58 protein-coding genes (2 of these 58 running past the window's edge) are annotated in these 57,671 nt (G+C 38.2%); 9 read left to right on the top strand and 49 right to left on the bottom strand.

Annotation, left to right across the window (positions count from 1 at the left end; genetic code table 11):
• On the top strand, window positions 1-506 hold the 3' portion of the coding sequence (locus ASU02_RS15040) for a Crp/Fnr family transcriptional regulator (RefSeq protein WP_057765020.1). Its footprint begins 190 nt before the window's first position; only the last 506 of its 696 coding nucleotides appear in the window; its start codon lies off the left edge, out of view; the stop codon is at window positions 504-506.
• A gap of 55 nt (window positions 507-561) precedes the next feature.
• Here ASU02_RS15040 and ASU02_RS15035 read toward each other — a convergent pair whose 3' ends face one another.
• Together ASU02_RS15035 and ASU02_RS15030 are read right to left on the bottom strand one after the other, a co-directional pair.
• Window positions 562-1,044: a DUF456 domain-containing protein gene (locus ASU02_RS15035; RefSeq protein WP_057765018.1), complete on the bottom strand. Its 483-nt coding sequence runs from the start codon at window positions 1,042-1,044 to the stop codon at window positions 562-564.
• Between the two features lie 69 nt (window positions 1,045-1,113).
• Entirely contained in the window at window positions 1,114-2,721 is a 1,608-nt protein-coding gene (locus ASU02_RS15030; RefSeq protein ID WP_408607278.1) for a Na/Pi cotransporter family protein, read from the bottom strand.
• 255 nt (window positions 2,722-2,976) lie between these two features.
• On the opposite strand from ASU02_RS15030, the gene ASU02_RS15025 reads away from it, so the two are divergent.
• Window positions 2,977-3,747 carry a DUF1189 domain-containing protein gene (locus ASU02_RS15025; RefSeq protein WP_057765014.1) on the top strand — a complete coding sequence of 257 codons (771 nt, stop codon included), beginning with the start codon at window positions 2,977-2,979 and terminating at the stop codon, window positions 3,745-3,747.
• A gap of 38 nt (window positions 3,748-3,785) precedes the next feature.
• On the opposite strand, the gene ASU02_RS15020 is transcribed toward ASU02_RS15025, so the two are convergent.
• Window positions 3,786-5,453, bottom strand: coding sequence for a methyl-accepting chemotaxis protein (locus tag ASU02_RS15020; RefSeq protein ID WP_232426263.1), 1,668 nt, complete (start codon window positions 5,451-5,453; stop codon window positions 3,786-3,788).
• A 198-nt stretch (window positions 5,454-5,651) separates the two neighbouring features.
• Here ASU02_RS15020 and ASU02_RS15015 point away from each other — a divergent pair, with 198 nt between their 5' ends.
• Both ASU02_RS15015 and ispG read left to right on the top strand, forming a co-directional pair.
• Window positions 5,652-5,975 carry a hypothetical protein gene (locus ASU02_RS15015; RefSeq protein WP_057765011.1) on the top strand — a complete coding sequence of 108 codons (324 nt, stop codon included), beginning with the start codon at window positions 5,652-5,654 and terminating at the stop codon, window positions 5,973-5,975.
• Between the two features lie 124 nt (window positions 5,976-6,099).
• Window positions 6,100-7,209 (top strand): flavodoxin-dependent (E)-4-hydroxy-3-methylbut-2-enyl-diphosphate synthase, encoded by a 1,110-nt coding sequence (gene ispG, locus ASU02_RS15010; protein ID WP_165571531.1) that lies wholly within the window; start codon window positions 6,100-6,102, stop codon window positions 7,207-7,209.
• A gap of 238 nt (window positions 7,210-7,447) precedes the next feature.
• Here ispG and ASU02_RS15005 read toward each other — a convergent pair whose 3' ends face one another.
• Entirely contained in the window at window positions 7,448-7,825 is a 378-nt protein-coding gene (locus ASU02_RS15005; protein WP_057765008.1) for a DUF308 domain-containing protein, read from the bottom strand.
• Between the two features lie 222 nt (window positions 7,826-8,047).
• Here ASU02_RS15005 and ASU02_RS15000 point away from each other — a divergent pair, with 222 nt between their 5' ends.
• Window positions 8,048-8,617: a hypothetical protein gene (locus ASU02_RS15000; protein WP_057765006.1), complete on the top strand. Its 570-nt coding sequence runs from the start codon at window positions 8,048-8,050 to the stop codon at window positions 8,615-8,617.
• Between the two features lie 28 nt (window positions 8,618-8,645).
• Here ASU02_RS15000 and ASU02_RS14995 read toward each other — a convergent pair whose 3' ends face one another.
• The 3 genes from ASU02_RS14995 to ASU02_RS14985 are packed head-to-tail and all read right to left on the bottom strand — an operon-like array spanning window position 8,646 to window position 10,775.
• The gene (locus tag ASU02_RS14995) at window positions 8,646-9,086 is read right to left on the bottom strand and encodes a Fur family transcriptional regulator (protein WP_057765004.1); all 441 of its coding nucleotides are present in this window, start codon (window positions 9,084-9,086) and stop codon (window positions 8,646-8,648) included.
• A 49-nt stretch (window positions 9,087-9,135) separates the two neighbouring features.
• On the bottom strand, window positions 9,136-9,978 hold the full coding sequence (locus tag ASU02_RS14990) for a metal ABC transporter permease (RefSeq protein ID WP_057765002.1): 843 nt from the start codon (window positions 9,976-9,978) through the stop codon (window positions 9,136-9,138).
• Entirely contained in the window at window positions 9,975-10,775 is an 801-nt protein-coding gene (locus ASU02_RS14985) for a metal ABC transporter ATP-binding protein (RefSeq protein WP_057765000.1), read from the bottom strand. The genes ASU02_RS14990 and ASU02_RS14985 overlap by 4 nt, the downstream gene beginning before the upstream one ends.
• Window positions 10,776-10,956: 181 nt before the next feature.
• Between ASU02_RS14985 and ASU02_RS14980 the strand changes: the two genes are divergently transcribed.
• Window positions 10,957-11,211 carry a DUF2624 domain-containing protein gene (locus ASU02_RS14980; protein WP_057764998.1) on the top strand — a complete coding sequence of 85 codons (255 nt, stop codon included), beginning with the start codon at window positions 10,957-10,959 and terminating at the stop codon, window positions 11,209-11,211.
• Window positions 11,212-11,441: 230 nt separating this feature from the next.
• Here the strand turns inward: ASU02_RS14980 and ASU02_RS14975 are convergent, their stop codons facing one another.
• Both ASU02_RS14975 and ASU02_RS14970 read right to left on the bottom strand, forming a co-directional pair.
• Window positions 11,442-12,335 carry a deoxyribonuclease IV gene (locus ASU02_RS14975; protein WP_057764996.1) on the bottom strand — a complete coding sequence of 298 codons (894 nt, stop codon included), beginning with the start codon at window positions 12,333-12,335 and terminating at the stop codon, window positions 11,442-11,444.
• A 24-nt stretch (window positions 12,336-12,359) separates the two neighbouring features.
• On the bottom strand, window positions 12,360-13,670 hold the full coding sequence (locus tag ASU02_RS14970; RefSeq protein WP_057764994.1) for a DEAD/DEAH box helicase: 1,311 nt from the start codon (window positions 13,668-13,670) through the stop codon (window positions 12,360-12,362).
• A gap of 208 nt (window positions 13,671-13,878) precedes the next feature.
• On the opposite strand from ASU02_RS14970, the gene vrrA reads away from it, so the two are divergent.
• Window positions 13,879-14,439, top strand: a complete 561-nt coding sequence (gene vrrA, locus ASU02_RS14965) for a VrrA/YqfQ family protein (protein WP_057764992.1) — start codon at window positions 13,879-13,881, stop codon at window positions 14,437-14,439.
• A gap of 221 nt (window positions 14,440-14,660) precedes the next feature.
• Entirely contained in the window at window positions 14,661-15,599 is a 939-nt protein-coding gene (locus ASU02_RS14960; RefSeq protein ID WP_057764989.1) for a 4-hydroxy-3-methylbut-2-enyl diphosphate reductase, read from the top strand.
• Between the two features lie 67 nt (window positions 15,600-15,666).
• On the opposite strand, the gene ASU02_RS14955 is transcribed toward ASU02_RS14960, so the two are convergent.
• The 27 genes from ASU02_RS14955 to rpsU all read right to left on the bottom strand — a co-directional run bounded on the left by ASU02_RS14955 (window position 15,667) and on the right by rpsU (window position 41,617).
• Complete coding sequence (locus ASU02_RS14955) at window positions 15,667-16,782, bottom strand: Nif3-like dinuclear metal center hexameric protein (protein WP_057764987.1); 1,116 nt, start codon at window positions 16,780-16,782, stop codon at window positions 15,667-15,669.
• The gene (locus ASU02_RS14950; RefSeq protein ID WP_057764984.1) at window positions 16,779-17,486 is read right to left on the bottom strand and encodes a tRNA (adenine(22)-N(1))-methyltransferase; all 708 of its coding nucleotides are present in this window, start codon (window positions 17,484-17,486) and stop codon (window positions 16,779-16,781) included. Before ASU02_RS14950 ends, ASU02_RS14955 begins: the two co-directional genes overlap by 4 nt.
• A 113-nt stretch (window positions 17,487-17,599) precedes the next feature.
• Window positions 17,600-17,962: a cytochrome c550 gene (cccA, locus tag ASU02_RS14945; RefSeq protein WP_053477043.1), complete on the bottom strand. Its 363-nt coding sequence runs from the start codon at window positions 17,960-17,962 to the stop codon at window positions 17,600-17,602.
• A 170-nt stretch (window positions 17,963-18,132) separates the two neighbouring features.
• Entirely contained in the window at window positions 18,133-19,275 is a 1,143-nt protein-coding gene (locus tag ASU02_RS14940) for an acyl-CoA dehydrogenase (RefSeq protein ID WP_057764982.1), read from the bottom strand.
• Between the two features lie 99 nt (window positions 19,276-19,374).
• The gene (locus tag ASU02_RS14935) at window positions 19,375-19,902 is read right to left on the bottom strand and encodes a hypothetical protein (protein ID WP_057764980.1); all 528 of its coding nucleotides are present in this window, start codon (window positions 19,900-19,902) and stop codon (window positions 19,375-19,377) included.
• 383 nt (window positions 19,903-20,285) lie between these two features.
• The gene (gene rpoD / locus ASU02_RS14930; protein ID WP_053477046.1) at window positions 20,286-21,413 is read right to left on the bottom strand and encodes an RNA polymerase sigma factor RpoD; all 1,128 of its coding nucleotides are present in this window, start codon (window positions 21,411-21,413) and stop codon (window positions 20,286-20,288) included.
• A 110-nt stretch (window positions 21,414-21,523) separates the two neighbouring features.
• Entirely contained in the window at window positions 21,524-23,332 is a 1,809-nt protein-coding gene (gene dnaG / locus ASU02_RS14925) for a DNA primase (RefSeq protein ID WP_057764978.1), read from the bottom strand.
• Window positions 23,333-23,436: 104 nt separating this feature from the next.
• Window positions 23,437-23,877 carry a YaiI/YqxD family protein gene (locus tag ASU02_RS14920; RefSeq protein ID WP_082631812.1) on the bottom strand — a complete coding sequence of 147 codons (441 nt, stop codon included), beginning with the start codon at window positions 23,875-23,877 and terminating at the stop codon, window positions 23,437-23,439.
• Between the two features lie 385 nt (window positions 23,878-24,262).
• Window positions 24,263-25,081 (bottom strand): pyruvate, water dikinase regulatory protein, encoded by an 819-nt coding sequence (locus tag ASU02_RS14915; RefSeq protein ID WP_057764976.1) that lies wholly within the window; start codon window positions 25,079-25,081, stop codon window positions 24,263-24,265.
• Window positions 25,082-25,111: 30 nt separating this feature from the next.
• Complete coding sequence (locus ASU02_RS14910; RefSeq protein WP_057764974.1) at window positions 25,112-25,747, bottom strand: helix-turn-helix transcriptional regulator; 636 nt, start codon at window positions 25,745-25,747, stop codon at window positions 25,112-25,114.
• A 157-nt stretch (window positions 25,748-25,904) separates the two neighbouring features.
• A complete protein-coding gene (gene glyS, locus ASU02_RS14905) occupies window positions 25,905-27,977 on the bottom strand; it encodes a glycine--tRNA ligase subunit beta (protein WP_057764972.1) in 2,073 nt (690 codons plus the stop codon).
• A gap of 1 nt (window position 27,978) precedes the next feature.
• On the bottom strand, window positions 27,979-28,860 hold the full coding sequence (gene glyQ / locus ASU02_RS14900; protein WP_057764970.1) for a glycine--tRNA ligase subunit alpha: 882 nt from the start codon (window positions 28,858-28,860) through the stop codon (window positions 27,979-27,981).
• 385 nt (window positions 28,861-29,245) lie between these two features.
• A complete protein-coding gene (recO, locus tag ASU02_RS14895; RefSeq protein ID WP_057764967.1) occupies window positions 29,246-29,998 on the bottom strand; it encodes a DNA repair protein RecO in 753 nt (250 codons plus the stop codon).
• 30 nt (window positions 29,999-30,028) lie between these two features.
• Window positions 30,029-30,169 (bottom strand): YqzL family protein, encoded by a 141-nt coding sequence (locus ASU02_RS25930; RefSeq protein WP_066396054.1) that lies wholly within the window; start codon window positions 30,167-30,169, stop codon window positions 30,029-30,031.
• Window positions 30,170-30,447: 278 nt separating this feature from the next.
• Entirely contained in the window at window positions 30,448-31,362 is a 915-nt protein-coding gene (gene era, locus ASU02_RS14890) for a GTPase Era (RefSeq protein ID WP_057764965.1), read from the bottom strand.
• A complete protein-coding gene (locus ASU02_RS14885; RefSeq protein WP_057764963.1) occupies window positions 31,355-31,753 on the bottom strand; it encodes a cytidine deaminase in 399 nt (132 codons plus the stop codon). The genes era and ASU02_RS14885 overlap by 8 nt, the downstream gene beginning before the upstream one ends.
• A gap of 413 nt (window positions 31,754-32,166) precedes the next feature.
• On the bottom strand, window positions 32,167-32,490 hold the full coding sequence (locus ASU02_RS14880; RefSeq protein WP_328160123.1) for a diacylglycerol kinase family protein: 324 nt from the start codon (window positions 32,488-32,490) through the stop codon (window positions 32,167-32,169).
• Between the two features lie 37 nt (window positions 32,491-32,527).
• Complete coding sequence (gene ybeY / locus ASU02_RS14875) at window positions 32,528-32,998, bottom strand: rRNA maturation RNase YbeY (protein ID WP_057764959.1); 471 nt, start codon at window positions 32,996-32,998, stop codon at window positions 32,528-32,530.
• Window positions 32,995-35,184 (bottom strand): HD family phosphohydrolase, encoded by a 2,190-nt coding sequence (locus tag ASU02_RS14870; protein ID WP_057764957.1) that lies wholly within the window; start codon window positions 35,182-35,184, stop codon window positions 32,995-32,997. Before ASU02_RS14870 ends, ybeY begins: the two co-directional genes overlap by 4 nt.
• A gap of 164 nt (window positions 35,185-35,348) precedes the next feature.
• Complete coding sequence (locus ASU02_RS14865; protein ID WP_057764955.1) at window positions 35,349-36,311, bottom strand: PhoH family protein; 963 nt, start codon at window positions 36,309-36,311, stop codon at window positions 35,349-35,351.
• Window positions 36,308-37,501: a sporulation protein YqfD gene (gene yqfD, locus ASU02_RS14860; protein WP_057764953.1), complete on the bottom strand. Its 1,194-nt coding sequence runs from the start codon at window positions 37,499-37,501 to the stop codon at window positions 36,308-36,310. The genes ASU02_RS14865 and yqfD overlap by 4 nt, the downstream gene beginning before the upstream one ends.
• A gap of 95 nt (window positions 37,502-37,596) precedes the next feature.
• The gene (yqfC, locus tag ASU02_RS14855; protein ID WP_057764951.1) at window positions 37,597-37,881 is read right to left on the bottom strand and encodes a sporulation protein YqfC; all 285 of its coding nucleotides are present in this window, start codon (window positions 37,879-37,881) and stop codon (window positions 37,597-37,599) included.
• A 78-nt stretch (window positions 37,882-37,959) separates the two neighbouring features.
• The gene (locus tag ASU02_RS14850; RefSeq protein WP_057764949.1) at window positions 37,960-38,439 is read right to left on the bottom strand and encodes a hypothetical protein; all 480 of its coding nucleotides are present in this window, start codon (window positions 38,437-38,439) and stop codon (window positions 37,960-37,962) included.
• 38 nt (window positions 38,440-38,477) lie between these two features.
• Window positions 38,478-39,479: a flotillin-like protein FloA gene (gene floA, locus ASU02_RS14845; RefSeq protein ID WP_057764947.1), complete on the bottom strand. Its 1,002-nt coding sequence runs from the start codon at window positions 39,477-39,479 to the stop codon at window positions 38,478-38,480.
• A 22-nt stretch (window positions 39,480-39,501) separates the two neighbouring features.
• Window positions 39,502-40,827: an NfeD family protein gene (locus ASU02_RS14840; protein ID WP_057764945.1), complete on the bottom strand. Its 1,326-nt coding sequence runs from the start codon at window positions 40,825-40,827 to the stop codon at window positions 39,502-39,504.
• 156 nt (window positions 40,828-40,983) lie between these two features.
• Window positions 40,984-41,427 carry a GatB/YqeY domain-containing protein gene (locus ASU02_RS14835; RefSeq protein ID WP_057764943.1) on the bottom strand — a complete coding sequence of 148 codons (444 nt, stop codon included), beginning with the start codon at window positions 41,425-41,427 and terminating at the stop codon, window positions 40,984-40,986.
• 16 nt (window positions 41,428-41,443) lie between these two features.
• Window positions 41,444-41,617: a 30S ribosomal protein S21 gene (rpsU, locus tag ASU02_RS14830; RefSeq protein WP_009333009.1), complete on the bottom strand. Its 174-nt coding sequence runs from the start codon at window positions 41,615-41,617 to the stop codon at window positions 41,444-41,446.
• Between the two features lie 231 nt (window positions 41,618-41,848).
• On the opposite strand from rpsU, the gene ASU02_RS14825 reads away from it, so the two are divergent.
• Window positions 41,849-42,769 carry a Na/Pi symporter gene (locus ASU02_RS14825; protein WP_057764941.1) on the top strand — a complete coding sequence of 307 codons (921 nt, stop codon included), beginning with the start codon at window positions 41,849-41,851 and terminating at the stop codon, window positions 42,767-42,769.
• 39 nt (window positions 42,770-42,808) lie between these two features.
• Here the strand turns inward: ASU02_RS14825 and deoC are convergent, their stop codons facing one another.
• From deoC to gpr, 13 genes are all read right to left on the bottom strand, one after another.
• Complete coding sequence (deoC, locus tag ASU02_RS14820; protein WP_057764939.1) at window positions 42,809-43,480, bottom strand: deoxyribose-phosphate aldolase; 672 nt, start codon at window positions 43,478-43,480, stop codon at window positions 42,809-42,811.
• A 458-nt stretch (window positions 43,481-43,938) separates the two neighbouring features.
• A complete protein-coding gene (gene mtaB / locus ASU02_RS14815) occupies window positions 43,939-45,291 on the bottom strand; it encodes a tRNA (N(6)-L-threonylcarbamoyladenosine(37)-C(2))-methylthiotransferase MtaB (RefSeq protein WP_057764937.1) in 1,353 nt (450 codons plus the stop codon).
• A gap of 6 nt (window positions 45,292-45,297) precedes the next feature.
• Window positions 45,298-46,047 (bottom strand): 16S rRNA (uracil(1498)-N(3))-methyltransferase, encoded by a 750-nt coding sequence (locus ASU02_RS14810; RefSeq protein WP_057764934.1) that lies wholly within the window; start codon window positions 46,045-46,047, stop codon window positions 45,298-45,300.
• 71 nt (window positions 46,048-46,118) lie between these two features.
• The gene (gene prmA / locus ASU02_RS14805) at window positions 46,119-47,057 is read right to left on the bottom strand and encodes a 50S ribosomal protein L11 methyltransferase (RefSeq protein ID WP_057765035.1); all 939 of its coding nucleotides are present in this window, start codon (window positions 47,055-47,057) and stop codon (window positions 46,119-46,121) included.
• 21 nt (window positions 47,058-47,078) lie between these two features.
• Window positions 47,079-48,200: a molecular chaperone DnaJ gene (gene dnaJ, locus ASU02_RS14800; RefSeq protein WP_057764932.1), complete on the bottom strand. Its 1,122-nt coding sequence runs from the start codon at window positions 48,198-48,200 to the stop codon at window positions 47,079-47,081.
• 335 nt (window positions 48,201-48,535) lie between these two features.
• Window positions 48,536-50,368, bottom strand: coding sequence for a molecular chaperone DnaK (gene dnaK / locus ASU02_RS14795; RefSeq protein WP_057764930.1), 1,833 nt, complete (start codon window positions 50,366-50,368; stop codon window positions 48,536-48,538).
• 26 nt (window positions 50,369-50,394) lie between these two features.
• Window positions 50,395-50,997: a nucleotide exchange factor GrpE gene (grpE, locus tag ASU02_RS14790; protein ID WP_408607276.1), complete on the bottom strand. Its 603-nt coding sequence runs from the start codon at window positions 50,995-50,997 to the stop codon at window positions 50,395-50,397.
• A gap of 104 nt (window positions 50,998-51,101) precedes the next feature.
• Complete coding sequence (hrcA, locus tag ASU02_RS14785; RefSeq protein WP_057764927.1) at window positions 51,102-52,133, bottom strand: heat-inducible transcriptional repressor HrcA; 1,032 nt, start codon at window positions 52,131-52,133, stop codon at window positions 51,102-51,104.
• A gap of 181 nt (window positions 52,134-52,314) precedes the next feature.
• Entirely contained in the window at window positions 52,315-53,448 is a 1,134-nt protein-coding gene (hemW, locus tag ASU02_RS14780; RefSeq protein WP_057764925.1) for a radical SAM family heme chaperone HemW, read from the bottom strand.
• Window positions 53,449-53,667: 219 nt separating this feature from the next.
• Window positions 53,668-55,503, bottom strand: coding sequence for a translation elongation factor 4 (gene lepA / locus ASU02_RS14775; RefSeq protein WP_057764923.1), 1,836 nt, complete (start codon window positions 55,501-55,503; stop codon window positions 53,668-53,670).
• Between the two features lie 414 nt (window positions 55,504-55,917).
• Window positions 55,918-56,262 carry a YqxA family protein gene (locus ASU02_RS14770; protein ID WP_057764921.1) on the bottom strand — a complete coding sequence of 115 codons (345 nt, stop codon included), beginning with the start codon at window positions 56,260-56,262 and terminating at the stop codon, window positions 55,918-55,920.
• 19 nt (window positions 56,263-56,281) lie between these two features.
• Window positions 56,282-57,484 (bottom strand): stage II sporulation protein P, encoded by a 1,203-nt coding sequence (gene spoIIP / locus ASU02_RS14765; RefSeq protein ID WP_057764919.1) that lies wholly within the window; start codon window positions 57,482-57,484, stop codon window positions 56,282-56,284.
• Between the two features lie 173 nt (window positions 57,485-57,657).
• A protein-coding gene (gene gpr, locus ASU02_RS14760) for a GPR endopeptidase (RefSeq protein WP_057765030.1) crosses the window boundary here: on the bottom strand, window positions 57,658-57,671 show its 3' portion. It continues 1,111 nt past the right edge of the window; the window shows 14 of its 1,125 coding nt (coding positions 1,112-1,125); its start codon lies off the right edge, out of view; the stop codon is at window positions 57,658-57,660.

Genomic DNA, 57,671 nt, shown 5'->3' with positions numbered 1-57,671 from the left:
AGTTATTAAATGGAGAAGAAATCATTATTGAATATCAGTTATTTCGACATGCACCTAAATATCACTTTTTCGCTAAGGCGCTTACTGATTGTGAAATGATTATTGTAAAAAGAGAAAAGTTTGAGGAATTTATCCTACAGGACCCTGAACGATTAAGTAACTTAACATCATGGCTGAGCACGAGATATTTAAAGGCGCAAATGATCTGTCAGGATTTAATTATTCACGGAAAAAAAGGCGGGCTGTATTCTATTTTAATCCGGCTATGCAACAGCTATGGGGTTAAAACAGAAGAAGGGATTTTAATTGATTTTCCGCTTACACATCAGGAGTTAGCAAATTTAACATTTGGGACGAGAGAAGTCATCCAGCGAATGCTTAAGGAGCTAAGAGATAAGGATATCATTTCCTATGAACGCCAAAAATTCACCATTAAAAATCTGAATTACTTAAAAAAGGAAGTGGATTGCCTTAACTGCCCCTTTGAGATTTGTGGCATTAATTAACTATATACAAAAGACCCATTGCATTTATATGGGTCCTTTGTAATTTAAACTAACATTATAAAACAACAAAAATAAAATAGACAATCATCACAGCTTGTATGACTCCCTTTGTTACTACACTGCTGATGAAACCAATCACAGAGCCAAATCCAATTTTCGCAGCTTCCTTCCATTCTTTTTTATGGACAGCTAGCTCTGCTATAAATGCACCCAAAAACGGACCAATGATAATCCCAAAGACTGGGATGACAAAGGGACCCACTAGGATGCCAATTGTACTCCCCCAAATCCCTGCTTTCGAACCCCCAAATCTTTTCACTCCAATTAAATTTGTAATATAGTCCGCTCCAAACAACAATAGGACAAAGAGGCCTTGTATAACCCAGAATAGCCAATTAAATGGTTCAAAGGAATAAAATATCCCGTAGAGTATAAATCCACCTGCAACAAACAGAACACTAGGAATAATCGGATAGACAAGCCCAATAAAAGCAATCACAAATAATAAAATAATTAATGTCCAATACAAGGTATCCATAACTCACCAGCCTTTATTTATATGAATAAAGCAAGGAGATGCCTCTCCTTGCTTATACCCTTCATTCAATCATTCCTCACCTAAAATTGCTTCAGCAATATTTACGGCATGGTCGCCAATCCGTTCCAGATTACTAACGATATCGACATAAACAATCCCTGCTTGAGCTGAGCAAAGCCCCTCATTTAAACGAAGAATATGCTGCTTTCTGAGTTTTCTTTCCATTTTATCAATGGCTTCTTCTTTTTTCACCACATCTAAGGCTGCTAATCTATCCTTATGATCCAGCGCATGAATTGATTCTTTCACAGTTGAAATCGTAAGTTGAAACATTTCCTCCAAATCAGCTGAAGCATTTACCGAGATTTGTACTTTATTTGCCTGTTGGTACTCTGCAAGCTCAATTATATTTTCATAATGATCCCCGATCCGCTCGATATCCCTGACTGTATCCATTAGCATTGTATGTTCTTCAGATTCATGCGCAGTAAGGGAGCTCGTCGAGAGTTCAATTAAATAATCCGTAATTTTTCGATCAAGGTTATTAATTGCATCCTCCAACTGCATGGCATTGCTTGCATGTTTTGTATTTTTTGTCTTTAAAAATTCACATGTTTCACCAAGACCTTGAATAGCGAATTGCCCCATTCTTAACACTTCTTCCTTAGCTTGTCCAAGGGCAATGGAAGGAGATTGCTGGATAAATACAGGATCAAGATGTTTTGCTTTATATTCCATTACGGCATCTTCACCAGGAATTAACTTTGTTACAATGATTGCCAATACTGTAACAAATGGCAATTGAATAATTGTATTAGACGCGTTGAATATCCCATGTGCAAAAGCGATTGTCATCTCAGGATTCAGCCCCATGCCAGTCTGGATCCATTCAATTAATAATGTAAATGGTTTTAGAAGAATCAAGAAAATGGTTGTACCGATTAAGTTAAATAAAACATGGACCGCTGCTGCTCTTTTGGCAGCAACAGATGTGCCAATCGCTGCTAATACTGCTGTGATTGTTGTCCCAATGTTGTCTCCAAACAGAACCGGTAATGCCGCATGTATATCAATAAGCTGTTCAGAAAACAGGCCTTGAAGAATTCCAATCGTTGCACTGGAGCTTTGGACGATAACCGTAAATACTGTCCCAACAATTACACCTAGAATAGGATTTTGACTCATATTCAGTGTCAGCTCATGAAAAGCTTCTAGTGTCCTTAGTGGCTTCATACCGCCACTCATTAGCTCTAATCCATAAAATAGAGCACCAAAACCAAAGACAATTTGGCCGATATTATGTATTTTTTGGCTTTTAAAGAAGAAAAGCAGGACTGCTCCTAATGCTATAATAGGCAAAGCATATGCACCCACATCAATACCAATAATAAATGCAGTTACCGTTGTTCCAATATTTGCACCCATAATCACACCAATTGCTTGGCGAAGTGTCATAAATCCTGCACTAACTAAACCAACGGTTATAACCGTTGTTGCAGAGCTGCTTTGTATTAGGATTGTCACAAGCATTCCCGCAAATACTCCCATTACAGGATTCGTTGTGAATCGATCAAGTAAATCCCTTAAACGATCACCAGCCGATTTCTGAAGACCGTCGCCCATTGTTTTAATTCCATATAGAAAAATTCCAAGGCCTCCAAGAAATTCAAAAATCATTTGCTGAATATTCAATTCCACTCTTCTCCAACCCCTATATCTATATTCGACATATTTCATCAAACTCCATACAATTATTAATGAAGATGAATAAAGAGTAAAGATTTCTCGAACTGAATTTACAATACCTTAACAAACACCCCTTATATTACAATTGTGTTACATTCATGTAAATGAGCAGTGAATTTCTATTACTTGTATAGATGTTTTTATGCGGGTAGAATAAAGAATGAATTCTATTAAGGGTGTGTCCAAATGAATATTTTTAAGCAGTTTATAAAAAGTCTTTATTCACCGAAGGATATTGCACAATATCGTTTTCAAGGAATCGGTAAAACGATATTGTATGTATTTTTTCTAACTTTTCTATCCATTATTCCCTCACTGATTTATTTCAGTACAGCATTAATAAATGGGATGGATGCCATACAAAATAGCGTTAAAACAGAACTCCCTTCATTTATTATTGAAAACGGTGAACTGCAAGCAGATCTTGATGCTCCAAAAATTATTAATAAAGAAGATTTCACCATTCTCTTTGACCCAACTGGAACTGTTGGCCACAAGGAAGTATCTAATAGTAATAACACGATTGCCTTATTAAAGAATGAAGCTTTAATAATAGCGGGCGGACAAACTCAATCCTTCTCTTATTCTATGGTCCAAGATTTCACATTAACAAATGATGATTTGGAGACTCTTTTAGCTTCTGTTGAATCTTCATTACCCATTATCACTCCACTTATTGCTGTGGTTATTTATATTGTTGCCGCCGGTATGAAATTTATCGAGATTTCATTTCTAGCTTTAATCGGGCTTTTAATACAAAAGCTTATGGAAGTAAATATGCAATATCGCCACACTTGGAGAGTTGCAGCATATAGCGTTACACTTCCTACCGTTTTCTTTACAATTATGGATAGTTTAAGAACACTAGTGCCTAATGGGGCAATCATTAATTGGTTTGTTGCATTGATCATTTTATTATTAGTCATAAAGGAAATTCCAAGGTTAGAGAAAAAATAAAACGCGCAAATCTGCGCGTTTTTCTTTATGTATTCTCTTTATTTAACGTATCGAAATTCCGCATTTAACATAGAAAGTGATTGAGATAAATCAGTCAGTCTTTCTCCTGCTTCATGACTTTGCTTCATTTTGTCCATTTGCCTTTCTGATGCTTTCATCATCTGTTCTGCACTTGCTAGCGTTTCTTGAGATACAGAAACATAATTCTCCGTAGCAGATTCTATTTTTGGCAATAAGAGATTCAGGCCAGTTAACTCCCCTTGAGCTTTTTCAATCATCTTGCTAACCATTGCAATTTCAAGCATTAATTGATCAAAAGACTCCTTGCTGGCCGATGCTGTTTTGGCATGTGATTGGAAGTTATTCATCATTTCAGCAAATTCATTGGACGCCTTAACTGAAATAGATTCCATCCTGCCAATTGTGCTCTTTATTTCACTCGCTGCATTCGACGATTGTTCAGCTAGATTCTTTACTTCATTGGCAACAACAGCAAAGCCTTTTCCTGATTCTCCTGCCCTTGCCGCTTCTATCGCCGCATTTAAAGCTAGAAGCTTCGTTTGCTCTGCAATTTGCTGAATAATCATAACCACATTTGCAATTGATTCTGAGTGATCCTTGACAGCCTGGACGGAGGAAGCTACATCCTTAAATTCGATTTCAAAGCGATTAAATGTAGAGATTAAGTTCCCCACATTCTTTTCACCCTCATAAGCTGAATGATTCATTGTCAGAACTTTTGCCATAACAGCCTTCATTTGAGCAAAAATATTACTGAGTGAACTGTTCATTTCTTGAAACATATTGATACTGTCTTCAGAACTTACGGCTGTTTGTTCAGCTCCTCGTTTAACCACTTGGATGGTATTCATCAGCTGTTCATTTTCCTTCAATACTTGTCCTGAACTATTTCTCAGTTCATTCCCTGTTATTGATAAATCCTTTGTGGTCGATGAAATTTCATATAAAAGTGTACTCATTTGGCTGATCATCGCATTAAAGCTCTTCACAAGTGAAGTAATTTCAGGTGTGGATGTATTCGTTTCGATTCGGACGTCTAAATTTCCATTCCTTGCTTCTTTCATGACTTCTCTTAACCTAATAAGAGGATTGGTTAAACTTCTTACCATTAGAATAAGAATGGCAGATGTTAGGATAAGGCTAATAAATGCAACAATAAATATGTATTTCGCCATCTCATTTATTTCTTGCAAGTATTGTTTTTGAGGAATTGCAATGACATATATTCCTTTTAATTCTTGAACCGAATGAAAGGAAAGGGTAAAAAGCTCCCCATTTATTTTCTGATGGAGCAAGCCATTTTGCTTTTCCCTTATTTTCTTAAGGATTTCTTCTGTAAAATCAATCGTTGCATTCTTGCTTATTTGAAAAGGAATCGCTCCTTTGTCATTCACTAAAAAATAATTCCCTTTGAACCCATCCTGTGCTAGATCAGCATCCTGGCTTTTAATGACCTGATCCATTTTTTTATAAAACTTCTCCTCCTGACCGACATAAATAAGCATCACATTTTGAGCAATATCATAAATGGCTGCGACCTCTTTATTCAAACGCTGTTCCATTAATTTTATCGCGGTATCCTTAGACTTCCCGTATGAAATATACGCAACGATTGAAACCGTCAGCAGCAGCAAGCCCAAAATCATAACTAATAATTTTGTTTGAAGCGATAAACTTTTCAGCAAAATATGATTCCTGCCTTTCCAGTCTCTTTATATATGTAGATATTCCGACTTTCTACCTACATTATGACAAAGGAATATTAAGGAAATGTAAATGACTGGTAAGATTTTCGTAAACTTGTTTACAGTTTTGTTCTACTCTTTATTGGCCAAGCATACATATGGGATATGCAAGCTACTTATTCCGGAGGTTTGACCAATATGAAACGATTAGTCGCACTACTATTAGCAGCACTAACAATTTTTGTTATTTATTACGACTTAAGCAAGGGGACCTTACCAGCTGGTGATGAACAAACAGTCGAGGTGACCTCTTTGACGAATACTGCTGAATCCTTTTTTGAAAAAAAAGTCGCCCCAGGGGAAACTGTCCTTTCCATTATTGAACAAAAAATGAATGGTCCCCTCCCTGTTAGCATGACTGATGTAATTACTGACTTTTCAAATTTAAATAATGGCTTAAAACCTGAAGAACTGAAGTATGGAAAAACGTACAAGTTTCCTATATATAGCAGCAAAAACTAAAAAGTTCCCTTTATTGGATAAACCATCATTCTTGTCAATTTGATTGATTCATTGATACAATATGAAAGTGGATTGTATTTAATAATTAACTGTAAATTAAAGGAGCGAATCTCCATTGACTGAAATGATACATCGTACAAAAACACGTCCAGTTAAAGTGGGACCATTAACAATCGGCGGCAGCAATGAGCTGTTCATCCAAAGTATGACAACAACTAAAACACACGACGTTGAGGCAACAGTTGCTGAAATCAAGCGTTTAGAGGAAGCAGGCTGTCAAATTGTCCGTGTTGCTTGTCCGGATGAACGTGCAGCAAATGCCATTGCAGATATAAAGAAACAAATCAATATTCCATTAGTTGTCGATATCCATTTTGACTATAAGCTTGCTCTTAAAGCAATTGAAGGTGGAGCAGATAAAATCAGGATTAATCCAGGGAATATCGGGAAACGTGAAAAGGTGGAAGCAGTTGTTAAAGCTGCAAAAGCAAAGGGGATTCCTATTCGAATTGGCGTAAATGCGGGATCTCTTGAAAAACGAATTCTTGAGAAATATGGATATCCTACTGCTGATGGAATGGTTGAAAGTGCATTGCATCATATTAAAATCCTAGAAGACCTTGATTTTCATGATATTATTGTATCGATGAAAGCTTCCGATGTTAATTTAGCCATTGAAGCTTACGAAAAGGCAGCAAAAGCTTTTGATTACCCATTACACTTAGGTATTACTGAATCGGGTACGTTATTTGCAGGTACAGTTAAAAGTGCAGCTGGTTTAGGAGCTATTCTTCATAAGGGAATTGGAAATACTTTAAGAATATCTTTAAGTGCGGACCCTGTAGAAGAGGTTAAAGTGGCTCGGGAATTACTTAAGGTATTTGGCTTGTCTTCTAATGCAGCAACCTTAATTTCTTGTCCGACATGCGGCAGAATAGAAATTGATTTAATTAGCATCGCCAATGAAGTAGAAGAATATATCCAAAAAATTAAAGCTCCTATTAAAGTAGCCGTACTTGGCTGTGCTGTAAATGGACCAGGTGAAGCACGTGAAGCTGATATTGGAATTGCTGGTGCACGCGGTGAAGGACTTCTGTTCCGCAAAGGAGAAATTGTCCGTAAAGTACCTGAAGCAACAATGGTTGAAGAATTAAAAATTGAAATCGATAAGATTGCTGAAGAATACTTTGCGAAACAAGAAGAGGAAAAGAAAAAAGCTGAAAGTGTAAACTAAGGACAAATGAATGCGCAAGCGCCTTGATCACCCCCGACAAGCACAAGACGAGTCTCACTAAAAAGGTGCCCTTTACCTTTTTAGTGAGGCTTGGCTTGTGACCTCGAGGGGGTAGGCGCTGGAGCTGGATGCAGACCAACTCGTCACAAAGTTATCCACAACATCCGATTATATAATTTCCTTAACACTACAAGGATAAGAGCCTGGCATTTGATGCCAGGCTCTTTTTTTCTCCGCTTTAAAAAAACGGAAGAATAAACATCCCTACAATAATTGACACCACTCCAATTCCAATCGCCCAGCTGCCAAGGGCTGTAGCACCTCTTCTTCTGGCAACGAAACCGAGCACAATACCTGTAGCTCCAAACAGGATTGGCAGCACGAATAAGGATAGAATAGAAAGTGCAAGAGCAGCAATTCCCACGCCTTTTCCTGCTGTTACAGATTCCCTTTCCCGCTCATCCGTTCTACTTATGCGTCTATCATAGGAAATCGGTGCAGCGAGTTCAGCTGAGGTTTCTTCCGTGAAATCTGCAGTTCCATATTGGTTTTTATCTCCAATTTGCTCGCTATGCCGAAGATCGTAATCCTCATAATCGCGGTCTTGATCTGCCATTTACTTGATCCCTCGCTTTCATTAGTGGAATCTTGTAGATTCCCTGATGATTCTTGTCTCGCTTACTTTGGAGCATTATTATTGTTTACCTAAAGGACCAAATTATTGTTGTTAATCTTTAACTCTTCACCTGAAATTTACTAAAGATTTTAATACTATTCTCGACCGAATCATTCAACTGCGATAAGATAAAAGTAAGATTAGTTTAAAGGAGCGTTTCAAATGAAGAAGCGATTTGGAATTGATATTGATGGAACTGTTACATGTCCATCCGCCATCATTCCCTATATAAATAAAGAATTTAACGTAAATATTACATTAGATGATGTGAAGCAATATGATTTAACCCATGTTGTCGATTGTTCCGAAGAAGAGTTTGCCGATTGGTTTATGAAAAGTGAACCTATCATTTATGCAGCATCTCCTTTGGCAAAAGGGGCAAAAGAAGTATTAAAAAAGTGGGAGACTATGCATGAATTAATTTTTATTAGTGCACGTGGTCCTCACCTTCTTGAAATAACCAAAGAATGGTTTTTAAAAAATGCACTCCAATTTAATCATATTGACTTACTGGGCACACATAATAAAATTGAGGCAGCGAAAAACTTTCAAGTAGATATATTCTTTGAAGACAAGCACGACAATGCAGTCATGCTTCATGAGGAGTGTCATATTCCCGTAATCTTATTTGATACCCCTTACAATCGTGAACCCATTCCAAATGGAGTAATCCGGGTAAATTCATGGTCTGAGGCAAATGCTTGGGTGGACAATTGGTTAAAACAACAATAAAAAAAACGGCAATGCCGTTTTTTTTATTTTACCTATATGCTGCATCTGCATCCGTATGCTCGAAGCATTCCGGACATTTTCCATAAATCTCAAATTTATGACCTGAAATATCGTAGCCTCTAAGATTATCTTGCACTTCCTTCATTGGACAAGTGTTTATTTCCTTCGTTTTTCCGCAATCTAAACATATAAAATGATGGTGGTGATGTTCACGCGCACATGTATAACGAAAATGCTTTTCACCGGACAACTCTGTCATTTCAAAAATTTCAAGGTCAACAAACAATGATAAATTCCTGTAAATGGTATCAAAACTTAAACCAGGATAGTCATCCTTCATCCAAGCGAGCACATCTCTTGCCGTTAAATATTTATTGCTTTTCGCAAAAAGTTCAAGCATTTCTTCCCGTTTCCCTGTATGCTTATAGCCCTTTTCCTTTAAAAGCTGTAACGCTTCATTCACATCCATTTTATTCACCTCTAATATTTCTATTTACACGTTTAGATACACTTTTGGCCTAGACGGCCGCCTTTACTGTGAGTTTCTTTATTAAAATAGTAAGGATCAAAATGAGAACTGCGATAATAACGATTGTTCCGCCTGGTGCTAAATCTAAATAATATGAAAGCATGAGCCCCCCTAAAACAGAAGTCTCACCGAAAAGAACAGAATAAAAAATCGTTTGTTTAAACCCCTTGGCGATTCGAATGCTTGCAGCAACAGGCAGGGTCATTAAAGAAGAAACCAAAAGAATACCGACAATTCGCATAGATGCTGCAATAACTAAAGCAACCATAACAATAAAAATAAAATGAATACTTTTTGCTGCTATTCCAGAAGCTTTTGCATGTTCTTCATCAAAGGATAATAAAAATAATTCTTTATATAATAAAATAATCATTGCAATGACAAAAATGCTAATCAGCATGATAGTCCATAAATCTGCACGGCTCACCGCACTAACACTGCCAAATAAATAGCTAAATAAATCGGTATTAAATCCATCGGCAAGTGAGATAAAAATGGCTCCTAGGCCAATCCCGCCTGATAAAATGATGGGTATTGCTAGTTCTTGATAATGCTTATACACCGCTCTCAGCTTTTCAATAAACAGGGAGCCTGTTACTGAAAAAACCATCCCCATATATAATGGGTTTAAGCCGCTTAGTCCGATAAATTTCTTTTCAAGAAGCAGACTTGCTGCAATACCTGCTAGTGTAACATGACTTAATGCATCTGCAATAAGAGAAAGTCTGCGGACAACAATAAACACACCGATCAACGGAGCAATAACCCCAATAATAATCCCTGTTAAAAAGGCATTTTGTAAAAACTCATATTGTAATATACCTGCAATCATTGCTCTGTTCCTCCATGATGATGGTGATGATGATCGTGATTATGTGTGAGAATATGAACATCATGACCATAATACTCGGACATTTCATCCATTTTTAGCTGTTCAAATTCCTCCGTTTTCCCATGAAAATGCAAATGCTTATTTAAACAGGCAACATGTGTGACTTTATCAGAAATCGTTCCAATATCATGCGTAACTAATAAAAGGGTAATTCCTAATTTTTTGTTTAACTCGTCTAGCATCTCGTAAAAGGATTGAACATTTTGGGCATCAACCCCAACAGTTGGCTCGTCAAGAATCAATAATTTGGGATCACTGACTAATGCTCTAGCGATGAACACACGCTGCTGCTGTCCCCCTGAGAGCTCCCCAATATTTCTATCTTTAAATGCAAGAAGTCCAACGGAATTAATAGCTTCCATCACCTTTGTGTGATGCTCTCTTTTCATAAACTTAAAAAGTCCAAGTTTTCTTGTTAAACCGCTTGAAACAACTTCATAAACCGTTGCAGGGAAACCAGTATTAAAAGAATTTGCCTTTTGTGATACAAAGCCAATTTTGTGCCAGTCTTTGAATCGGCTGATCTCTTGACCAAAAAGTCGAATCTCTCCTTTTTGAGTTTTGAGCAGTCCGAGAACAAGCTTTAATAAAGTTGATTTTCCTGAACCGTTCGGCCCAACAATACCTAAGAATGCGCCTTCATGTATAGTAAGGTTAATATCTTCAAGTACGTCCTCCTTTTCATAACGGTAGGATACTTGCTCTATTTCAATAATTGTTCTTAATTGATTTTCCATTTTATCACCTAAAAATCCAGCTGTAATTTTAAAAACAGCTTCGAATATAAGAATCATTACGATTTAGTAGTATACAGCAAGGTTAAAAAAATGTAAAGAATAACAATTCCATTCTGCCATTAAAAAATCTGTAACAAATTCCACTCTCTCCTCATACAGTACATTGGAGGAGTGATGGAGAATGAAAATTTTTGAAAACATCATTAATCATAAAGTAGGTACTATTACTGGTGATGAGTTAATGAAGTATGGAAAGCAATTCCAAATCATCATTACAAAACAGCAAGCTGACAAAATAGCCGACTATCTCCGAGGAAAACAAGTGAATATATTTAATGATGATGAGCGTTCAAGAGTAGTAAAGGAAATTGCAAAAATTGCCGGCCCTGAAACAGCTCGAGCTGTAAATAAGCTATTTATACAATTTACTAAATAATTTCTCTCTAAATACATGAACAATTGAGCAAGGCGCTAATCACCCCAACAAGCACAAGCCGCCCCTCATGCAAAAGTTTTTCAGAAAGGCTCGGCTTGTGACCTCGAGTGGGAAGGTGCTCGAGCTGGAAAAGACCAACTTCTCACAACGTTTCCAAAACATCCGATTATATAATTTTCTTTCCATTGAAAAAAAGCTGTGAGAATTCACAGCTTTTTTCTTTAATGAGATTATCCCTGCATAATTAAGTCCAAAAGATTTTCATTATATTCTTTTGCACGAAGCATAGCAATCTCATGTTTATAAGGTGCCTTTTTATTATTTTTGTCCTCTCCCACGTAAGGTGTTTCAAGTATCTTTGGCACATTCATCAGCTGTGGATGATGGACAATATAATTCAAAGCTTCAAAGCCAATATGGCCAAATCCGATATTTTCATGGCGGTCTTTTCTCATCCCGCGCTCATTTTTACTATCATTAATATGAAGAACCTTTAATCGATCAATGCCTATAATCTTGTCGAACTGCTCTAAAACCCCATCAAAATCCTCGACAATATTGTACCCAGCATCGTGTGTATGACAAGTATCAAAGCATACTGATAAGTGATCATTGTAATTTACTCCATCAATAATCATCGCTAGCTCCTCAAATGATTTTCCGCATTCAGAGCCTTTGCCTGCCATTGTTTCAAGGGCGATTTGAACCTTTTCGTCTCCTTTTAACACTTCATTTAAGCCTTCTACAATTTTTTTGATGCCTGCCTCTGTTCCCGCACCGACATGTGCACCTGGATGGAGGACAATTTGTCTGGCACCTATGCTTTCTGTACGATCGATTTCAGATCGAAGGAAATTCACACCTAACTCAAAGGTGCTCGGATTTGTTGTATTTCCGATATTGATAATATATGGAGCATGAACAATAATATCACTTATTCCGTTTTCCTCCATATGCTTCAAGCCTGCTTCTATATTTAATTCTTCTATTTTTTTCCTTCTTGTGTTTTGCGGAGCACCTGTATAGATCATTAATGTATTGGATCCATATGAAACAGCCTCTTCACTTGCTGCCAAAAGCATTTTTTTCCCACTCATCGATACATGTGAACCAATTTTCAGCATCTTTTCTTCTCTCTCCCCAAACGATTATTTTTTCTTTATTCTTCTTTCGCGTTTTTTAATTTTATCCATTTCCCACTTCATTTTCTTTTTATATCCTGGTTTCACTTTCTTCGGTTTTTGGACTAATGAAGACGCCTTTTTATCGATATCATCTGTTTTTCTTTGGCGATTTTTACGCTTGTTTCGCTCATCAAGCTTCGTCCATTCACCCTTCTGCAAATCAACATGGTGAAATTCTATTCCCATTTTTTCAAGGCGATTGAGCGCATCTTCATCAGCAGTTTCGTAAATAGTTAAAGCAATGCCCGAATATCCTGCACGTGCTGTACGGCCTACTCGATGAATGTAAAAATCTAGATCCGTCGGCAGCTCATAATTAATCACATGGCTTATCCCTTGGATATCTATTCCTCGTGCTGCTAAGTCTGTCGCAACGATATACTGGAACTCTAAGTCGATAATTTGCTTCATCATTTTTTTCCGTTCACGCGGATTCAAGTCTCCATGAATCCTTCCAACCTTCAACCCTTTTGAAATCAATGCATCTGCAACCTCATCCGCTTTTTTCTTCGTATTCGTAAAGACAATCGCTAGATATGGATTAAAAGCTGCTAAAGCTTCATGAACGAGATTCACTTTATTACGATGTTTTGATGGCATAATCCATTGTTCAATTTTAGCTGCCGTTGCTTGCTGCGGCTCTACATGAATATACTTTGGGTTTTCCATATATTTTTTCAAAAATGGCTTCAGCTTTTCAGGAATAGTCGCAGAGAAAACGAGCATCTGAATTTTCTCAGGCATTCTTCCTGCAATTTGGTCAACATCTTCAAGAAATCCCATGTCTAACATTAAATCTGCTTCATCAACAACAAGCATTGTTGCTTTATGAACAAATAGAGCCTGCTCCTTCACAAGATCATTTATTCTTCCCGGTGTACCAACAATGATTTGGGGCTGTTTTTTTAACCTATCAATTGTTCTCTGCTTGTCCGTTCCTCCGATATAGCAGCGTGCAGCTATTTCTTCACCTTCTGAACAATGCTCCGTTACTTTAAGAATTTCCTGATAGATTTGATTCGCAAGCTCTCTTGTAGGAGCGGTAATAATCGCTTGTACCTCTTCTCTTGCAGGATCAAGCTTTTGCAGGATTGGTAAAATATACGCATGTGTTTTTCCCGTTCCTGTTTGTGATTGGCCAATTGCGCTATCTCCTTTTAAAGTGGCTGGGATTAAGCGTTCTTGTATTTCAGTAGGTTCATAAAAACCTAACTTTTTTACTGCTTCAATAATAAATGGCTTAAATTCATACCGTTCAAATTTTGTTTCGTTCATATTATTAACTCCTCATGTGTCGATTCTATAGTCATCCTGTTATTATAATAAAGTTTTAGACAAATAACCACTCATACTAAAGAATAGTTTCATAATAGCGCTGTTTTCACTTTTTTCTGCCAATATTCTGCTCTTTTTCCCGCCTAAACCAAATCAGTCATGATGCATACCTTATTAGTATTAGAAGATAGAAAGGAGGCTAACGGGAATGATGAATCGACCGAGAATGCCATTTCGAGGAGGAATGCCTCCTCAATCATTTATGCCACCAATGCAGACTCGTCCACCAATGGGATCAATGATGAGAGGTGCACCTCAAATGAGACAGGGAGGTGGCGGCCTGCTCGCAAAACTTATGGGCGGCGGTCAAGCAAGAGGTGCCGCAGGAGCTGCTGGGACAGCAAGCAGGGCTGCAGGAAATGGCGGATCAGGAGCTGGCGGAATCTTAAAAGCTTTAAGCAATCCGACAGCGATTAATGGCTTTTTATCAAACACACAAAAGGTTTTAAATACTGCCCAGCAAGTAGGACCGATGGTGCAGCAGTATGGACCGCTCGTAAAAAACATCCCTGCCATGTGGAAACTTTACAGAGGATTGAAAAATGGGGATGACGAACCCGCTTCAGTGGATGAAAAGCCTAAAAAAGAAACAACATCTGCTAAAACTAAAAAACCTATAAAAAAAGCAAGCAATGAAGCGGACATTGATACCCCCCCAGCTAAACAAGTACAAAGAAATGGCCAATCGATTCCAAAATTGTATGTATAAAAAGGATGCAGCAGCATTCTTTTTTATTTTTACTTTTATCTTTTTCCTCTCTTTATGATAAACAAACACAGCTTGCTTCACTGCCTTTTAGTATTATTATTAGCAAAAGTTCTATATAATAGTATACGGATCATTCACTTTTTACCGCATGAACGATCATTAAAAAAGAAAAATAAACGGACTTTATCATAGATGTTTTTATTATTGGGAGGGTTTGAAATATGGAAATCATTAAGATATCACCACGGGGTTATTGTTATGGAGTTGTCGATGCAATGGTTATTGCAAGAAATGCGGCCCTTGATAAATCACTGCCGCGGCCCATCTATATCCTAGGAATGATTGTTCATAACAAGCATGTGACAGATGCCTTTGAAGAAGAAGGAATTATTACTCTTGACGGAAAAGACCGGATGGATATACTTAGCAAGGTTGATAAGGGAACTGTTATCTTCACTGCTCATGGAATTTCACCAGAGGTAAGAGAGTTAGCTAAATCAAAAGGACTTGTTACACTTGACGCTACTTGTCCGGATGTAACGAGAACACATGATTTAATCGAAGAAAAGGTGAAAGAAGGCTTCCAGATTATTTATATTGGAAAAAAAGGTCACCCGGAGCCTGAAGGAGCAATTGGTGTTGCACCACATGCTGTTCATCTGGTTGAATCACTGGGAGATGTAGATGCCTTGCAGCTTCAAGGTGAAAAGATCGTTGTCACTAATCAAACGACAATGAGCCAGTGGGATGTTAAAGATGTAATGAATAAGTTAGAAGAAAAGTATCCGCATGCCGAGTTTCATAAAGAAATTTGCAATGCCACACAGGTACGCCAAGAAGCGGTTGCGACTCAAGCAGGACAAGCAGATGTAACCATTGTTGTCGGTGACCCAAAAAGCAATAACTCCAATCGCTTAGCACAAGTGTCTGAAGAGATTGCCAGCACCAAAGCATACCGGATTGCTGATGTATCCGAGCTAGATATCGATTGGATTAAGGACGCGTCAACCGTCGCTGTTACTTCGGGGGCCTCTACTCCAACTCCTATTACCAAAGAGGTAATTGCCTTTATCGAACAGTTTGATCCTAATGATGAATCGACTTGGGCAAGAGAGAAGAAGGTACCATTAAGTAAGATTCTTCCAAAAATTAAAAGATAACAAAAAGGACCGGTTCGGATAGAATCATACCGGTCCTTTTTGTTTTATAATTTATCAGCCAATCCCCTCATACAAACTGAAATGGATCTGTGTGTAATTCAGATGCAAAAATGGAAACGTCATAGCCCTTTTCCTTACACATTTTTTCTAGTTGAATGGCAACTCCTTTTTTCATTACCTTTTCAACGTTATGGCCTGGGTCAACAATATTTAGCCCCATCATCATGGCATCATGTGCTACATGGTAATACATATCACCCGTCACGTACACATCTGCTCCTTTAAATTTTGCTGAAGCAAAATATTTATTTCCGTCACCGCCGAGTATAGCCACTCTTTTTACTTTATCAGACATATCGCCTACAACCCGCACCCCTTTAACATCAAAACAGCGCTTTACATGAGCAGCAAACTCCTCTAGCGTCATTTCTGGAATATCGCCAATTCTCCCTAGACCCAAGATCTCTCCCTTATTCTCAAGGCTATAAATGTCATAAGCAACTTCTTCATATGGGTGAGATTTAAACATAGCTGAGAGAATTCTTTTCTCAAGATGTTCTGGAAAGATCGTTTCTAACCGTTCTTCTTTAACCGATTCAAGCTTTCCAATTTGACCGATATGAGGGTTTGTTTCCTCTCCAGGTAAAAACTGCCCAATTCCTGAGCTCGAGAATGAGCAATGACTATATTTTCCGATTGCACCTGCACCAGCATTCCCTAGCGCTTGCTTAAGCTCTTCTGCATTTTCCACTGGAACATATACTACGAGCTTTTTTAATTTTGTTTCATATGTTGGATAAAGCACTTCAGTATTAGTAAGCTGCAGCGCTTCGGCCAGCATATCGTTTACACCGCCAGTCGCCACATCAAGATTCGTATGGGCGGCATAAACAGCTATATCATGTTTAATAAGCTTCTCTATTAGTCTGCCAGCTGGTGTTTCAGTTGCTATCGCCTTCAAGGGGCGAAAAATAGGCGGGTGGTGGGCAATGATAAGCTGCACATTTTTTTCAATCGCCTCATCGACTACTTCCTCCAATACATCCAGAGCAATCATTACATTTTCAATCGGTTTATTTAACCTGCCGATTTGCAGACCAATTCGATCACCTTCCATTGCATAGGTTTTCGGTGAAAATCGCTCAAATAACTGGATGATTTCATGCCCGTTCACCTTCTTCATTTGTCTATAACCTCCTCAACCATTTGAATCTTTTCTTTAAGCTCTTTCTTTTTCAATATTGTTTCTTCTGATTCGGCTGCATTTTCCAGCTGAGTTAAAATTCGCTGCCAATTTTTCAGTTCGTTTCTCCACTTCTTCTGAAAGGAAACAGAGGATTGTTTCATTAATAGCGGACCAAGTAAAAGCTCTTTTTGTAAATTTTTATATGGTTTGAAAGGATCTCCCTTTTCGGCTACTAATATTTCATATATTTTATTATCTTCTTCTAGTATCTCTTCCGATATTAGTTCCCACCCATTATCTGCGAGCCATTGTCTTGTCGTAATTGCGCTAATATTCGGCTGCAATATTAATCGTTTAACCGAATCCAGCTTATTCTTCCCTTCTTCCAAAATGCTTGCTATTAAAGCGCCGCCCATTCCAGCAATTGTTACGCAGTCGATCTCTCCTTGAGTAATGACTTCCAAACCATTTCCTTTTCGAACAATAATTTTTTCTTCTAGCCCTTCCAGCTTTACCTGACGTTGTGCTGACTGATAAGGTCCCTCTACGACCTCACCAGCGACTGCAAACGGAACCATGCCCTTTTTTACAGCATAGCATGGCAAATAGGCATGGTCAGACCCGATGTCAGCCAGACGAAATCCCCTAGGAATATAATTTGCAACAGCTTCTAGTCGCTGTGATAATTTCTCTGTATTCATTTAGTCACCACTTATACTTTCATATTTTAAATAGCTACCGTTTTAACGATAGCCCGTCTTAATAAGTATAGAAAAAGTCCTTTACATATGCAAAGGACTTTCTTTTTAATAAATTATTTAAGTGTCATTAACCATTCAGCCATTGCATCTTCTTGACCAGCGACTAATCCGCCAGGCATTCCATTGGCCGTACCATTAGTTAGGATATCTACAAGTTCTTCCTTAGAGTGACGGTCACCAGTACCAGTTAAAGCTGGTCCCACTGCTCCTTGATATTGATCACCATGACAGGCGATACAACTTTGCTTATAAGTGTCTTCAGGGCTTGCTGCAACCTGCTCTTCAGCTTTGTCTCCGCCGCCTTCTTTTTCTGCAGCAATTTCATCCATGTTATTAAGACCAATAAATGACATAAAGAAAATTGCTACGATACCGAATGCAAAGATAATAAGATACGGCATTGCTGTATTTTTCATGTTTTAACCTCCCTTATGTAAGAACATCAAAATATTAAGTAATGTACAAACAATCTCTATTCTACTTCAAATTCTACCGAAGGAAAAGACCTAAAGCAAACTTTGTCACAGCAAATTCGGAAAATAGACAAAAACTCCATCACTTAGATGGAGTTTCCCCTACCTTTTTATTAGTTACTTAAGATATGACGAGCAATAACTAAACGTTGAACTTCGGATGTGCCTTCGCCAATTTCAGTTAACTTCCCATCTCTCATAAATCTCTCAACATGATAATCCCTCATATATCCATACCCGCCATGAATTTGTACTGCCTGATCAGTAATTTCCATACATATCTCTGAAGCATAGAGCTTACACATAGATGCTTCCTTTGAAAAAGCTCTTCCTTGATCTTTCAGCCAAGCCGCTTTATAAACCATATTTCGAGCCAGATCAATTTTCATAGCCATGTCTGCCAATTTAAATTGAATTGCTTGGAAATTGGATAAGGAGCGCCCAAATTGCTGACGTTCCTTTGCATATTGAACAGCCTTCTCATATGCAGCCTGAGCGATGCCGACAGCCATTGCACCGATTCCAATTCTGCCTCCATCTAAGGTGATCAAAAATTGTTTAAAGCCCTCACCCTTTTTACCGAGCAAGTGCTCAGTCGGAACGCGCACATCTTCAAGTACAAGCTCAGTTGTATTGGATGCATGCAATCCCATCTTCTCATAATTATCTATCACCTTGAATCCATCTGCATCAGTTGGCACGATGATTGCACTTATTTCTTTTTTGCCATCTGCTTCACCTGTTATTGCTGTAAGAGCTAAATGCTTTGCATAGCTTGCATTAGTAATAAAACACTTATTTCCGTTAATGATGTAATCTCCATCTTTCTCAACTGCTGTCGTTCTTGTTCCCCCAGCATCCGAACCAGCACTCGGCTCGGTTAAACCAAACGCACCAAATGTTTCACCTGTACAAATAGGGACTAAATACTTTTGTTTTTGTTCTTCTGTTCCAAACAAATACAGTGGAGCACCGCCTAAAGAAATATGAGCTGAATATGTAATCCCCGTCGAGCCGCATGCACGGCTTAACTCTTCTGTAACAATCGCAAAACTAACAGTATCCGCACCAGCACCGCCATATTCTTCTGGGAAAGGAAGACCCATTAAACCAAGGTCAGCCATTTTCTTAAAAATTTCAATGGGAAATTCTTTATTCCGATCCCTATCTAGTGCACCCGGGGCAACCTCTTCATCCGCAAATTCACGTATCGTTTTAAGAATCATTTCTTGTTCAGAAGTTAAATCAAAATTCACCAGTCCATCCCCCTTATACTCGTTGTATACGCTTACAACTCTATTATAAAAGAGATTATATAATTTTCACAACATTTAAAAATTTTATAAAATAATTTATTATATGAAAATATAAACAATAAGTAAAATTAGTCCTAATATACCTGAAATCGTAAACGCAGGCTGCTTCAATTTCCACCCGCACAGCAACCAAAGAAAACAGTTGATGATTAGATTGAAATAAAGGAATTTCGGTCTTTCAGGAAAAACACTTGAAAAAAATTCAACCGATGTCAGCAATAAAATCAACGCTGAAACAATGATTGGAATTTGCAACAATATTCCTTTTCTAGAAAAATAAATTGTAAAGATAATTCCCGTCAAAACAAATAAAATTAACAACGGCATTTGCAAAGTAATAGACAATTCAGTAAAATGGATTAAAAAAAGGGTCAGAGGAAGAAGCAATATAAAGAGATAGTGTTTTTTCCATAATCCCCTATTTTTCATACCTTTTTTTGAGATCTCCGGCTGATTTCCTTCAGTATATAGGGCCAAAAGATAATCACAATATTGTTCCGGTAGCATACGGGCTTTTTTCCAAGATAAAATTTCATTTACAATGATGTTTTTTCTATTTTCATTCAAAAGTTACACATCCTTTTACAAAAGCGTAAGCGCCGTGATCATCCAGTCCATACTGGATGGGCTCCTCAATCTAGCTGGCAGTTCCTAGGCCCTTGAGGCAATAAACTAAACTGCCGCACCGTGTTTTAATGCCTGGGATAAAGGAAACACGGTGAGCGTGAGCAATCCGATGTTGACTCATCTTAGGGAGGGGACCTGAAGTTGGATAAGAGAACAGCCGTTTGAGCATGACCGTTCCCAAATTTGAAAAATGTTATCTTTTTTAATCTAAAAAATTTTATGTCGGCCTAACATTCAGAAATAAAAAAAATAGTTTACTTCTATTGTAAGAAGTAAACTATTTTCTGGCAATCCTTTTCTAAAAAGGACATTCGGTTTCATATTTATTCTAAAAAGTCTTTCAACCGTTTGCTTCGGCTAGGATGTCTTAATTTACGCAATGCTTTCGCTTCAATTTGACGAATACGCTCACGAGTAACACCAAACACTTTACCAACCTCTTCTAACGTTCGTGTGCGTCCATCATCAAGCCCAAAGCGAAGACGCAATACATTTTCCTCACGATCTGTTAAAGTGTCTAGAACGTCCTCAAGCTGCTCTTTTAAGAGCTCATAAGCAGCATGTTCAGAAGGGGATGTAGCATCCTGGTCTTCAATGAAATCTCCGAGATGGGAGTCATCTTCTTCCCCAATGGGTGTTTCCAAAGAAACTGGCTCTTGTGCTATTTTTAAAATTTCTCTAACCTTATCCGGGGTAAGATCCATATCTTCAGCAATTTCTTCTGGTGATGGTTCACGTCCAAGATCTTGCAGTAATTGGCGCTGTACACGAATTAATTTATTAATGGTTTCAACCATATGAACAGGAATACGAATTGTTCTAGCTTGGTCTGCAATCGCTCTTGTAATCGCCTGACGGATCCACCAAGTCGCGTAAGTACTAAATTTAAAGCCTTTACGATAATCAAATTTTTCAACAGCTTTAATTAAGCCCATATTTCCTTCCTGAATTAAATCAAGGAAGAGCATGCCACGGCCAACATATCTCTTTGCAATACTTACCACCAATCGAAGGTTAGCTTCAGCAAGACGTCTTTTAGCTTCTTCATCCCCTTGCTCAATTCGCTCTGCAAGTGAAATTTCTTCTTCAGCTGATAAGAGATCAACGCGGCCAATTTCTTTTAAATACATGCGCACAGGGTCATTAATTTTCACCCCTGGTGGCACGCTAAGGTCATTTAAATCAAATTCTTCTTCCCCTTTAGCTAGTTCCTGTGCATTAGGATCAGCATCTTCGTCATTGTCACCAACAAGTTCAACACCCTGATCACCAAGGAATTCATAGAATTCATCCATTTGATGGGAATCCAATTCAAAATGACCCATTCTTTCTGCTATATCATCATAGGCAAGGACACCAGTTTTTTTTCCGATTTGTATTAATTGCTCTTTTACTTGTTCTAGGGTCAATTCTGAATCAACTTCTTTTGATCGAGCTGATTTTTCAGCCATATTGTCCCCCTCCTTCCATGAAATGCGAAAAGCGCCAAGCTTTACCCCCGATTCCTTTACCTCGGGTGGCAGACGCGGTAGCTAGACTTTCATCTAACCAGAAAAGTCCATCAAAGAGACTTTCGTAACTGGATGATTTCCATAGCAATTTGTGCTGCTTTCACAAAATCACCCTGCCTCTCTGCTTCTTTCTCCTCAATCATTTTTTCTTTTATCTTTAACATTTTTTGATAATTAAACACCTGTTTCATGTAATCCATTAATTCCTGTTCGCTTAACTCTTCATTTATTAACATCATTTCAATGTTGGCAACGACTCTTTTAAGCTTTTCATCCTGAATAAAATCAATAAATGCGCTAGGATCTGGCGAATGGCCATTTTCATAATATCCAAGTAAATAAGTGATAATTGCTTGATGCTCATCAATGTTAAACGTGTTTCCTTGAAGCCGCTCTTGAACCTTGAAGGCAATATCACTGTTCCTTAACATATGTGCAATTAGTCTTCTTTCTGCTGTATAATACGCAGGCTTTAGCTGGTTTGCCTTGGTTATAGGCTGGAGCTGCATCTTTGCTGCTTTATTTTCCCCGCTGGTGTTTCGCTTTTCAGCAAAGGATATTTGTTTTAGCTGCTCTTTTAGCGCTTCTAGAGAAAGGGTAAATTCATTCGCTAAGTGTCTGAGGTAATGATCCCTTTCGACTGCATTATCAAGCTTACTTATTTCTGCTAATACTTCTTCGATATAGCGGAGACGATCTCCTTCATCATGAAGTCTTTTTCCTCTTTTATAATATTGCAGCTTGAAAGTCATTAAGGTGACACTTGCATCAATGACCTCTTTACGGAATTTCTCTTTTCCAAACTGACCAATATAATCGTCTGGATCCATCCCGTCTGGCATTAATGCAATTCTTACATGCATCTCTGCATCTGAAAGCATGTTCCCAGCCCTCCATGCGGCTTCAATTCCTGCATGGTCAGAATCATAACAGATCGTGATTGACTGAACATTTCTTTTTAATACTGAGACATGATCCTCAGTTAAAGATGTTCCCATTGTGGCAACACCGTTTTCAACACTAGCACGGTCTGCAGCAATTACATCCGCAAATCCTTCAAAAAGGGTAGCCTGCTGCAGCTTTTTCATCTGAGGTCTAGCTAAATGAAAATTATATAAGATCTTACTTTTATTAAAAATTGCTGTTTCAGGACTGTTCAGGTATTTGGGCTCATCGGCCCCTAATGATCTTCCTGAAAAAGCAATCGTTTGACCGCCTCGATCAAAGATTGGAAACATAATCCTGTCGCGAAATCGATCGAAGTATTTCCCATCTTTTTCCCGTTTAATAATCAAACCTGCTTTTTCTATAACTGGCAGCGGAAATTTCCTCTTTGTTAAAAAATTCAAGACAAAATCCCATGAATTCAGTGAATAGCCGATTTGAAACTTCTCAATCGATTCCATTGTAAACCCTCTGCCAAGCAAATATTCTAATGCATGCTGGCCATCTTTTGTGTTTACAAGCAGATGATGGTAGAATTTACGCAATAGCTCATGAGCCTCTAACATTTGCTCAATGTCTGGAGGCACAGACTTTCGAACAGATACTGATGAGGCATCAATATCTAGCTTAATGTTCCCTTTATCAGCAAGCTTCATTGCAGCCTCTTGGAAGGAATATCCTTCAAGGTCCATTAAAAATGAAAAAGCATTTCCACCAGCACCGCAGCCAAAGCAATGAAAAATTTGCTTATCTGGCGAAACGGAAAAAGATGGTGTGCTTTCGCCATGGAAAGGACAAAGTCCAAAATAATTTCGCCCTTGCTTCTTTAATTGAACGTAGTCGCTAATTACATCGACAATATCGACAGCTTGCCGAATTTCATTTACTTTTTCCTCGGCGATGCGCTCTGCCATGAGAACACCACCTCCATTTAAATATGAAATGCACAAGCGCGCTGAAGCTAGACAATAAGAAATGCGCAAGCGCCTTGCTTTCATAATGCTTAATTCTAGAAAAATTATCGAATTCCTTCAAAATTCGACAATATTTTTGTTAACTGATTTATAAATCTTATCCGATCATCCTGACTAAAAGGCTTGGGACCTTTTCCATATATCCCCCTTCGCCGCGCTTTCGCAGATAGATATCTCAAATCCAGCGCTGTATGAATTTCATTTTCTTCGAAAATAGTCCCTTTAGGGCTCATAACATAAACTTCTTTCAATAAAAGCGTCGATGCTAATCCGATATCTTGTGTTACAACGATATCCCCTGCCTTTACATGATTCATGATAAATAAGTCCACAGCTTCTTTACTAGAATCAACAAACTTCCAATTCGCTTGGCTTAGGTCATTTTTCATATGGGCATAGGAGGCAATAAATATAACTTCGATAGAAAAGTTATTACTTATTTCGACAATTTCTTCCTTTACAGGACAAGAATCGGCATCAACCATAATGATTGGTTTGCCTAATGTTCTAATAATTCTACATCACTCCGCATATTCCTTCTTTCAAACATAACTTTTGTATAATCATACTAAGCTGCACTGTTTTAGTGAGAATTGCTAAATAGTCGAACATACAGTTTTAAGATGTTTTTAATAAGAAAAATACTACAAAGTTTATCATTGTGTCGAATTTTTTTCAGGTCATGCTCTTGACTTCTCACAATAAATAGTTTATTCGTTCACATTGAACTCTAAACCTAATCTATAACATTTTTATCACAATTTTTTATTATAGTATAAAAAACTGTAGTTTTCTATTATTTTTTCTCATTACATAGAAAATAATTTAAAACCTCCCAATAAAAGAAAAGGGCACATAACGGTGTATGTGCTAGCTTTTCGGAAAGCTCTTTCGATATTGATTTAAGATTAAATTTGCTGTTTCTTCTACTGCCTTATTCGTCACATCAATTACATGACAATTAATTTTGCTGACAACCGTTTCAAAATAATTTATTTCTTCTTTAATTCTTTCTATATTAGCGTAGCTCGCACTATCACTTAATCCTAAAGAAATAAGCCTTTCTCTGCGAATATGGTTCAGCTTGTCAGGACTAATTTTTAATCCAAAGCACTTTTCCGGCGGCACGAGGTATAGCTCTTCTGGCGGATCTACTTCAGGTACTAATGGGACATTAGCAACTTTTAGCCTTTTATGGGCTAAGTATTGGGAAAGAGGTGTTTTAGAAGTTCTTGAAACCCCAACAAGAACAATATCTGCCTTCAATATTCCGCGGGGATCACGTCCATCATCATATTTTACAGCAAATTCAATCGCCTCAACCTTTTTGAAATAATCCTCATCAAGCTTGCGAACGAGCCCGGGTTCATGAAGCGGCGTTTTTCCGTATAGCACTTGAATTTGGTCCATTAACGGTCCAATAATATCGCAGGCATAGATTCCTTCTTTTGCTGCCTGCTCATTAATATATAAGCGAATTTCAGGCTTAACAAGTGTGTAAACTATCATTCCATTATCAAGTTTTGCAAGAGATATTACTTCGTCAATATGTATTTTATCCTCTACATATGGAAAACGCTTAATTATGACTTCACTGCCATTGAATTGGCTGACAGCAGCTTTTGTTACAAGCTCTGCAGTCTCTCCAACAGAGTCGGACACAACATAGATGATAGGCCTTTTATTCATCCTTTAAAACCATCTCCTCTGCTCAAATTCTTATTTATTATCGGCTAAAGCAACGAATGCCTTCGTTAAATTTGTTTTTGTTATCCTGCCTATCACTTCAAATCCTTTATCTGTTTCTTTAACAACAGGCAAAGCATCGATTTGTTTTTCGATTAGTTTTTTTGCAATATCAATTAACAAATCCTCCTTTTCGCACATTGTAATATTGGGCATCCGGGTCATGATGATATTAACAGGGATAGTCGTTAATTCTTGTTTCCCTATACTTGCCCGCAACAAATCTTTTCGCGAAAGAACCCCTACAAGCAATGATGACTGATCAACAACAAATAAAGTCCCAACATCTTCTAAAAACATCGTTACAATTGCATCATATACAGAAACATTTTCATTTACGACTACTGGGATCGATTGATAATCCTTTACCCGAAGCTTCTGAAGGTTTTCTGTCAGCAGCTGTGCACCTGATTTTCCAGTGTAAAAATAACCGACTCTTGGTCTTGCATCGAGGAAGCCAGCCATTGTTAATATAGCCAAATCGGGTCTTAATGTTGCCCTAGTTAAGTTTAGCTGCTCGGCAATATGTTCACCAGTAATCGGGCCATTTTCCTTCACGATCTCTAATATTCTTTCTTGACGCTTATTTAATTCGATTGTCCTCACCACCCGTCAACTTAAAGTGTCATACTATTTATAAATATTATAACTTAAATCTAAGAAATGAAAAGAATAGAAATAGTAATTATAGTATAGAAGAAGAGTCTGCGCTTCGCAGACTCTTCTTCATCATAATTGTCCTTTTAAAAAAAGGCAAAAAAGAAGTTTATTTTACGATGATTTCATTCATATTCGCAAAATTCTTGATAATATTTGCTAGTTTGCGCATCAGACTCAGCCTATTCTCACGAATATCATGATTATCAGCCATTACCATTGTATGATCAAAATATTGATCAATCTCAGGTTTCATTGATACAAGGAGTGCAAATGTTTCCTCTTCAGAGATTTCTTTGCTTACCTGTTCATTAACAAGAATAAACTTATCATAGAGAATGGCTTCATATTCATTTTCAAATAAGTTCTTATCAACTTCTCTTATATTTTCCGCTTTTGAGGAAATATTTAATACACGGCTTAACGCTTCAATACTCTCTTTAAAGCCTGCATCTTCCTTCCTAGCTTCAAGCACTTCCGCTTTTTTCACAAGTCCAGGAATCGTTCCAATGTCACTTCCTAATACTGCCTCAATTAAATCATAACGGACATGTTTTTCTTGAAGAAGATGCTTAATTCTAAGTTTAAAGAAAGCGATTATTTCTTTACTAATCTCTTCTACCGATTTTTTAGCTATGCCAACTTCTTCGATAAGTTGTAATGAAGCATTTATGATCCACTCTAAGGAAACTGCCCACTCTTTATTTAATAATGTTTGGACAATACCTGTCGCCTGACGTCTTAATGCATATGGATCCTGGGAGCCGCTAGGGATGATGCCAATTGCAAAACAGGAGGCTATTGTATCCATCTTCTCCGCAATTGAAAGGGATGCACCTGCATTGCTTCCTGGTGTTTGATCCTCGGCATTTCTAGGCATATAATGCTCGTTGATTGCTTTCGCTACTTCCTGATTTTCACCTTTTTGCAATGCATATTTTTCACCCATAAATCCTTGAAGCTCTGGAAATTCGTAGACCATATTTGAAACAAGGTCAAATTTGCAGATTTCAGCCGCACGGTCAGCAAAGCCCTTCTCATCACTGTTGAAGTTTAGCTGTTCTGCGATTAGATTTGTAAGTTTGCGAACTCTGCTAACTTTTTCTGCAAGTGTACCGATTTCCTCATGGTATACAATGGAACCCAGTTTTGTAAGCGATGATTCAATTGGAGTCTTTTGGTCTTCTTTATAGAAGAAGGCTGCATCTGAAAGTCTTGCTCTTAATACCTTTTCATTTCCCTTCGCTACCTTATCGATATGTTCATGACCGCCATTGCGGACAGTAACAAAGTATGGAAGCAGATTTCCATCGCTTGATTTAACAGGAAAATAACGCTGATGCTCCTTCATTGACGTTATAAGAACCTCTTCAGGTATTTCTAAAAATTCCTCTTCAAAACGACCGAACAATGCTGTTGGATATTCAACAAGATTTGTTACCTCTTCCAACAGATCCTCATCAATCGGAATGACCCAATTGTTTTCTTCTTCTAGTCTTTTTAATTGTGACAGGATGGCACTCTTTCTTTCTTCGTAATTAACGATTACATATTGTCCAAGCAAAGCTTCTTCATATTGCTTTGGTTCTGTAATTTCAATTTTCCCGCCTAAGAATCGGTGGCCAACTGTCCAATTGTTTGTTTCAACATTCGTAATCTGGAATGGAATAATCTCTTGGCCAAATAAAGCAACGATCCACTTGATCGGACGCACAAAACGAAGTTCTTTATCAGCCCAACGCATGTTTTTTGGAAATGTCATAGCTGTGATAATATGCTGTAATTCCGGCAATAAGAAAAGCGTTTCTTGTCCTTTTATGAATTTTTTCACATGAACATATTCGACCCCGTTGATTTCTTTAAAGAAGATATCCTCTACACTAGCTCCTTGTCCACGGCAAAAACCAATAGCCGCCTTTGACCATTCTCCGTCCTCACTCAAGGCGATTTTCCTCGCTGGACCTTTTGCTTCTTCATTGATATCTTCCTGCGCTTCATTTACACCTTCTACTAGTACTGCTAATCGACGAGGCGAAGAATAAGCTTTAATATGATCAAATGAAATTTTCTTTTCTATTAGCCAAGCTTGAACCTTATCAGACAACTGATTCATCGAGTTTGTTACAAATCTTGCTGGCATTTCTTCTAAGCCAATTTCTAAAAGGAGATCTCTTTTCGGCATTTTATTTCTCCTCCTTTGTTTGTAGAATTGGGAATCCTAGTTTTTCTCGTTCTTCATAGAACGTTTTTGCGATCTTCCTTGCTAGATTTCGGCAGCGCCCGATATAACCTGTACGTTCTGTTACCGAAATTGCACCCTTTGCATCCAAAAGGTTAAACGTATGAGAGCATTTTAAAACATAATCATATGCTGGATGAACCAGTCCTTCATCCATTTGTCTATGTGCTTCTTTTTCATAAATATTAAATAGATTAAACAGCATGTCAGTATCAGATGTTTCAAATGTATACTTAGAATGTTCATATTCCGGTTGTCCAAAAATATCTCTTACTGTGAATCCATTTGTCCACTCAAGATCAAATACATTTTCTTTATCTTGAATGTATGATGCAAGCCTTTCAATTCCGTATGTAATTTCTACAGAAACTGGCTTACACTCTAAACCGCCAACCTGCTGAAAATAAGTAAACTGTGTAATTTCCATGCCATCAAGCCATACTTCCCAGCCTAGGCCAGCACATCCGAGCGAGGGGTTTTCCCAGTTATCTTCAACAAAGCGAATATCATGTTCAAGCGGATCAATCCCTAATGCCTTTAAGGACTCAAGATATAGTTCCTGAATATTGTCCGGCGATGGCTTCATAATTACTTGGAACTGGTGATGCTGGTATAAGCGGTTTGGATTTTCCCCATACCGTCCATCAGCAGGGCGACGTGATGGCTCTACATAAGCTACACTCCAGGGCTCAGGACCAATCGCTCGTAAAAACGTATAAGGGCTCATTGTTCCTGCCCCTTTTTCTACATCATAGGATTGCATAAGAATACAGCCCTGTTCAGACCAATGTTTCTGTAATGTTAAAATCATGTTTTGAATATTCATAGGACACCTTCCTTTATAAAAAATTGAAAACAAAAAACTCCCGTCTCTATGCATAAAGCATAGGGACGAGAGTTTACCCGCGGTTCCACCCTATTTGCTGCAATGAAGGCAGCCAACTTGATTGTCAAATACGACGGTTGCTCCAGAACGCCTTCCTTAACCTTCTATACCCTAGCTTCCACTATCCTAGGTTCGCTTTTATAGTGCGAGTTAAGTACTCTTCTCTTTCACAGCAACTATTAATTTAATAATTTGAATCATAGCCGAATTTCCCGTGAATGTCAATAAAAAAGCGGAAGCAGCTTGAACACCCTTCCGTATTATGCAGGACGGCTGACAGGAAGGTTATTAACATTCATGCCAGCTAGACTGCTTGTTAGAAAACTTACATCATTCCATCAAACTTGGCCATTTGATTAAGGAACCTTTTCGTCTTTAAATTCAACCCGGAATACTCTTCATAGTAAGCGGAAATAATTTTTTTCAATTCTTCCTTTGTTTCCTTACTAACAGAAATATTCCCAATTCTTGATAAATCAATATAGTAAAAAATACGTAATAGCTTTACTGCTGCGGCTGAAATTTTAAAATGATAAGGATCTTTTTCTATACAGCGGTGGCAGAGCAAACCACCCTCTCGAATAGAAAAAGAAAAATGCCCATCCGTATTTCCACAAATAGCACATTGATTTAATACAGGATAAAGCCCGAGCGTATTAAGCATTTTCATTTCAAAAATATTTACAATTATTTCAGCGTCAAAACCTTCGTTAATCAAATTTAATATTTGATAAACCAACTCAAACAAATAAGGATTGGGCTTCCTATCATCAGTACTTTTATCCGTTAAATCAACAATATAGCTGGCATATGCAGTAAGAAAGATATCTTCTTTAATGGAACGCATAGAGGATATCATTTCTCCCTGCTGTAAAGTCCCTAAGCCATTGCTTTTTTGTACTAAAAAGTATCCGTATGTAAAAGGCTGCGTGACAGCAGCAAGCCTGCTATTTGGCTTTTTTGCTCCGCGAGCCATCACACCAACCTTTCCCCATTCACGTGTATAAATGGTCACAATTTTATTTGTTTCACCATAGTTTGTTGTTCTAATGACGATGCCCTCACATTTTTCAAGCATCTTAGCACCATCCCTAACGATTAGACAAACCTATGAGATGGGAAAATCTATTTCTTGCTCTGCGTCCTGATTTCCGGGTATATCTTGAGTTTCCTTTTCTAACTCCTTAAAGAGAAGATATGTGTCAATGTTACCTGTCTGCGAAAAAACCTTCCAGGTAAAATCCATCATCGAAAACCCCACCTTTCCGTTATTCAACGCAATTTTTTATCCCAAATCCTTATCACTTATCATAGCCTGTCTTCCCAATTTCATAAGAGAAAAATATTGTAAATCGAAATCATACATAATTAGCAACTGTCCATAATATTCTAGTTATGGCTGAGTAAAAAAGACTTTTTCTTAGCTGCACACTTGATCCCTTACGATAAGGCAACCTCTCTCGTGTAGCCTTTATTGCCGTTTTAGTGTCTTAATCAAGGCATCGCTGAACAGTCGTATGCATTTTTTTAATACTCATCATCCCTAAATCCAAAGTCTCGGAGCTGGGACATTTTATTTCGCCAATCTTTTTGGACTTTTACCCAAAGCTCTAAAAACACTTTCGATCCAAGGAGATTTTCGATATCGAGGCGTGCCCGCTGGCCAATTTCCTTCAGCATCTTTCCTTGTTTTCCAATAACTATACCTTTTTGTGAATCCCTCTCAACAATAATAGTAGCCATTACATGAACCACATCTTTATCTTCACGGCGCTCCATCTTGTCAATCAATACAGCTAAGGAATGAGGAATCTCCTCCCTGGTTAAATGTAGAGCTTTTTCCCTAATAAGCTCGGAAACGATAAACCTTTCAGGATGGTCTGTTACTTGATCTGCTGGGTAGTATTGCGGCCCTTCAGGAATATAAGTTTTAATTTGTTCTAAAAGTGTTTCAACATTATTTCCTTCTAGTGCAGAAATCGGAATAATTTCACTAAATTCGTATTTTTCTTTATAAGATTCGATCAAAGTCATCAACTTATCGGGATGAATTTTATCTATTTTATTTATAACAAGGAAAATTGGCGTACGAACAGACTGAAACTTTTCCAAAATAAACTCTTCGCCGCGCCCATAGCCTTCTTCAGCATTCACCATGAACAAAATAACGTCTACTTCTTTTAGCGTATTTTGTGCAACCTTCATCATAAAGTCACCAAGCTTATGCTTAGGCTTATGGATTCCAGGTGTGTCAATAAAAATAAACTGAGCATCATTTGTTGTTAAAACACCTTGCACTTTGTTTCTCGTCGTTTGTGGCTTATCACTCATAATCGCAATCTTCTGACCGATCACACGATTTAAAAAAGTAGATTTCCCAACATTTGGCCGACCGATAATTGAAATAAAACCTGATTTATGTCCTTGTGTAGAATTATTCATGTAAATCCTCCGGTGAGAAAGCGCCAGGTAATAATCCCTCAATAGAAATTTCCTGAATATCCCCTTTTAAATTCGTTAAGAAAACCTTCATATCCTTCGGGCATAATTCAGCTATAACCTGACGACATGCCCCACATGGAGAGCAAGGGCGTTCTGTATCCGCTATTACAGCCATTGCAGTGAATTTTCTGTCTCCTTCTGAATACGCTTTAAAAATAGCTGTTCTTTCAGCACAATTACACATGCTATATGCAGCATTTTCGATATTACATCCGTGATAAACCTTCCCGTCTTCCGTTAAGAGCGCCGCACCAACCTTAAATTTTGAATACGGAACATATGCTTTTTCTCTTGCGATTTTTGCTTCTTCAATTAATTTTTCAACGTTCACTTATAGTGCTTCCTTTCTTTAAGAAGGGGATTCCTTCTTTTATTTTACCTCATTTTGACATCAAATACATCCGTTGTAGCAAAAACGTAATATAAAAATTGAATTTTCCAAAAATGATAACGTAATAATTTCTATTGCTTTGTCATTTTATCTAATTTATTGTCCCTTTTCAAATTCTTAGCTGAAAAGATTTACATAAACGAAAAAACTGTCAATAAAGACAGTTTCTCCATAAGGCTATTTTCATCAATATCGTTGCTAATTAACACATAATTAGGAACTGTTTGCCACTCCATGATACACGCTTTACGCAGGACGTGCGGTGAGCAGGAGTCTTTCACTTTCTGCTCCATTTACCGCGTCCTTTCAGCACTATCCAGTTAAAAAAGCAACATTTTTTTTAGAAAATGCCTTCATTTTAGAAGCACCCATATCTTTGGCACAAATATAATTACTCCTATAATAACTGACATGATTGCATAGAGAAGAACCGCACCAGCTGCAATATCCTTTGCATCCTTTGCCAAAGGATGATATTGGTCCGTTACAAGATCAACTGCACGTTCAATCGCAGTATTGATCATTTCAAGGGATAGCATGCCACCAATAGCTAGAATGATAAATAGCCATTCAAGCATAGATAATGACAGCCAAAGACCAGTCAAAATCACAATGAGCGAAATACCTAAATGGATTTTCATATTTCTTTCATTCATTATTACTGATCGGATCCCCATGTAAGCAAAGCCAAATGACTGAATGAGGCGATGCTTCTTAGCGCTGGAGCCCGAACTCATCTAGGATTACCTTTTGACGAGAAAACATTACTTTCTCGTCTTCCGCTGTTTCATGATCATACCCAAGAAGATGAAGAAATCCATGAACAGCTAAGAAGCCTAATTCCCGCATAAATGTATGACCGTATTCTTCGGCTTGCTCTCTTGCTCTTGAAACGGATATAACGATATCCCCTAAAACGCGAGGCATCTCAAGACCAATCAGCTCCATTTCCCCCTCACCCATTTCTTCCATAGCAAAGGAAATGACATCTGTTACAGAATCCTTCTTACGGTACTCTTTATTTATTTCTTTTATTTTTTCATTACTCACAAATGTAATCGACACTTCGCTTTCCGCTTCGATCTTTTCATGTATAGCTGCAAAGTTGAGCAGCTCTCCGATATATGCCGCTTCCTTCTCTGAAAGCTCGTTTGTTTCGTCAATTAAGTCAATATTTAAGCTCATGCCTGTTTCACCTTCTGTTTTGTCATTTCAGGATACTCAATTCGAGAATGGAAAATACCATTTAACGTCTCACAAAGAGCGTTTGCTACCGTTTCAAGTTCCTTTAAAGTTAAATCACATTCATTCAGCTGCCCATCCTGCAGACGATCAGCAATAATTTTTCTAACTAGCCCCTCAATTTGTTCAGAAGTTGGATGGGTCATCGATCGTACAGCAGCCTCCACACTATCGGCAATTCCGATGACAGCTGTTTCCTTCGTCTGTGCTTTCGGACCTGGATAGCGATAATCTTCCTCTCTAACCTCAAGCCCATTTTGATTAGCTTTATGATAAAAGAATTTAAGTAAAGTAGTTCCATGATGCTGCTCAGCAATATCGATGATTTCTTTAGGCATCCTATGCTTTCTTAACATGTCCGCCCCATCAGTCGCATGTGCAATAATAATATTCTTGCTCGTTTGCGGAGGAAGTCTATCATGCGGGTTCTCAATATTCATTTGATTTTCAATAAAAAACTGCGGCCGTTTCGTCTTTCCAATATCATGATAATAGCATCCGACTCTAGCAAGAAGTCCATTGGCACCAATGGCTTCACAAGCTGATTCGGATAAATTAGCCACCATTACACTATGATGATACGTTCCTGGCGCCTCCGTTAAAATCTTACGCAGCAGCGGGTGATTGGGACTGGATAATTCAATTAAGCGCATCGTAGAAAGAATCCCAAATCCCGCTTCAAAAAACGGAAGGAGGCCAATGGTCAAAACAGCAGATGTTATCCCTGAAATCAATCCAAGAATAACATAAAATCCGTATTCCATCCCTTCGTATTGACCATTTCTTAAGAGCATCAACGAAAAGATGACAATAATATTTACTCCTGCTACAAATGTTCCTGCCTGAAGAATTTTTGAACGCTGATTTTGTTTCGTTAAGAATAATATCCCTGCAATTCCACTGCATATAATATAGATGCCTGCAGAAACATGGAAAGTGCCTGTAATGCCTTCATTAAAAATGATGCTGCCGCAAATCCCCATTATAATTGTAAATAAGACAGCCATCCGTTCATCAATCAGAATTTTTATTAACATTGCTCCCATGGCAGCTGGGAAGATATAACTAATCTCTGAATACTTGAATTCATGAAAAAAGCTTATGCCTTTCATAAGTAAAATCGATAAAGCAAATATAATGCTAAACAGCAATAAGTAACTTTGCTTAGTCTCAGATTGTACTTTCAATTCATAAAAATAATAGTAGAGTGCAGCAAGAATAACAAGGATGATCAGCGCAAGACCAATAAACGGCTGATTGGAATTAACACTATCCAGCATCCCTATTAACTCTAACTGCCGATAAACATCGCTGCTTATTAATTGTTGCTCTTCCACAATAATCTGTCCTTGAAGAATCTTTACCGGTTCCACACTTTCTATTGCTTGCTGGCGATGCTCCTCTGTTGCATTTGGGTCATAAAACTCATTCTGATATACCGCATAACGGCCAAGCTCAATGGCAGCTGATTTTAAATTTGTATTCAAGCTTGTAAATCGCAGTTCTTCTTCAAGCCTTTTTTTCGCATTTTCAACCTCATCAGCTGGAATCCGATTACTCATAACATTATTTATTGCGGTTACCGTTACATCTTTTGCTAAAGACAGCTCTGTTCTGGAGGCCTGTACTAATGCAAGCAATGTTTGGTCAGATATATCCTTCGTAACATCCTCTGTTAGCTTTTCTTTCATTCGTGATAATTTATCACTAGGTGTTGGCTCGACAAAAGTTGATTGATTCTCTTCTTCATCTGACTGCTGCGACAATTTTTCCTGCGCTTCCATTTCTTCTTTTATAGCATCATTTACTTCAGTCGCTGTACCGAAGATGGATGTAATCAAATCTACGCGATTTTGGGCAATTTCCCTTTTTACTACATATACATCCTTTACTTGGTCTGCTGCATCTTTTTTCTTTTTCTCCGTACTTGCCTTATCTTCAATTGTGATAGGAGAACGGATGGTTTGTTCAGCAACAGAAAATAAACCTAAATCAAGTTTTTCTGGTTTAACATTGCTGAACATCGAAAAATACATCACAAATCCAAGCAAAACAAATAATAAGACTTTAAAAAAAGTCATCTCTAACAAGCCTTTTATTTTAGACATATTCTGTTGCAGCTTTTCCACACTTTTCACCCTCCTATCTTTCTCCTTTGTGAATCAGTTTTTAAGAAGATAGAAATGTAATTATGTAAAATGATAACAGTTTTTTAGTAAAGATGCATCTTTATTAAAAAAATATGTAATAGTTGATTAGAAGCAAAAGAAAACCGTACGGAACTTCCGACGGCTTAGTTATCTTGCTTTCCATATGCTTGAATAATTTTTGCAACAAGAGGGTGACGAACAACATCACTTTCTTCTAAATGAACGAAAGAAATCCCTTTTACGTCTCGCAATATTTCTTCTCCAACAATTAGTCCGGACTTAGCCCCTTTTGGTAAATCCACCTGAGTTTTATCTCCGGTTATAACCATTTTCGAGCCAAAGCCAAGACGGGTAAGAAACATTTTCATCTGTGCATGGGTCGTATTTTGCGCTTCATCTAGTATGACAAAGGCATCATCTAGTGTTCTGCCCCTCATATAAGCTAGCGGGGCAATTTCGATTGTGCCTCTCTCAATCATTCTTTCTGTATGCTCATTCCCTAAAATATCATGAAGAGCATCATATAAAGGTCTTAAATACGGATCTACCTTTTCCTTTAAATCACCAGGTAAAAAACCAAGACTCTCTCCAGCTTCTACAGCTGGCCGAGTAAGAATGATCCGTTTAACATGGCCATTTTTCAATGCACTTACTGCCATAACAACAGCTAGATACGTCTTTCCTGTTCCAGCTGGTCCAATTCCAAAAACAAGGTCATTTTTTCGCATCGCACGAATGTATTCACTTTGGCCAATTGTCTTTACCCGGATTACTTTCCCCTTTGCATTTCTTGTAATTTCTTCATCATACAAATCACTAAAATAATCCAAGGTTCCCTTTTTAGCCATTTGGAGAGCATACATCACATCTCTCTGGTTAATATTTATCCCTTTTCTAATAACCATAAGAAGTTCTGCTAATACTTTACCGGCTGTTTCTGCTTGTTCTATATCCCCCGATACATAAACCAATTCGCCTCTTGTTATTATTGAAACATTTAATTCTTGTTCAATCATTTTTATATTTGCATCCGAATTTCCCAGCAGCGAAACCGCCTCATTCGGATTTTCTAGTTGTACATTGATTGTCTTCAGCTCTTCTGTCATTCTGTCTCTCCTTGAATTAAAGGTTTTGCTTCAGCAATATTCTCAATAATTTGGAAATGTATTGATATACTTACTTTACCATCGTCAACAGACTTGTGTAAAACCTTTTCCCCTTTTATTTTAGCATTTTCAGTTAACATGTTTTTTATTTGATTACGTGCGCTTATTTTTGCTGCTTCAAATGCTTCGTCATTTGAGTATATCCTTACCTCTTGTTCTCTTTCCCGAATTGTAGTATTTGTATATGAGATCGGAAGTTCCCATTTGAGAAAGCGAAAATGTTTAGTATTCGTCTCAGCTTCAAATTCCTTATACTCATTCTTTCCAAAACCCCAGATTGGTATTTGCCATTTTCCTATTCCGATAAAGTGCTTTTGTTTTTCATTGCCATTTAAGACATGGAAGGTACTCTTTAGAGGCTGTGTTACCTTCGTAATATACCAGGTCTCAGCATAAATCTCTCCCTTAGCCGGCACTATTTCTGTCTGACCTTCTTTCCCAATCTCCCCAGAAACAAGAAGCTGACCTGGTTTTACATGATCATTAATACTTACTTTCGGCTGTCCTTCTTCAACAAACATGTCGACAATTATGCCTTTCTTTTTAGCAACTAGATTTCTCGGACTTAATAATTCAGGCTTTTCCGGCTCATTCTTCTCAACAACTTGGAGATGATAGGTTGTCCCTTTTAATTCCACACCAACCCATGTAATCGCCCCAATATTATCTGTAAGCCTTCGCTGGATTGCCTCAACATTTTCTAGAAAAAACTGCACCTTTCCCTTCTTAACACCCATCTCATCCAATTCCTTACGAATTTTATGTTCAGTTTCGGGATCTGCCCCCTTAATTTCTATTCCCCATACCATATTGGATAAAATAAAAATAACAAGTAGAAATGTGAATGCTCCAACAATAAAGCCGCTATTTTTCAAAAGCCGCTTAAAAAGAAAGGGCATGCCTGTCCGCCTTAAAAATCTAACCTTACAGCTGCTGTCTCTCACAGCCATTCTTATTTTCTTCACATCATTAAGCTTTATTTTGAAGGTAATTGATTCGCTCCCATGCCTTTTTACATTCCAAATGAGAATGCCGCTTCTGGTTAATGTATTAATTAACCTTTCAATCCCCTTTCCTCTCGTTTCAACAGTAATGATTCCGCCAAAAAATTCGGTCCACTGATTTTTCATTTCCTTCCCCCTTAACAATTAGGCAACTTATACTAAAACCCACTTGAAGAAGTACAGACTTCCTAAAAGTGGGTATCTCAATTTCATTGCTTATCTTACTCACTGATATACGTGACCTGATCAATTTTTCCCTCCAGCAATATTTCTTCAGGCAATATTGTCTTTATAACAAATGATTGCCCTTTAATGAGCAGCTGTCCCTGTTTAAGAAGAAGTCTTAGCTCTTTATCTGAGAATGCAATAAGACCACGGTGGTTCTCAATATATATATGAATTTGTCCGATCATTGTAATACGGGGTAAATCCATCATGACATCTTGAGGAAGCTCCATATTTGTTGTCATCCATTTCCTGATGAATTGTCCCCACTTTTTTGCCATAAAAAAGAACCCCCCTTCATCTCATATGTATGAATGGAAGGGGGGTTCTAGCACTTATTTTTATTTCCTTTTACTTGCTTATCTTTTTTGCCTGATTGACTTGTGGGGGTTGAGTGCTCTTGGAGGACCTAAAATCTCTGCCCATATTACCCCATCTGCAAGCTTTTGTTTTTCAATTGATAATGCCGTCTTTTTCTCTTTATAAGGAACGGAATCCATTCGACTTGCCCCCCTGGGAGGGGCCATCTGAAAGGACTGTCCAGTATTCACCAAATCTTTCTGTTTATCTTTTAAAGCTTGTATTTGTTCCTCTGCTTGTTTCTTTCTAACCGAGTGTTCCTTTTCGATATTATTTCTATGCATTACAGGGGGAACGTCTTTATTTCTTACTTCTTGTAATGACCGCCCCTTCTGTTGGTTTGCAGCACTTTGGGGCTGGACGGACTGACGCGGCCGATTGGTTTGCTTTCCTTGGCCACCCTTCGCTTTATTAAATAATGAAGTGATAATACCTATCACCACGGCGAAAAGCCAAAGGTTTTCAAATAAAAATTCCATTAAGGAACCCCTCCCTTCTGCCGATAGCAATGCAGGAACTACTCATTTTTCCGTCCGTCTTTATTCTCATCCGTTATTCTTCCGATGGAGTCTCTCATATCTGTATCAGCAGAAATGTTTTTGTAATTCAGATAATCCATGACACCAATATTGCCAGAACGAAGTGCTTCTGACATCGCAAGAGGTACTTGTGATTCAGCTTCGACCACTTTTGCTCTCATTTCTTCAACGCGCGCCTTCATTTCCTGCTCTTGGGCAACAGCCATTGCACGACGCTCTTCCGCTTTTGCTTGGGCAATCTTTTTATCTGCCTCTGCTTGTTCTGTTTGTAATTCTGCTCCGATATTCTTACCGATATCAACATCAGCAATATCGATGGATAGTATTTCAAAAGCAGTGCCTGCATCCAGCCCTTTTGCTAGAACAGTCTGAGAAATCATATCCGGATTTTCGAGTACTTTTTTATGATTTTCAGAGGAACCGATTGTTGATACAATCCCTTCACCTACACGAGCTACAATTGTTTCTTCACCCGCACCCCCGACTAGGCGGTCAATATTCGCTCTTACTGTAATTCTAGCTTTCGCCTTTACTTCTATCCCATCCATAGCTACACCAGCAATAAAAGGAGTTTCAATTACATTTGGATTAACACTCATTTGTACAGCTTCTAATACATCTCGACCAGCTAAATCAATGGCTGCACTGCGTTCAAATTGCAATTCAATATTTGCCCTATGTGCTGCTATTAACGCATTTACAACTCGATCGACATTTCCACCAGCTAGATAATGGCTTTCCAGCTGATTTGTTGTTACATCCAAGCCTGCTTTATGTGCCTTAATTAATGGATTGATTACTCTGCTTGGAATCACTCGGCGAAGACGCATCCCGATTAATGTAAAGATACTTACTCTTACTCCAGCTGCTAGTGCAGAAATCCAAAGCATGACTGGAACAAATGTAAATAAAACGCCTAATAGAATAATTGCAAGGACAACAATAACCAATGTAAAAATTGATATCGCATCAAATGGCATTTTTAGTTCCTCCTTAAAGTTTTTATTTATCTAATTTTTGTATCTCTCTAACGACAATTCGTGAACCTTCAGCTTTTACCACACGAACTTTGGCATCTTTCAAAATAAATGCACCTTCACTTACCGCGTCAATTCGTTCATCTTCTATAACTATTGTTCCTGATGGTCTAAGCGCTGTCAAGGCATATCCTTCCAAGCCAATCAGCTCAAGTCTGTTCTTATTGGAAACATATCCTTGTTCAGTTTTTGTGGAGTCAGTTAATATTAGCTTCCTAAATATTTTCATTTTTCTACCAAACACCTTTATCATTAATATAGATGCTAGAATTGAAACACTAATGGCAATTAATATGGAAATTCCCATATGAATGATATTATCCGATGCTAAGAATAAGCTTCCTAGTATCGCAGCTAATCCGAGTATCCCCGCAATTCCTCCGGGAAGGAAAAACTCTGCGATAATCAGGCCAATTCCAATCACAAAAAGAATGATTGTCTCATATCCTGCCAGCCCGGCAACCAGGTGTCCATAGAAAAAAAGCAATAATGCAGACAACCCCATAAAGCCAGGAATACCAAATCCAGGTGAATATAATTCAAGAACAAGTCCTAAGCTGCCAATTGAAAGAAGAATCGGGATAATCACAGGATGGGTGATAAATCGAGCAATTTTTTCAGCAAAGCTCTCATCTACTGTCCGAATTTCAGAATGTGAATAGTCAAGTTTATCCAATAGTTCTTCTAAATTATTCACTGTACCCTTCGAATAACCTACTTTTAACGCATCTTCGCTCCCTAGCGTCAGCAGCTGCCCTCTTGGTGCATTATATTCAGGTAAATGAATCGATTCATCTGCCATTGCGCGTGCATAGATCGGAGTTCTTTTAGTTTGTTTCGCTGCCCCTTCCATTGCAGCAAACCAATAGGATTCGGCTTTCTTTCCTGCTGTATTTCCATCACCATTAATGATTGCAGCAGCACCCATTGTAGAACCGGGAGCCATATAAATTTCATCTGTATTTAGAGAAATATAGGCACCTGCTGAAAGAGCCTGTTTATTTATAAAAGTAATTGTTTTCACCTTTGTTGACGATAACAATTTTCCAATCTTTCCAGCAGCATCAACTTCCCCGCCCGGTGTATCCATTTCAAAAATAATTGCAGAAGCATGTTCTTCCTCAGCCGTTTGCACAGCTCTGTTTAAAAAGGCAAACATCCCTTTTTCAACAGTTTCTGAAATCGGTACCACATAGATTACTTCGTTCTTGGCATCCCCTTTAAAAGGTGCCAGCGTTAAAATGAATGCAAAAATAAAAGCAAAAATAGTTATACCTCTTCTTATTCTCAAACTTCCTCCCTCCCTTCAATTAACTCTTTCTATTGTATACGTTTTACTTAAGTAAAGGTTTCATTTTAATTAATTCCTTTTCATGTTTCGTTTTTCTTTCCAATGTTAAAAAGACCGAAAAGCAGATGCTTTCGGTCTTTTACACTTAATTTGTTTTTATGAAAGGTGTTGTTGTACAAGTTTATTTACAAGTGCTCCATCTGCTTTACCTTTTACTTTCGGCATGATGGCAGCCATTACTTTACCCATTTCAGCTTTTGATTTTGCTCCTGTTTCAGCAACCGTTTCTTGAACGATCTTTGAAACCTCTTCTTCAGATAGCTGTTTAGGCATATATATTTCGACGAACTGAAGTTCAGTACGAATTTTTTCAACAAGGTCTTCACGACCTGCTTTTTCAAATTCATGGAGGGAATCCTTGCGTTGCTTTACTTCGCGAGAAAGGACAGTAAGCTCCTGTTCTTCTGATAAATCTGATCCAAGTTTGATTGACTCATTTTGAATCGAAGCTTTGATCATTCGAATAACAGTCAGCTTATCTTTTTCTTTATTCCTCATCGCTTGTTTCATATCCTCATTTAGACGCTCGAGAAGACTCAATTACATACACCCTCTCTTACCACTTACGTTTTCTTGCAGCCTCAGACTTTTTCTTACGTTTAATACTAGGTTTTTCGTAGAATTCGCGCTTTCTAGCTTCTTGCAAAGTACCAGTTTTAGAAACTGAACGTTTGAAGCGACGAAGAGCATCTTCAAGCGATTCGTTTTTACGAACGACGGTTTTAGACATTCTCTTTCCCTCCCTCCGAGCACAACACACTAACACAACATGGTTTTCCATGTACTTTGCAATTATAATATAATAGCATGCCTGAGGTCAACTGTATTTAGCCTGTAATGGACTTGTTTTTACCTTGGAAATATTGCGATATCAGAAGATAAAAGCCAAGGTTAACTAAATTTACTTAAATGGCATGTCCTCACCCCTACAGCCATAGATATATATCTAGGGGGTGGATTCTTGGTCAAGCTATTATTTTTTATACTTTTAATCGGTTTATTCATATATGGGATGACACTGTTAAGGTCTGGTCTCATGAACCTTTCAGCAGAATCATTAAAAAAATGGCTCGTTAAGTTAACGAATGCCCCTTGGAAAGGTGTAATAATAGGCACTCTCATTACAGCGGTTTTACAAAGCAGTTCAGCCGTGATGATTATTACGATTGGATTTGTTTCAGCCAGATTGTTAACTTTTCCACAATCGATTGGCATTATATTAGGAACAAATATTGGAACTACATTTACAACTGAATTAATTACTTTTGATATAGAGGCCTACTTAATTCCATTGGCAATTACAGGAAGCCTTCTTGTTCTATTGAAAAAAAAAGGTCTTCGCAGCATTGGATTTGTTTTATTAGGCATATCCTGCGTGTTTGCGGCTATGAGGGGATTTGAGTATTTTGCTGGTACGCTGAAAAGTGTTGAGCAAATAAATCGCCTGCTGCTTGCATTAGATGAAAGCCATCTATACGGCGTATTAGCTGGCATTGTCATTACAGCCATTATTCAATCTAGCACAGCAACGACTGGAATAATCATGGGCTTTCTTACAGCAGGGACGATGGATCTAGATACAGGAATCGCGATTATGCTCGGATCAAATATCGGTACTTGTGTGGATGCTTATCTCGCTTCAATCGGCTCAGGGAGGGAGGCAAAGCTTGCTGCATATGCACATATATGGCTAAATGTTATAGGAGTTATTATTTTCTATCCATTCATTTATTGGTTAACTGAAATTGGACTCCAGCTTGCAGGTCAAGCAGATGTTCAGCTCGCTCATATTAGTGTAATTTTTAATGTTGTCTCATCCTTGCTCGTTTTGCCCTTTGCTGCACAATTTGGGCGATTTATTATAAAAATTCATGATAAATAAGATAATAAAAAGAAATGCCGAAAATCCGGCATTTCTTTTTTAATAGTCTGAATCGCTAGTTAAACCGTTGACGATAGCTGCACCAGAGCTTGCACCTATTCTTGAAGCACCTGCTTTAATCATTAGTTCCGCATCTTCTGCACTTCTTACGCCGCCTGATGCTTTTACTCCGATCGCTGGACCAACTGTTTTTCTCATTAGAGCAATATCTTCTGCAGTTGCTCCCCCTGTTGAAAAACCAGTAGATGTTTTTACAAAATCGGCACCAGCTTTAACAGATAATTCACATGCTCTTACCTTTTCTTCTTCAGTAAGAAGGCACGTTTCAATAATTACTTTAGTAAGAGCTTTTCCCTTCGCTGCATTCACTACAGCTCGGATATCGCTCTCCACTAACTCATTGTCTCCGCCCTTTAAAGCACCAATATTAATAACCATATCTACTTCTGTGGCCCCATTTTCAATCGCATTTTTTGTTTCAAATGCTTTTGTTTCAGGTGTTGAAGCACCTAACGGGAAGCCAATAACCGTACAAACCTTTACGTCTGTACCTTTTAATAGCTCTGCTGATCGCTTCACCCAGGTAGGATTTACACAGACAGAAGCAAAATTGTATTCTTTTGCTTCTGCACAAATTTTTTCAATTTGTTCTTTTGTTGCATCCGCTTTCAATAATGTATGATCGATCATTTTTGCGACATTTGTTGTCATTATTCAAAACTCCTTTCAAATAAACGAGTTGTCCGTACCTCTCACATCATATCATGCCTGCATAAAAATATCGAGTCGAATCTCATATTTTTATCCTTACTCTGATAGCTTTTCCAAATTCAATTATCCCATGAAATCAAAATGATTTTTATGGATAAGTGCCTCAGCAATACAAAAAAAGAACTACCTATCTAGATAGTTCCTTTTCCTATTTGGTTTCTTCACAAATATTGTTACTAACACATGGGTTGGTAAAGGTTGATTTCCGCTCAAGGTTGCACAGCGACCAGCGGGGTGGGCGCTTAGCCTCCTCCGCACATTCGTGCCTGCGGGATCTTACCTGTCCCACTCCTCCCGCCGGAGTCTCGCACCTTCCAATCAACTAGGTTTTTTACAAACCAATGTCTATCCAATTATCATAATCAAAAGCAACAATTTATTTAGAAAGATTTTCCTATTTAAACCGCTGCTTCTTCCTGTTCTTCCAGCTGGTCTAGTACACGTACAAATTCACCTTCATTGTATGGATAGCCAGCTTTTTTAATTTTCACCTTAACAATTTGACCAACCATTTCCTCTGTTGCAGGGAAAACAACTTTGAGGTAATTATCTGTATAGCCTACATATAAATCGGTATTCGGCTCATCTTTAAATTCTTCCTCTGGAATCACTTCAAGTACGTCCCCTTCAAATTGAGAAGCGTATTCCTTCGCAAGCTGATCAGATAAAGAAATCAGACGGTGTACCCGTTCATTTTTCACTTCTTCTTCTACTTGATCTTCCATTCTTGCTGCTGGCGTACCTGTACGCTTAGAATATGGGAAAACATGCAGCTCAGAGAATTTATGCTCTTTAATAAAATTATATGTTTCCATAAATTCCTCTTCCGTTTCTCCAGGGAAACCTACAATCACATCAGAAGTTATCGCTAGACCTGGCAGCACTTCTTTCAGGCGCTCCAAACGCTCACCGAAAAATTCCATCGTATATTTACGGCGCATTCTTTTTAAAACCGTATTAGAACCAGATTGGATTGGAATATGAAGATGTCTAACAATCATTGTTGATTCCTTGATTGCTTCAATTACTTCATCGGTAATTTGACTCGCTTCGATCGAAGAAATACGAATTCGCTTTAATCCCTTTACCTGTGCTTCCATATCACGAAGAAGCATGGCAAGATTATAATCCTTCATGTCTTCCCCGTATCCGCCAGTATGAATACCTGTTAGGACAATTTCTTTATATCCTGCATCAACTAGCTGCTGTGCTTGACGGATAACCTCTTTAGGATCTCTAGATCTCATAAGTCCGCGGGCCCATGGAATAATACAGAAAGTACAGAAATTGTTGCAGCCCTCTTGGATTTTTAGTGATGCACGTGTGCGGTCTGTAAATGCTGGAACATCAAGCTCTTCGTATACACGGTTTTTCATAATATTGCCAACCCCGTTAATTGGCTGACGTTCTTCTTTATATTGTTTAATATAATCAAGCATCTTCACACGGTCTTGTGTTCCTACAACAATATCCACTCCAGGAATTGCCATAATCTCTGCTGGTGAAGTTTGAGCATAACAGCCAGTTACACAAATAACTGCATCAGGATTTTTCCTGATAGCTCTGCGGATCACTTGACGGCTTTTCTTATCACCAGTATTAGTAACCGTACAAGTATTGATAATATAAACATCTGACATTGATTCAAAATCAACCCGGTCATAGCCTTCTTCTTTAAAAAGCTGCCAAATCGCTTCTGTCTCGTAATGGTTAACTTTACAACCAAGTGTATGAAATGCAACTGTAGGCATATTATTTCACTCCATTAATTCAAAATGATAGGAAACAGCAGAAAGTGCAAATAGTGGAGCTGTCTCCGTTCTTAAAATCCTAGGACCTAATCCGCATGTACGGAAGCCGTGTTCCCTTAAGCTAGAAACTTCTAGCTCAGTTAAACCACCTTCAGGTCCAAAAACAAACAATACTGTTTGACCTCTTTTCATTTCAGCCAACGTTTTTGAAAGGACAGAAGCCTCTCCTTGTTTCGCTTCTTCCTCAAAAGCAATTAATTTATAATCAAAGCCCTCACCCATTTTTATTAAGGACTTTAAATTTACAGGACTTTTTACCGCTGGAAGCTTCGTCCGATGGGACTGTTCGGCTGCTTCTTTAGCAATTTTCTGCCACCGATCCAACTTTTTTTCAGCCTTTTTCTCATCCCATTTTACTACTGAGCGCGCTGAAATAAAAGGGATAAACTGAAAAGCGCCAAGCTCGGTCCCTTTTTGGATAATCCATTCGAGCTTATCCCCTTTAGGCAGTCCACTCACAATTGTTACTTCAATTGGAAGTTCTGATGTCCCACTGATCCATTGTACAACTTCTGCGATTACTTGTTCATCGGTAATTTCTGCAATTGAGCAGACAGCGCTTTTATTTAAAGGAGAAGCACAAATTATCTGATCCCCTTCCTTCATTCGCATCACCCGAACAATATGATGATAATCATCACCTACAATGAAAAAATGGTTTTCATCAGCAGATTGGTCGACAAAATAACGCTGCATTCCGACACCTTCCTTCATTTAATTAATAACGCATAAAAAGGAGGACAATTTTAAGTCCCCCTTTTTCTATATTACTTTCGTTTCCCGATGATTGCCACCCAGTCTTCCATTTGCAGTGTTTCTGCAATTTCAAAACCAGCATCTATCATTGCTTCCTTTACTTCTTGTTTTTTCGGTTGAATAATTCCAGAAGCGATGAAATAGCCATCTTGTTTAACAGTGGAAGTGACATCATCAGTAAACCGGAGAATAACCTCAGCCAAAATATTTGCTACGACAATATCAGCGCCCGGCTCTACCCCATCGAGCAAATTATTTTGCTTCACATCTACTGCATGATGTACTTTGTTTAATTCGATATTAAGCCTTGCTGAGTTTACAGCCACCTCATCAAGATCAAGTGCAGTTACTTTCTCTGCACCAAGCATTGCTGCTGCAATACTTAATACGCCTGAGCCAGTACCAACATCGACAACCTTATCTCCAGCTTTAACCGTTCTTTCTAATGCTTGGATACACATCACTGTTGTTGGATGTGTCCCAGTTCCAAACGCCATGCCAGGGTCAAGTTCAATAATCAATTCGTCGCTTGATACAGGTGTGTAATCTTCCCATGTTGGAACAATCGTAAAACGTTCTGAAATTTTCACCGGATGGTAATATTTCTTCCACGCTGTTGCCCATTCTTCTTCATTTACCTCACTGATGCTTACATCATTTTTCCCAATATCAATATTATATAAAACGAGATTATTAATCGCTTCTTTTATTTCTTCCACATTCTCAGCAAGAAAACTATTTTCAGGCAAATAGGCTTTGATAATTACGCCTTCTTCCGGATAGTCATCAGGATTGAGCTGGTAGATTTCGCCGAACTGATCTCTTCTCTCTTTAATAAGCTCGAATGGATCCTCAATAACAACACCACTTGCTCCGGCCTCATGTAAAATATTCGAAATCGGCTCCACAGCCTCATTTGTTGTATGAATACTGATTTCTGACCATTTCACTTCTACCAACTCCATTTCCCTTTATTCACCCTTAAATGCTCGTTTCACCTTTGCAAAAAAGCTTTCTTCTTGCTCTCCCTGCGGAACCTGACCGCTAACCTCTGCAAAATCATGAAGGAGCTGCTTTTGCTTTTCTGTCAGTTTCGTAGGCGTAATTATACGGACGATAATATGCTGATCACCCTTGCCATAGCCTCTTACATTTTGAATCCCTTTATCCTTTAGACGGAACTTTGTACCTGTTTGTGTACCTGCTGGAACTTTTAACTTCACTTTTCCGTATAAAGTCGGTACTTCCACTTCATCTCCTAATGCCGCTTGAACAAATGTTATTGGCATTTCGCAGTAAACATCATCGCCATCACGTTCAAAGAATTCATGCGAGCGAACTTGGAACACAACATATAGATCGCCTGGAGGTCCCCCATTTACGCCTGGCTCACCTTGCCCAGATACCCGAAGCTGCTGACCATCGTCAATTCCAGCTGGAATTTTAACTTGTATTTTTTTGCGTTTTTTAACTTTGCCTGCTCCGCCACATGTCGAGCACTTATGTTTAATTTGTTTCCCTGTTCCATTACATTGATGACACACGCGGCGATTCACAATTTTGCCAAATGGTGTGTTTTGTTCTACATTTAGCTGACCTGACCCATGGCAGTGTCCACATGTTTCAGGTTTTGTTCCTGGCTTTGCTCCTGATCCGTTACATGTTTCACATGTTTCTTCACGAGGAATCTCAATTTCCGTCTCTTTTCCAAAAACCGCATCCTCAAAGGATAGGGTCATTGTATACTGAAGGTCAGCCCCCTGACGAGGTGCATTAGGGTCACGACGTCTAGAACCGCCTCCGCCAAAGAACGAACTGAAAATATCTTCAAATCCGCCAAAGCCTTCAAATCCGCCTCCGCCAAACCCTTGATTCGGATCTGTATGACCAAACTGATCGTAATGAGCCTTTTTCTGATCATCACTTAGCACTTCATATGCTTCTTTTACTTCTTTAAATTTTTCGTCTGCATCCGGTTCTTTATTAATATCCGGATGATATTTTTTAGATAGCTTTCGATAAGCCTTTTTTATTTCATCCTTGGATGCGCTTTTGCTGACACCAAGGACTTCATAGTAATCCCTTTTGTCCATGAGATTTACACTCCCCGAATCATTTCACATAAAGATTATTTTATCACTGTCTGTTTTAATTGTGCAACTATAGAATGTTATTGCACGTTGATCTCAGCTCAAGGCACTTGCTTTTCTGCATGATACCAGGAATCACCTCAGCGCATGCGCTTCTTGTGTGTCCCTTTGGCTCGCTTTTCCTAATGAACATGCATCCCCAAATAAATACCGCATGAAGGAAATCCAAGTGCATTTTCTAGGAGTCTAGCTCCTTTACGCTCCAAACAATTCGTGCAAAAAATAAAAGCCAAAGCCAAGATATCCTGACTTTGACTTTTAAGAATAAAGGACTTAACTTATTTATCGTCGTTAACCTCTTCAAATTCTGCGTCAACTACATTGTCGTCATTGCTCTTTCCTGCTTGACCTTCTGCTCCTTGTGCAGCTTGAGCCTGCTGTGCTGCTTGTTCATAAAGCTTCATTGTCAATGCTTGAACAATTTCTTGTAAAGCATCTTTCTTTGCTTTAATTTCTTCTAGCTCATTCTTTTCAATCGCTGCTTTTAAAGCGTCCTTCGCTTCGTTTGCTTTCGCAACCTCTGCTTCGTCTACTTTTCCTTCAAGATCCTTCAATGTCTTTTCAGTTGTGAAGACAAGCTGATCTGCTTCGTTGCGAAGCTCTACTTCTTCTTTACGCTTTTTATCTGCTTCCGCATTTTCTTCAGCTTCTCTTACCATTTTATCGATTTCTTCATCTGATAAACCAGTTGAAGATTTAATTGTAATTGCTTGCTCTTTGTTTGTTCCAAGATCTTTCGCACGAACGTTTACAATTCCGTTTTTATCGATATCAAATGAAACCTCGATTTGCGGAATACCACGTGGTGCTGGTGGAATATCGCCAAGCTGGAAGCGGCCTAATGTCTTGTTGTCAGCTGCCATTGGACGTTCACCTTGCAGCACATGAATATCAACAGCTGATTGGTTATCTGCAGCAGTTGAGAATACTTGTGATTTTGATGTTGGAATAGTTGTATTACGATCAATTAGTTTTGTAAATACTCCACCCATTGTTTCGATACCAAGTGAAAGCGGTGTAACGTCTAGAAGAACAACATCCTTCACATCACCAGTGATTACTCCACCTTGAATAGCAGCACCCATTGCAACTACTTCATCAGGGTTAACCCCTTTATGCGGCTCTTTTCCTGTTGCTTTTTTGATTGCTTCTTGGACAGCAGGAATACGAGTAGATCCACCAACAAGAATAACTCGATCAATTTCAGAAGCTGATAGGCCAGCATCGCTTAATGCTTGACGAGTTGGTCCCATTGTACGTTCAACAAGATTAGAAGAAAGCTCATCGAATTTTGCTCTTGATAAAGATACCTCAAGATGTAGCGGTCCTGCTTCACCAGCTGTAATAAACGGCAAGGAAATTTGAGTAGTTGTTACACCAGAAAGATCCTTTTTCGCCTTTTCAGCTGCATCTTTTAATCTTTGTACAGCCATCTTGTCTTTTGAAAGATCAATGCCATTTTCCTTTTTAAATTGTTCAACTAAATAATCGATGATTACTTGGTCAAAGTCGTCTCCACCAAGGCGGTTGTCACCTGCAGTAGATTTTACTTCAAACACTCCATCCCCTAATTCAAGAATGGAAACGTCAAACGTTCCGCCACCAAGGTCATATACAAGAATCGTTTGGTCTTCATCTGTTTTATCCATACCATATGCTAATGCAGCAGCAGTTGGTTCATTAATGATACGTTCTACTTCAAGTCCTGCAATTTTACCTGCATCCTTAGTTGCTTGACGTTCAGCATCATTAAAGTAAGCTGGAACAGTAATAACTGCCTTTTCCACTTTTTCTCCTAGATATTCTTCAGCATATGATTTTAAATACTGAAGAATAATGGCAGAAACTTCTTGAGGAGAATACTCTTTTCCTTCAACTTCTACCTTATAGTCTGTTCCCATGTGACGTTTAACAGACATAATTGTATTTGGATTTGTAATTGATTGACGTTTAGCAACTTCCCCAACTTGGCGTTCGCCATTTTTAAATGCTACAACTGAAGGAGTAGTACGATTGCCTTCTGGATTAGGAATTACTTTTGCTTCTCCGCCTTCTAAAACAGAGACACATGAGTTTGTTGTACCTAAATCGATACCAATGATTTTGCTCATATTAGTTACCTCCCGTGAATATGTAATTACTGATTTACTTTTACCATGCTTGGACGAATGACTCTGTCTTTCAGGATATATCCCTTTTGAAACTCTTCTACCACATGATTCGAATCGAAGCCTTCTACTTCCACTTGCATGACCGCTTGGTGGACATGCGGATCGAATTCCTTCCCAACAGCTTCAATTGGTTCAGCACCTTCATTTTTTAAAGCTTCAAGCAAACTGCGATAAACCATTTCCATTCCTTGTAAAATAGATTTAGCCTGTTCGCTATCAGCTTCCATTTGAAGAGCTCTTTCAAAATTGTCTATTGCTGGCAATAGATTAGTGATTAAACTTTGTGCTCTATATTTTTCAGACGCTTCAAGATCCAAACGGGCACGGCGTCTGCTATTTTCAAAATCAGCCTGAAGTCGAAAATAACGATTTTCAGCCTCTTCTAACTTTGCTTCTAATTCTGCTGTTTTTTCTTGCTCTGCCTTCAACTGGTCCTCAATTGAAATTTCTTCATTGCCCTCAGATGATTCAGTTTTTGTTTCAACAGCTTCAGCAGCATTTTCATTCGTTTCTACCGCTTCTGTTTCTTCAATTGCCTCTTCATTTAGCATATCTTTTTCCTCTGCCAACTTGTTCACCTCCCCTAAAGTAATTACAGGTTGATTATTTTACTTTTTTCATAGCCAAAAAACATAAGCAGGGAAAGTTCCATCCATCGCTTCAATTCCCCTGGTTAATTGCCCTGATACAGCTTTGTTAAAACAGATGTTAAATCTCGGCTTATATAGTCCAGCAGACTAATTACTCGTGAATATTCCATTCTTGTAGGTCCTAATATAGAAATGGAGCCAAGCTGTTCTGTTCCAATTGAGTAAGTTGCTGTAATCAAGCTGCAATTTTCCATTGCAGTATTGTTATTCTCTCGGCCAATTTTAATGTTAATGCCGGATTGATTTTTGCGAATAAGCTCATATATGCTGTCTTCCTGTTCAATCATCGTCATAAGGCTTTTAATCTTCTCAAAATCATGAAATTCTGGCTGACTTAACATATTAGTTTTTCCGCCAAAAAACAATTTCTCATGAGATGGAATCAACAATGTATCTGCAATGGAATGCAGTATGAAATCATAATTATTTATATGCTGTCTTAACAACAGTGCAACTTCTTTATAAATTTTATCATTTAAACTTTCAATGGAAGAACCTGCTAATCGGTCATTTAAAATATTGGCTAGTTTCTCAAGCTCCCCTAAATCCATCGTTTCTGGCAATTGGAACATGCGATTCTGAACATAGCCTGAATCAGTCACAATAATTGCCACTGCCGTCTGTTTATTAATAGGGACGATTTGGATTTTTTTCAATTTATTATCCCTAACTGCAGGTCCTAAAGCAATGGCTGTGTAGTTCGTTAATTCTGAAAGGATTCTTGCAGAATTTTGGACTATTTTCTCCAGCTCATAAATTCTTTCCGCAAAGATCGATTTCACTTTATAAACATCTTGCTGATCAAGCTTTTGCGGTGACAGCAAATGGTCTACATAATATCGATAGCCCTTGTCAGACGGAATTCTTCCAGACGATGTATGTGTCTTTTCAATAAATCCTAGCTCTTCTAAGTCAGACATTTCATTACGTATCGTCGCAGAACTAAAAGAAATCTCTTCTTTTTTCGACAAGCTTCTGGATCCAACCGGCTGTGCCGAGTGAATAAAGTCATTAATAATAACCTGAAGTATCAATAATTGTCTATCGGTCAACATGGTTATCACCTCTGTTAGCACTCTTTAATAGCGAGTGCTAATTCTATTAATAAATTATCAAATGACAGGGGCTGTGTCAATTTATTTAACTAGATTTTCGGGTATAATGTCCAATTTCCTTAAAGAGCTTTTTTATAAGCGATTAAAAAATCATGCCGAATTCTGTCGTTATATCATCAATCTATTTTAGAAATGACTGAAAAACTTCATTACCTAAGAAACGCCCCTGCTTCGTCAAACAGATCTGATCGTCAGTTACTTGAATTAAATCACGAAAGGTTAGGGCTTTCAGTTCATTTTTATACAAAGCAACTGGGTTTTCCTCAAATTTTTCAATAAATCGGGTAATGGAAACACCAGCTGTTTTACGAAGCCCAAGGAACATTTCCTCTTCCATTTGCTCCACTTTTGTTACTTTGTGCCTGTCTAGAATCGGCAATCTTCGCTCATTTACCGAGTTCATATATTTTTTCAATGGCCCATGATTAGAAATTCTGCTGCCATTGACGTAGCTATGTGCACCTGCACCAAATCCGTAATACCATTCATTATTCCAATAAGTTAAATTATGTTTGCTCTCGTATCCAGGTTTTGAGAAATTACTGATTTCATATTGTTTAAATCCACGCTTCTCCATTTCTTCCATCAATACTTCAAACATTTCTGCCTCCACATCCTCCCCAGGAGATAGAAGCTTGCCTTTGCGCATTAAATTATAAAAAACGGTCTTCGGTTCAATAATTAAGGAATAGCCTGAGTAATGCTGAATATCTAAGCTAAAGGCTGTAGCTAATGTTTCTTTAAAATCAGCAAGCGTTTGACCAGGCAAGCTATAAATAAGATCAATGCTTATGTTTTCAAATCCAGTTTTTTTCGCCAAGTCGATTGATTGAAAAACATCTTTGGCACGATGAGCTCTTCCAATCCGCTTTAAAAGCTCTTCATTAAAAGTCTGAACCCCAAAGCTAATCCTATTCACTCCGGCTTGATATAGGGTCCGCAGTTTTTCTTCTGACAGATCCCCAGGATTCGCCTCGAAAGTAAATTCCGTTTCATTGCTATAAGGGAGATAGGTCTTAATGATTTGGCATAGTTTTTCAAGCTGCTGCTCATTTAATGCCGTCGGCGTGCCCCCGCCAATGAAAATGGTATCTAAAAGTTCTGTTGGTGTTTCATTTAGTGTCATTTTGATTTCTTCTGCTAGTGAATCAAGATACTCATCGACAGGCTGTCCTTTTAGAAATACTTTATTAAAATCACAATAGTGGCAAATATGCTCACAAAAGGGAATATGAATGTATGCTGCTTTGATCATTTCTTCACTACCTTTATTAAAATAACTTGTAGAATCAAGAGTTCAGTCCTAGTTTAAATGTAAATGTCGGTCACCTTCTTTTCACTACGCTGGTTATTACTCCGTACATAAAGGCTTGCTCAAAAAAGGTAACCAACAATTTATTGCCCATATAAAAAGAGAGGCTGATCTGCTTTATTTAAAAAGCATAACCAACCTCCCTTTCCAATGCAATGATCTTTACTTTTTCGAACTGTTGTCGTCCATTTTTAGGACGGCCATAAATGCTTCTTGCGGAACTTCAACAGAGCCGACTTGCTTCAACCGTTTTTTCCCTTCCTTTTGCTTTTCTAAAAGCTTTCTTTTCCGGGAAATGTCACCGCCATAACATTTAGCAAGTACGTTTTTCCCCATCGATTTGATGGTTGAACGGGCAACAATTTTCTGACCGATTGCTGCTTGAACTGGAACCTCGAATTGCTGACGTGGAATGAGCTCTTTTAATTTTTCAACAATAATTTTTCCACGCTCATAGGCAAAGTCCTTATGCACAATAAAGCTTAACGCATCCACTTTTTCAGAATTTAAAAGAATATCCATCTTTACGAGCTTGGATGGCTTATAGCCAATTAATTCATAATCGAAAGATGCGTATCCCTTCGTATTTGATTTCAGCTGATCAAAGAAATCATAAACAATTTCAGATAACGGAATTTCATATATAATATTCACACGTGTTTCATCCATATATTGCATGTCAATGAATATTCCGCGCTTTGCCTGACAAAGTTCCATTATCGCACCAACATAGTCATTCGGCGCCATCATTGTCGCTTTTACATATGGCTCTTCTACCCGGTCAATCTTTTGCGGGTCCGGCATATTTGAAGGATTGTCTACTTTCACTTGAGAACCGTCTGTCATGATGACATCATAGATTACACTTGGCGCGGTTGTAATTAAATCAATTTTAAATTCACGTTCAATTCGCTCTTGAATAATCTCCATATGAAGCAATCCAAGGAATCCACAGCGAAAGCCAAAGCCTAAAGCTTGAGAAGTTTCTGGCTCGAACTGCAAGGCTGAGTCATTTAATTCTAACTTTTCAAGTGCATCACGCAAATCATTGAACTTGGCACTGTCAATTGGATAAAGTCCACAAAATACCATTGGGTTTAATTTACGGTAACCAGGCAAGGCTTCTGCTGCACCGTTCTTTGCACTTGTAATCGTGTCACCTACACGCGTATCACCGACATTCTTAATGGCTGCTGTTAGGAAACCAACATCACCAACTGTTAGTTCATCTTGCGCTTGCGCTTTCGGTGAGAATACGCCCACCTCAACTACTTCAAATTCCTTCCCCGTTGCCATCATTTTTATTTTGTCTCCGGCCCTAACTGTTCCTTCAACTACTCGAATATAGGCAACTACTCCTCGATAGGCATCAAAGAGGGAGTCAAAGATGAGCGCTTTTAATGGCGCATCAGGATCACCAGTTGGTGCAGGCACCTTTTCTACCACTTGTTCCAATATTTCTTCGATTCCAATTCCAGCCTTTGCAGAAGTAAGAACCGCTTCAGAAGCATCGAGTCCAATTACTTCTTCAATTTCATTTCTTACTCGTTCAGGATCTGCACTTGGAAGATCAATTTTATTAATGATTGGAAGAATTTCCAAATCATTATCAAGTGCTAAATAAACATTGGCAAGCGTCTGTGCTTCAATCCCTTGTGCCGCGTCCACTACTAGGATCGCCCCTTCACAGGCAGCTAAGCTGCGGGAAACCTCATAGGTAAAGTCGACATGTCCAGGTGTATCAATCAAATGGAAAATATACATTTCTCCATCTTTTGCTTTATATTTTAATTGAACGGAATTTAATTTAATCGTAATTCCGCGTTCTCTCTCTAAATCCATCGAATCTAATAGCTGATTTTTCATTTCACGTGAAGTCAATGCATTCGTTTTTTCAAGAATGCGGTCAGCTAAGGTTGATTTCCCATGATCAATATGAGCAATGATGGAAAAATTCCGTATTTTTGCTTGTCTCTTTAGTCTTTCTTCTCTGTTCATTATTTTTCTTTTCACTCCTACTTAGAAAAGCGCAGGCGCCTTGTTCATCGCCGTACAAACTGGAAGGGTCGCTACTGAGATATAGAAGACACAATGAGCGAAAGCGAATTGATGTCAACTTATCGTAGGGAGCGGGCCTGAAGTTTGATAGGCGATAGACGCTGTAGCTAGACAATTCTCTTACTCTAAAGTAATACTTTTTGATACTAAGAAAAGCACCAGGTTTATCTCACAATACCCGGGGCTAGACATCCGTCTAACTTCAAAAAAGCTATTCTTTTACTTTTTATCGAACATGCACTATTTTTTGATTATAGCAGTACGTTTATGAAGATTCAATGCTAAACAGTAAGAGAAAGTTTTATACAATTGGTGTTTAGCCAAAAGAAAAACGACTGCACAGAAACACAGCCGCTACTCTCCATTTATTAGATTAGTTATGAGGTGAATCGTTTTTTCCGTTGCCTCTGATATCCCATCCGAAAGCGACTTGCCTAAAGATGAAAAGAAGTTATATGCTTTCATTTCTTCCAGCTTCTCTTTTTTCTGCTGCAAGTCATGACTGGAAATATCATTCCCTAGAATGGAAGCCTGAAGCTCCCCGCCTTCATTTTCATTAACGGCAAAGGGATCCTTGAAATTTGCATCATCATAGCCCTTCATATTGTGGATTCCTTCATTCGCAAGCTGCATGCCAAATAATACCGCAATAAACATAAGTGAGATAAGGAAAAACGTTTTCACCATAAACCACTTCATAACAAATCACCTATCAATTTTATTTTTTATCTGTTTGTTCTTGTGCCGGCTGATTGACCTTTTCTGCCTCCCAGTAAAAATCACTAAAGACATCTGCGAGCGCACCTGCTGATAAATAAAGTTCCTCAAATGTATTATCCACACCGCCGAATTCAATGAGCATAGCGTTTTCTGATAGATCCTGATTATATTTGCCATTGCCCTCTTCTTTCACAATGACAGCTCTGCTCAATCCGGGATACTTTTCGTTAATCATCTTATGCAATTTTTCAGCAAGCTGCAGATTCTTTGCATAATTAGCATGTTTCTTCCCAACGACAAATGCGAGTTTTGCATAATTCTTCCCATTAATTGTGAGCGTTGTGTGTTCTTTTCTCTTTGCGTCGCGATGAATATCAATAATGTATTGTAAATCTTTGTTTCCAGCCATCGCAGCCTGGACAACTGGTCTAGATTCACGATAAGAGGCACCATAACCAAGTTCCTTTTTATTTAAAATGGCATTTATATCTGTTTTATCAATAGAAGTACCCACTCCGCGGCTTTCAAGTTCTTCCTTCAGTTTATCCCCAATTTTTGTCACATTTAATTGAGAATGGTATGCCCTATTTGGATCTGTCTCTCCTTTTAAATACGGCAAATAGGATTCACGATTATGCGAAAAGTAAAGATGAACGACTTTTCTTTCTCCTGTTGTTAACCCAGAATCCGGAACTTCATTCCCATTTCCAGGGGAAGAATCGATGTTTTCTGTATTCTGCAAGGTCGCTTCTTGCTCTGCCCTTAGCACCTCGAGAGGAGGCGTAGATTCCATTGGCATATTTGTATAATCGGTCCCTTCACTTGCGACAACAATCTTACTATCATATAAAGAAAATGATGGCAGCTCTCTGCCTAATAAACTACGCGGATCATCCAAATTAATATTTGTTGATAGCTTAAAAACAAAGTTCATTAAAGTCGGCTTGTCTTTCTCTTCACCTAATCCTTGCAATAAATGGTGATTTTCCCAGCCAAGCAAGTGATAAAGCATTTCTCCTGTCACTTTATTCGTCGCTGTATTTACAGATGAAGAACTAATTCGAAATTCAGGCTTTAACGACGTAAGCACACCACTAATCGAAAAAATTAATAATAGAAATAGGAGAAAACCTCCACAGATTTTCAGAAGGCTAGTCCCTTGTACAAAAACAATAAACCCATTGGGTTTTAAGGGTTTCATCGTTCCACCTCTCTTTGAGCAAGTCTAGTAATTCATATGACTTTGCTAGAGAAGATAGAACTCCGAACATCTAAATTAGTTATTATTTCACAGATTCGAATGCAAATGCAAAATGGTGCATGCATTAAGTCTTTTATTATAATATGGGACAAGAGCAATTTCCCCGTATCCCGTTATCTTGTATAAA

The sequence above is a fragment of the Cytobacillus praedii genome (assembly GCF_001439605.1).
Classification (GTDB): domain Bacteria; phylum Bacillota; class Bacilli; order Bacillales; family Cytobacillaceae; genus Cytobacillus; species Cytobacillus praedii.
Note: the sequence above shows the minus strand (reverse complement) of the source record. Positions and strands in the feature narration are given on the sequence as shown.

Coding starts and splice junctions, on each gene's coding strand:
- cccA (WP_053477043.1), bottom strand. CDS start 17,962: ATGAAAAATACAGCAATGCCGTATCTTATTATCTTTGCATTCGGTATC.
- ASU02_RS14770 (WP_057764921.1), bottom strand. CDS start 56,262: ATGAAGTGGTTTATGGTGAAAACGTTTTTCCTTATCTCACTTATGTTT.
- yqfC (WP_057764951.1), bottom strand. CDS start 37,881: ATGGCAAAAAAGTGGGGACAATTCATCAGGAAATGGATGACAACAAAT.
- ASU02_RS14955 (WP_057764987.1), bottom strand. CDS start 16,782: ATGAAGAAGGTGAACGGGCATGAAATCATCCAGTTATTTGAGCGATTT.
- ASU02_RS14995 (WP_057765004.1), bottom strand. CDS start 9,086: ATGGATGTGAATGAAGCGTTACAGCTTTTAAAGGAAAAGGGCTATAAG.
- ASU02_RS14980 (WP_057764998.1), top strand. CDS start 10,957: ATGAAAATTTTTGAAAACATCATTAATCATAAAGTAGGTACTATTACT.
- ispG (WP_165571531.1), top strand. CDS start 6,100: ATGATACATCGTACAAAAACACGTCCAGTTAAAGTGGGACCATTAACA.
- lepA (WP_057764923.1), bottom strand. CDS start 55,503: ATGAACAGAGAAGAAAGACTAAAGAGACAAGCAAAAATACGGAATTTT.
- ASU02_RS14810 (WP_057764934.1), bottom strand. CDS start 46,047: ATGCAGCGTTATTTTGTCGACCAATCTGCTGATGAAAACCATTTTTTC.
- ASU02_RS14920 (WP_082631812.1), bottom strand. CDS start 23,877: ATGGTTGATGCCGATTCTTGTCCTGTAAAGGAAGAAATTGTCGAAATA.
- dnaK (WP_057764930.1), bottom strand. CDS start 50,368: ATGAGCAAAATCATTGGTATCGATTTAGGTACAACAAACTCATGTGTC.
- ASU02_RS15000 (WP_057765006.1), top strand. CDS start 8,048: ATGAAGAAGCGATTTGGAATTGATATTGATGGAACTGTTACATGTCCA.
- dnaG (WP_057764978.1), bottom strand. CDS start 23,332: ATGGCAGAGCGCATCGCCGAGGAAAAAGTAAATGAAATTCGGCAAGCT.
- ASU02_RS15025 (WP_057765014.1), top strand. CDS start 2,977: ATGAATATTTTTAAGCAGTTTATAAAAAGTCTTTATTCACCGAAGGAT.
- ASU02_RS15035 (WP_057765018.1), bottom strand. CDS start 1,044: ATGGATACCTTGTATTGGACATTAATTATTTTATTATTTGTGATTGCT.
- ASU02_RS25930 (WP_066396054.1), bottom strand. CDS start 30,169: ATGATGGATTTTACCTGGAAGGTTTTTTCGCAGACAGGTAACATTGAC.
- deoC (WP_057764939.1), bottom strand. CDS start 43,480: ATGACAACAAATGTCGCAAAAATGATCGATCATACATTATTGAAAGCG.
- ASU02_RS14970 (WP_057764994.1), bottom strand. CDS start 13,670: ATGAACGAAACAAAATTTGAACGGTATGAATTTAAGCCATTTATTATT.
- era (WP_057764965.1), bottom strand. CDS start 31,362: ATGAATAATTCTACACAAGGACATAAATCAGGTTTTATTTCAATTATC.
- ASU02_RS15030 (WP_408607278.1), bottom strand. CDS start 2,721: ATGATTTTTGAATTTCTTGGAGGCCTTGGAATTTTTCTATATGGAATT.
- ybeY (WP_057764959.1), bottom strand. CDS start 32,998: ATGAGCTTAAATATTGACTTAATTGACGAAACAAACGAGCTTTCAGAG.
- hemW (WP_057764925.1), bottom strand. CDS start 53,448: ATGATCAAAGCAGCATACATTCATATTCCCTTTTGTGAGCATATTTGC.
- ASU02_RS14880 (WP_328160123.1), bottom strand. CDS start 32,490: ATGGGGATCCGATCAGTAATAATGAATGAAAGAAATATGAAAATCCAT.
- hrcA (WP_057764927.1), bottom strand. CDS start 52,133: ATGTTGACCGATAGACAATTATTGATACTTCAGGTTATTATTAATGAC.
- floA (WP_057764947.1), bottom strand. CDS start 39,479: ATGCCATTTGATGCGATATCAATTTTTACATTGGTTATTGTTGTCCTT.
- glyS (WP_057764972.1), bottom strand. CDS start 27,977: ATGCCGAAAAGAGATCTCCTTTTAGAAATTGGCTTAGAAGAAATGCCA.
- ASU02_RS14990 (WP_057765002.1), bottom strand. CDS start 9,978: ATGATTGCAGGTATATTACAATATGAGTTTTTACAAAATGCCTTTTTA.
- recO (WP_057764967.1), bottom strand. CDS start 29,998: ATGCTTGAAAAATGTGAGGGCATCGTCATTAGAACAACAAACTATGGT.
- rpoD (WP_053477046.1), bottom strand. CDS start 21,413: ATGGCTGAAAAATCAGCTCGATCAAAAGAAGTTGATTCAGAATTGACC.
- ASU02_RS14985 (WP_057765000.1), bottom strand. CDS start 10,775: ATGGAAAATCAATTAAGAACAATTATTGAAATAGAGCAAGTATCCTAC.
- ASU02_RS14975 (WP_057764996.1), bottom strand. CDS start 12,335: ATGCTGAAAATTGGTTCACATGTATCGATGAGTGGGAAAAAAATGCTT.
- ASU02_RS15015 (WP_057765011.1), top strand. CDS start 5,652: ATGAAACGATTAGTCGCACTACTATTAGCAGCACTAACAATTTTTGTT.
- ASU02_RS15005 (WP_057765008.1), bottom strand. CDS start 7,825: ATGGCAGATCAAGACCGCGATTATGAGGATTACGATCTTCGGCATAGC.
- rpsU (WP_009333009.1), bottom strand. CDS start 41,617: ATGTCTAAAACCGTCGTTCGTAAAAACGAATCGCTTGAAGATGCTCTT.
- mtaB (WP_057764937.1), bottom strand. CDS start 45,291: ATGCCTACAGTTGCATTTCATACACTTGGTTGTAAAGTTAACCATTAC.
- ASU02_RS14950 (WP_057764984.1), bottom strand. CDS start 17,486: ATGAATACAGAGAAATTATCACAGCGACTAGAAGCTGTTGCAAATTAT.
- ASU02_RS14960 (WP_057764989.1), top strand. CDS start 14,661: ATGGAAATCATTAAGATATCACCACGGGGTTATTGTTATGGAGTTGTC.
- ASU02_RS14865 (WP_057764955.1), bottom strand. CDS start 36,311: ATGACAGAAGAGCTGAAGACAATCAATGTACAACTAGAAAATCCGAAT.
- glyQ (WP_057764970.1), bottom strand. CDS start 28,860: ATGAATATTCAAAACATGATTTTAACATTACAGAAACATTGGTCTGAA.
- ASU02_RS14915 (WP_057764976.1), bottom strand. CDS start 25,081: ATGAATAAAAGGCCTATCATCTATGTTGTGTCCGACTCTGTTGGAGAG.
- spoIIP (WP_057764919.1), bottom strand. CDS start 57,484: ATGAAACCCTTAAAACCCAATGGGTTTATTGTTTTTGTACAAGGGACT.
- vrrA (WP_057764992.1), top strand. CDS start 13,879: ATGATGAATCGACCGAGAATGCCATTTCGAGGAGGAATGCCTCCTCAA.
- yqfD (WP_057764953.1), bottom strand. CDS start 37,501: ATGAAAAATCAGTGGACCGAATTTTTTGGCGGAATCATTACTGTTGAA.
- dnaJ (WP_057764932.1), bottom strand. CDS start 48,200: ATGGACAAAAGGGATTACTATGAAGTCCTTGGTGTCAGCAAAAGCGCA.
- ASU02_RS14850 (WP_057764949.1), bottom strand. CDS start 38,439: ATGGAATTTTTATTTGAAAACCTTTGGCTTTTCGCCGTGGTGATAGGT.